This window comes from Vibrio hangzhouensis (genome assembly GCF_900107935.1).
Lineage (GTDB): Bacteria > Pseudomonadota > Gammaproteobacteria > Enterobacterales > Vibrionaceae > Vibrio > Vibrio hangzhouensis.
This window is the reverse complement of the sequence record NZ_FNVG01000023.1, coordinates 1-57,671: the sequence shown is the minus strand read 5'-3', so window position 1 is coordinate 57,671 and position 57,671 is coordinate 1. Positions and strand designations below refer to the sequence as shown.

At 47.4% G+C, this 57,671-nt stretch carries 50 protein-coding genes (1 of these 50 running past the window's edge); 17 read left to right on the top strand and 33 right to left on the bottom strand.

Annotated elements, in window-relative coordinates:
• Positions 1 to 436, bottom strand: the start of a protein-coding gene (locus C4S60_RS18690; protein WP_160111383.1) for a DUF2066 domain-containing protein. Its footprint begins 740 nt before the window's first position; only the first 436 of its 1,176 coding nucleotides appear in the window; the start codon lies at positions 434 to 436; its stop codon lies off the left edge, out of view.
• A 271-nt stretch (positions 437 to 707) separates the two neighbouring features.
• On the opposite strand from C4S60_RS18690, the gene C4S60_RS18685 reads away from it, so the two are divergent.
• The gene (locus C4S60_RS18685; RefSeq protein ID WP_103881857.1) at positions 708 to 1,949 is read left to right on the top strand and encodes a uracil-xanthine permease family protein; all 1,242 of its coding nucleotides are present in this window, start codon (positions 708 to 710) and stop codon (positions 1,947 to 1,949) included.
• A 63-nt stretch (positions 1,950 to 2,012) separates the two neighbouring features.
• Here C4S60_RS18685 and upp read toward each other — a convergent pair whose 3' ends face one another.
• Positions 2,013 to 2,639, bottom strand: coding sequence for a uracil phosphoribosyltransferase (upp, locus tag C4S60_RS18680; protein WP_103881856.1), 627 nt, complete (start codon positions 2,637 to 2,639; stop codon positions 2,013 to 2,015).
• Positions 2,640 to 2,884: 245 nt separating this feature from the next.
• On the opposite strand from upp, the gene purM reads away from it, so the two are divergent.
• Positions 2,885 to 3,925 carry a phosphoribosylformylglycinamidine cyclo-ligase gene (purM, locus tag C4S60_RS18675; protein WP_103881855.1) on the top strand — a complete coding sequence of 347 codons (1,041 nt, stop codon included), beginning with the start codon at positions 2,885 to 2,887 and terminating at the stop codon, positions 3,923 to 3,925.
• Between the two features lie 4 nt (positions 3,926 to 3,929).
• Positions 3,930 to 4,568, top strand: coding sequence for a phosphoribosylglycinamide formyltransferase (gene purN / locus C4S60_RS18670; RefSeq protein ID WP_103881854.1), 639 nt, complete (start codon positions 3,930 to 3,932; stop codon positions 4,566 to 4,568).
• Positions 4,569 to 4,623: 55 nt separating this feature from the next.
• On the opposite strand, the gene C4S60_RS18665 is transcribed toward purN, so the two are convergent.
• A complete protein-coding gene (locus C4S60_RS18665) occupies positions 4,624 to 5,466 on the bottom strand; it encodes a class II glutamine amidotransferase (RefSeq protein ID WP_103881853.1) in 843 nt (280 codons plus the stop codon).
• 50 nt (positions 5,467 to 5,516) lie between these two features.
• The gene (lpcA, locus tag C4S60_RS18660) at positions 5,517 to 6,092 is read right to left on the bottom strand and encodes a D-sedoheptulose 7-phosphate isomerase (protein ID WP_103881852.1); all 576 of its coding nucleotides are present in this window, start codon (positions 6,090 to 6,092) and stop codon (positions 5,517 to 5,519) included.
• Between the two features lie 321 nt (positions 6,093 to 6,413).
• On the opposite strand from lpcA, the gene fadE reads away from it, so the two are divergent.
• Positions 6,414 to 8,858: an acyl-CoA dehydrogenase FadE gene (gene fadE, locus C4S60_RS18655; protein ID WP_103881851.1), complete on the top strand. Its 2,445-nt coding sequence runs from the start codon at positions 6,414 to 6,416 to the stop codon at positions 8,856 to 8,858.
• A 73-nt stretch (positions 8,859 to 8,931) separates the two neighbouring features.
• On the opposite strand, the gene C4S60_RS18650 is transcribed toward fadE, so the two are convergent.
• Together C4S60_RS18650 and dnaQ are read right to left on the bottom strand one after the other, a co-directional pair.
• Positions 8,932 to 10,176, bottom strand: a complete 1,245-nt coding sequence (locus C4S60_RS18650; RefSeq protein WP_103881850.1) for a TIGR03503 family protein — start codon at positions 10,174 to 10,176, stop codon at positions 8,932 to 8,934.
• Between the two features lie 9 nt (positions 10,177 to 10,185).
• Complete coding sequence (gene dnaQ / locus C4S60_RS18645; protein ID WP_103881849.1) at positions 10,186 to 10,932, bottom strand: DNA polymerase III subunit epsilon; 747 nt, start codon at positions 10,930 to 10,932, stop codon at positions 10,186 to 10,188.
• A gap of 57 nt (positions 10,933 to 10,989) precedes the next feature.
• Here dnaQ and rnhA point away from each other — a divergent pair, with 57 nt between their 5' ends.
• Positions 10,990 to 11,454 (top strand): ribonuclease HI, encoded by a 465-nt coding sequence (rnhA, locus tag C4S60_RS18640; protein ID WP_103881848.1) that lies wholly within the window; start codon positions 10,990 to 10,992, stop codon positions 11,452 to 11,454.
• Positions 11,455 to 11,482: 28 nt separating this feature from the next.
• Here the strand turns inward: rnhA and C4S60_RS18635 are convergent, their stop codons facing one another.
• On the bottom strand, positions 11,483 to 12,223 hold the full coding sequence (locus tag C4S60_RS18635) for a class I SAM-dependent methyltransferase (RefSeq protein WP_103881847.1): 741 nt from the start codon (positions 12,221 to 12,223) through the stop codon (positions 11,483 to 11,485).
• A gap of 38 nt (positions 12,224 to 12,261) precedes the next feature.
• Between C4S60_RS18635 and gloB the strand changes: the two genes are divergently transcribed.
• Positions 12,262 to 13,020 carry a hydroxyacylglutathione hydrolase gene (gloB, locus tag C4S60_RS18630; RefSeq protein ID WP_103881846.1) on the top strand — a complete coding sequence of 253 codons (759 nt, stop codon included), beginning with the start codon at positions 12,262 to 12,264 and terminating at the stop codon, positions 13,018 to 13,020.
• 76 nt (positions 13,021 to 13,096) lie between these two features.
• Complete coding sequence (locus C4S60_RS18625) at positions 13,097 to 14,668, top strand: LysM peptidoglycan-binding domain-containing protein (RefSeq protein ID WP_103881845.1); 1,572 nt, start codon at positions 13,097 to 13,099, stop codon at positions 14,666 to 14,668.
• A gap of 50 nt (positions 14,669 to 14,718) precedes the next feature.
• On the opposite strand, the gene C4S60_RS18620 is transcribed toward C4S60_RS18625, so the two are convergent.
• From C4S60_RS18620 to rpsB, 21 genes are all read right to left on the bottom strand, one after another.
• Positions 14,719 to 15,567 (bottom strand): endonuclease/exonuclease/phosphatase family protein, encoded by an 849-nt coding sequence (locus tag C4S60_RS18620; RefSeq protein ID WP_103881844.1) that lies wholly within the window; start codon positions 15,565 to 15,567, stop codon positions 14,719 to 14,721.
• 80 nt (positions 15,568 to 15,647) lie between these two features.
• Entirely contained in the window at positions 15,648 to 15,986 is a 339-nt protein-coding gene (gene glnB, locus C4S60_RS18615) for a nitrogen regulatory protein P-II (protein ID WP_031495634.1), read from the bottom strand.
• A gap of 118 nt (positions 15,987 to 16,104) precedes the next feature.
• A complete protein-coding gene (locus tag C4S60_RS18610) occupies positions 16,105 to 16,416 on the bottom strand; it encodes a c-type cytochrome (RefSeq protein ID WP_103881843.1) in 312 nt (103 codons plus the stop codon).
• 110 nt (positions 16,417 to 16,526) lie between these two features.
• Positions 16,527 to 17,843, bottom strand: a complete 1,317-nt coding sequence (tilS, locus tag C4S60_RS18605; protein ID WP_103881842.1) for a tRNA lysidine(34) synthetase TilS — start codon at positions 17,841 to 17,843, stop codon at positions 16,527 to 16,529.
• Positions 17,844 to 17,913: 70 nt separating this feature from the next.
• A complete protein-coding gene (gene accA / locus C4S60_RS18600) occupies positions 17,914 to 18,873 on the bottom strand; it encodes an acetyl-CoA carboxylase carboxyl transferase subunit alpha (RefSeq protein WP_103881841.1) in 960 nt (319 codons plus the stop codon).
• Positions 18,874 to 18,923: 50 nt separating this feature from the next.
• A complete protein-coding gene (dnaE, locus tag C4S60_RS18595) occupies positions 18,924 to 22,403 on the bottom strand; it encodes a DNA polymerase III subunit alpha (protein ID WP_103881840.1) in 3,480 nt (1,159 codons plus the stop codon).
• A gap of 46 nt (positions 22,404 to 22,449) precedes the next feature.
• Complete coding sequence (gene rnhB / locus C4S60_RS18590; protein WP_103881839.1) at positions 22,450 to 23,076, bottom strand: ribonuclease HII; 627 nt, start codon at positions 23,074 to 23,076, stop codon at positions 22,450 to 22,452.
• Positions 23,073 to 24,215 carry a lipid-A-disaccharide synthase gene (gene lpxB, locus C4S60_RS18585; protein ID WP_103881838.1) on the bottom strand — a complete coding sequence of 381 codons (1,143 nt, stop codon included), beginning with the start codon at positions 24,213 to 24,215 and terminating at the stop codon, positions 23,073 to 23,075. Before lpxB ends, rnhB begins: the two co-directional genes overlap by 4 nt.
• A gap of 96 nt (positions 24,216 to 24,311) precedes the next feature.
• On the bottom strand, positions 24,312 to 25,100 hold the full coding sequence (gene lpxA / locus C4S60_RS18580; RefSeq protein ID WP_103881837.1) for an acyl-ACP--UDP-N-acetylglucosamine O-acyltransferase: 789 nt from the start codon (positions 25,098 to 25,100) through the stop codon (positions 24,312 to 24,314).
• A 1-nt stretch (position 25,101) separates the two neighbouring features.
• Positions 25,102 to 25,533 (bottom strand): 3-hydroxyacyl-ACP dehydratase FabZ, encoded by a 432-nt coding sequence (gene fabZ, locus C4S60_RS18575; protein ID WP_425275144.1) that lies wholly within the window; start codon positions 25,531 to 25,533, stop codon positions 25,102 to 25,104.
• A gap of 178 nt (positions 25,534 to 25,711) precedes the next feature.
• Positions 25,712 to 26,743 (bottom strand): UDP-3-O-(3-hydroxymyristoyl)glucosamine N-acyltransferase, encoded by a 1,032-nt coding sequence (gene lpxD / locus C4S60_RS18570; RefSeq protein ID WP_103881835.1) that lies wholly within the window; start codon positions 26,741 to 26,743, stop codon positions 25,712 to 25,714.
• Positions 26,744 to 26,765: 22 nt separating this feature from the next.
• Complete coding sequence (locus tag C4S60_RS18565; RefSeq protein ID WP_208623288.1) at positions 26,766 to 27,266, bottom strand: OmpH family outer membrane protein; 501 nt, start codon at positions 27,264 to 27,266, stop codon at positions 26,766 to 26,768.
• Between the two features lie 56 nt (positions 27,267 to 27,322).
• Positions 27,323 to 29,761 carry an outer membrane protein assembly factor BamA gene (bamA, locus tag C4S60_RS18560; RefSeq protein WP_103881833.1) on the bottom strand — a complete coding sequence of 813 codons (2,439 nt, stop codon included), beginning with the start codon at positions 29,759 to 29,761 and terminating at the stop codon, positions 27,323 to 27,325.
• A 47-nt stretch (positions 29,762 to 29,808) separates the two neighbouring features.
• A complete protein-coding gene (rseP, locus tag C4S60_RS18555) occupies positions 29,809 to 31,167 on the bottom strand; it encodes a sigma E protease regulator RseP (RefSeq protein WP_103881832.1) in 1,359 nt (452 codons plus the stop codon).
• A gap of 16 nt (positions 31,168 to 31,183) precedes the next feature.
• Positions 31,184 to 32,383 (bottom strand): 1-deoxy-D-xylulose-5-phosphate reductoisomerase, encoded by a 1,200-nt coding sequence (gene ispC / locus C4S60_RS18550; RefSeq protein WP_103881831.1) that lies wholly within the window; start codon positions 32,381 to 32,383, stop codon positions 31,184 to 31,186.
• A 60-nt stretch (positions 32,384 to 32,443) separates the two neighbouring features.
• Positions 32,444 to 33,286: a phosphatidate cytidylyltransferase gene (locus C4S60_RS18545; RefSeq protein WP_103881830.1), complete on the bottom strand. Its 843-nt coding sequence runs from the start codon at positions 33,284 to 33,286 to the stop codon at positions 32,444 to 32,446.
• A 12-nt stretch (positions 33,287 to 33,298) separates the two neighbouring features.
• Positions 33,299 to 34,054 carry an isoprenyl transferase gene (locus C4S60_RS18540; protein ID WP_103881829.1) on the bottom strand — a complete coding sequence of 252 codons (756 nt, stop codon included), beginning with the start codon at positions 34,052 to 34,054 and terminating at the stop codon, positions 33,299 to 33,301.
• A 94-nt stretch (positions 34,055 to 34,148) separates the two neighbouring features.
• On the bottom strand, positions 34,149 to 34,706 hold the full coding sequence (gene frr / locus C4S60_RS18535; protein WP_096995333.1) for a ribosome recycling factor: 558 nt from the start codon (positions 34,704 to 34,706) through the stop codon (positions 34,149 to 34,151).
• An 82-nt stretch (positions 34,707 to 34,788) separates the two neighbouring features.
• Positions 34,789 to 35,520, bottom strand: a complete 732-nt coding sequence (pyrH, locus tag C4S60_RS18530; RefSeq protein ID WP_103881828.1) for a UMP kinase — start codon at positions 35,518 to 35,520, stop codon at positions 34,789 to 34,791.
• 150 nt (positions 35,521 to 35,670) lie between these two features.
• Positions 35,671 to 36,513: a translation elongation factor Ts gene (gene tsf, locus C4S60_RS18525; protein WP_103881827.1), complete on the bottom strand. Its 843-nt coding sequence runs from the start codon at positions 36,511 to 36,513 to the stop codon at positions 35,671 to 35,673.
• A 129-nt stretch (positions 36,514 to 36,642) separates the two neighbouring features.
• Entirely contained in the window at positions 36,643 to 37,374 is a 732-nt protein-coding gene (rpsB, locus tag C4S60_RS18520) for a 30S ribosomal protein S2 (protein WP_006072474.1), read from the bottom strand.
• 416 nt (positions 37,375 to 37,790) lie between these two features.
• Between rpsB and map the strand changes: the two genes are divergently transcribed.
• The 3 genes from map to C4S60_RS18505 all read left to right on the top strand — a co-directional run bounded on the left by map (position 37,791) and on the right by C4S60_RS18505 (position 41,974).
• The gene (gene map / locus C4S60_RS18515; RefSeq protein WP_103881826.1) at positions 37,791 to 38,669 is read left to right on the top strand and encodes a type I methionyl aminopeptidase; all 879 of its coding nucleotides are present in this window, start codon (positions 37,791 to 37,793) and stop codon (positions 38,667 to 38,669) included.
• Positions 38,670 to 38,785: 116 nt separating this feature from the next.
• Positions 38,786 to 41,410: a bifunctional uridylyltransferase/uridylyl-removing protein GlnD gene (gene glnD, locus C4S60_RS18510; RefSeq protein ID WP_103881825.1), complete on the top strand. Its 2,625-nt coding sequence runs from the start codon at positions 38,786 to 38,788 to the stop codon at positions 41,408 to 41,410.
• A 180-nt stretch (positions 41,411 to 41,590) separates the two neighbouring features.
• Positions 41,591 to 41,974 (top strand): DUF3461 family protein, encoded by a 384-nt coding sequence (locus C4S60_RS18505; protein WP_103881824.1) that lies wholly within the window; start codon positions 41,591 to 41,593, stop codon positions 41,972 to 41,974.
• Between the two features lie 56 nt (positions 41,975 to 42,030).
• Here C4S60_RS18505 and C4S60_RS18500 read toward each other — a convergent pair whose 3' ends face one another.
• Positions 42,031 to 43,617 (bottom strand): AbgT family transporter, encoded by a 1,587-nt coding sequence (locus tag C4S60_RS18500; protein ID WP_103881823.1) that lies wholly within the window; start codon positions 43,615 to 43,617, stop codon positions 42,031 to 42,033.
• A gap of 348 nt (positions 43,618 to 43,965) precedes the next feature.
• Between C4S60_RS18500 and tsaA the strand changes: the two genes are divergently transcribed.
• From tsaA to C4S60_RS18485, 3 genes are all read left to right on the top strand, one after another.
• On the top strand, positions 43,966 to 44,664 hold the full coding sequence (gene tsaA / locus C4S60_RS18495) for a tRNA (N6-threonylcarbamoyladenosine(37)-N6)-methyltransferase TrmO (protein ID WP_103881822.1): 699 nt from the start codon (positions 43,966 to 43,968) through the stop codon (positions 44,662 to 44,664).
• A gap of 90 nt (positions 44,665 to 44,754) precedes the next feature.
• On the top strand, positions 44,755 to 46,470 hold the full coding sequence (locus tag C4S60_RS18490) for a proline--tRNA ligase (RefSeq protein WP_103881821.1): 1,716 nt from the start codon (positions 44,755 to 44,757) through the stop codon (positions 46,468 to 46,470).
• 232 nt (positions 46,471 to 46,702) lie between these two features.
• On the top strand, positions 46,703 to 47,767 hold the full coding sequence (locus C4S60_RS18485) for a glycosyltransferase family 9 protein (protein ID WP_244183141.1): 1,065 nt from the start codon (positions 46,703 to 46,705) through the stop codon (positions 47,765 to 47,767).
• Positions 47,768 to 47,860: 93 nt separating this feature from the next.
• Here the strand turns inward: C4S60_RS18485 and C4S60_RS18480 are convergent, their stop codons facing one another.
• A complete protein-coding gene (locus C4S60_RS18480) occupies positions 47,861 to 48,103 on the bottom strand; it encodes a DUF3622 domain-containing protein (protein ID WP_103881820.1) in 243 nt (80 codons plus the stop codon).
• Positions 48,104 to 48,347: 244 nt separating this feature from the next.
• Complete coding sequence (gene purL, locus C4S60_RS18475) at positions 48,348 to 52,247, bottom strand: phosphoribosylformylglycinamidine synthase (RefSeq protein WP_103881819.1); 3,900 nt, start codon at positions 52,245 to 52,247, stop codon at positions 48,348 to 48,350.
• Positions 52,248 to 52,543: 296 nt separating this feature from the next.
• Here purL and mltF point away from each other — a divergent pair, with 296 nt between their 5' ends.
• Both mltF and C4S60_RS23675 read left to right on the top strand, forming a co-directional pair.
• The gene (mltF, locus tag C4S60_RS18470; RefSeq protein WP_103881818.1) at positions 52,544 to 54,118 is read left to right on the top strand and encodes a membrane-bound lytic murein transglycosylase MltF; all 1,575 of its coding nucleotides are present in this window, start codon (positions 52,544 to 52,546) and stop codon (positions 54,116 to 54,118) included.
• 341 nt (positions 54,119 to 54,459) lie between these two features.
• Positions 54,460 to 54,597: a hypothetical protein gene (locus C4S60_RS23675; RefSeq protein ID WP_167390999.1), complete on the top strand. Its 138-nt coding sequence runs from the start codon at positions 54,460 to 54,462 to the stop codon at positions 54,595 to 54,597.
• 52 nt (positions 54,598 to 54,649) lie between these two features.
• On the opposite strand, the gene tadA is transcribed toward C4S60_RS23675, so the two are convergent.
• The gene (gene tadA / locus C4S60_RS18465) at positions 54,650 to 55,189 is read right to left on the bottom strand and encodes a tRNA adenosine(34) deaminase TadA (RefSeq protein WP_103881817.1); all 540 of its coding nucleotides are present in this window, start codon (positions 55,187 to 55,189) and stop codon (positions 54,650 to 54,652) included.
• Positions 55,182 to 56,066: a LysR family transcriptional regulator gene (locus C4S60_RS18460; RefSeq protein ID WP_103881816.1), complete on the bottom strand. Its 885-nt coding sequence runs from the start codon at positions 56,064 to 56,066 to the stop codon at positions 55,182 to 55,184. The genes tadA and C4S60_RS18460 overlap by 8 nt, the downstream gene beginning before the upstream one ends.
• 171 nt (positions 56,067 to 56,237) lie before the next feature.
• Between C4S60_RS18460 and C4S60_RS18455 the strand changes: the two genes are divergently transcribed.
• A complete protein-coding gene (locus tag C4S60_RS18455) occupies positions 56,238 to 57,362 on the top strand; it encodes an S-(hydroxymethyl)glutathione dehydrogenase/class III alcohol dehydrogenase (RefSeq protein ID WP_103881815.1) in 1,125 nt (374 codons plus the stop codon).
• A 130-nt stretch (positions 57,363 to 57,492) separates the two neighbouring features.
• The coding region (locus C4S60_RS18450; RefSeq protein ID WP_244183142.1) for an alpha/beta hydrolase-fold protein at positions 57,493 to 57,671 on the top strand (179 nt) is incomplete at its 3' end.

The window sequence follows — 57,671 nt, the reverse complement described above, 5'->3', positions numbered from 1 at the left end:
GCTGCTTCGACGCAGAAGAGTCTGTATGCTCCCAGGTGATCGAGCGGTCACGACCGTTATCTTCTACCAACCAAACCATAACGTTGCTACGCTCGACCGGCCAGGTGGAGATATCTGCCTGCTTCAACAAGGTGTTAATTTGTTCACTGTTAAACGTCATTCTCAACGCTTGCTGGCCATCAAGTTGCGTGTAACCTAACTGCGTAATATATCTAGAGCTGCTGCCTAACGCCTTTTTCACTACCGGATTGGCAGCGGCATTCGAATCGCCACTCGCTTTGATCAGCACTTCAACCATGCCTTGCTGACGAGCAATTTCATCGCCATTCGGCTGTTGTGAATCCACCACGACTTCTGTTGAATAGATATCAACTTTGGTTAACGCGTATGCCGGCAAAGCACAAACTGCTGCCAACAACCAAGCTAAATAACGCATAAGCATCCTAAATTACAAAGATATAAGTCGAAATGATAAGCAAGTATGAGGTTGGGAGCAAGCAGAGTGCTTCAAGGTTTGGTCAATAATTCGCTGTAAGTTGCAGCAATTGCTTCATCCAATACAAAGTCAAGGGTTCTATTGAGATAAAAGTTACAAAAATACCAACTTTTTTACAGAGATCATTAAGTAATCGATTGCAAGGTGCTATCATCGCGCCAATTTGCCTGAAGCCCTCAGGCAATACTTTGACTTGCTTGGATAACTGACTATGAAAACTATCATACAAGGTTCGCAAATGCTGTTTGTCGCATTTGGTTCCTTAGTGCTTGTTCCTCTACTAACCGGACTGGATCCCAATGTAGCACTGTTTGGTGCTGGTGTTGGTACGCTATTGTTCCAATTGATCACACGACGCAGTGTACCCATTTTTCTCGCTTCCTCTTTTGCGTTTATTGCCCCAATCATGTTTGGTGTTCAGACCTGGGGGATTGGTGCCACCATGGGCGGCCTTATGGCTGCCGGCGTGGTTTACGTCATACTAGGTGCCGTAATCAAAGCAAAAGGGGTTGAGGTCATTCATAAACTGTTACCACCGGTAGTCGTGGGACCAGTCATCATGGTCATCGGCCTTGGTCTTGCACCTGTTGCCGTGAACATGGCATTGGGTAAGACCGGCGATGGCGCGGTGCAGCTTATTGAGTCCAATGCCGCACTATGGATCTCCTCGGTATCACTACTGGTAACCATTACCGTTAGTGTATTTGGCAGAGGCTTCCTGAAATTACTACCAATTGTTAGCGGTATTGGCGCAGGTTATCTCACTGCTCTGGTATACGGTGTGGTCGACTTTACGCCTGTGGTTCAGGCATCTTGGTTATCTCTGCCTAACTTTACTGCTCCAGAATTCAACATTAACGCCATCCTGTTTATGTTACCGGTTGCCATCGCGCCTGCCGTTGAGCACGTAGGCGATATGCTGGCCATCTCGAACGTAACCGGCAAAGACTACCTCAAAAAGCCGGGCCTGCACCGTACTATCGCTGGTGACGGAGTCGCGACCATCGCCGCTTCTATGGTCGGAGCTCCACCTAACACAACTTACAGCGAAGTTACCGGTGCCGTAATGCTGACCAAAGCCTTCAACCCTGTCATCATGACCTGGGCGGCGATCACCGCTATTGTGTTAGCTCTGGTCGGAAAGCTAGGCGCTATTCTGCAAACCATTCCCGTGCCAGTGATGGGCGGTATCATGATTCTGCTGTTTGGCTCTATTGCAACGGTGGGTCTCAATACCCTGATCAAGAATAACGTGGATCTTCACAAGTCACGCAACTTGGTTATCGTGGCGATTACTCTGGTCTTTGGCATCGGTGGTATGGCTTTCGGTATTGGTGATTTCAGCCTGCAGGGCGTGAGCTTGTGCGGTATCGTCGCGATTGTTCTGAACCAAATCCTTCCTCATGATCTTGGCGAAAACGCAGTCGTTGATAACGCTCAAATGGAAGACTGATCTTTGAGACATAAAAAAAGGCTGACCTATGGTCAGCCTTTTTTATACCTGTAATCGGAACGATTATTGAGTGCCGAAAATCTTGTCACCAGCGTCACCCAGACCCGGTACGATATAGCCTTTGTCATTCAGACACTCGTCAATCGCAGCAGTGAAAAGCTCAACATCTGGGTGTGCTTTTTCTAACGCTTCGATACCTTCTGGTGCCGCAACAAGTACCAATACTTTAATGTGCTTACAACCTTTCTCTTTCAACAGGTCGATCGTCGCAATCATGGAACCGCCAGTTGCCAGCATTGGGTCTACAACCAGAGCAATACGCTCATCGATGTTTGACGCTAGCTTGTTGAAGTATGGCACTGGTTCTAGTGTCTCTTCATCACGGTAGATACCAACAACGCTGATACGCGCACTTGGCATGTGTTCCAGCACACCATCCATCATACCCAGACCAGCACGCAGGATTGGTACAACGGTAACTTTCTTACCCTTAATTTGGTCAACTTCAACTGGACCATTCCAGCCTTCAATAGTCACCTTCTCAGTTTCAAAGTCTGCGGTCGCTTCATACGTCAACAGGCTACCCACTTCTGTAGCAAGCTCACGGAAACGCTTTGTGCTGATATCCCCTTCACGCATCAAACCCAGTTTATGCTTAACAAGAGGGTGTTTAACTTCAACAACTTTCATGTCCTACTCCGGCAAAATTTTACAAAACCTGCAAATTATACATGGTTTCTTTCACTATTTCAGTTGAGATTACAGGTAAATTGGATTTTTCCCGCACGATACTCGTTGCTACCAGTGGAAAAACAACCGACTACCGCTTCGGAAAAATAGTTTGTACTTTCTTACGCAAACGTTTTCCTTTTTGGATAAACCCCTGTTAGAATAGCGCCGCTTTTCACATCCATTTATTTATCGAGGACTGTCCCGTGAGCGGAAACAACACTTCCCTAAGCTATAAAGACGCTGGTGTAGATATTGATGCAGGTAACGCATTAGTTGACCGTATTAAAGGCGCGGTTAAGCGCACTCGTCGCCCTGAAGTAATGGGAGGCATCGGTGGATTTGGTGCTTTATGTGAGCTGCCAACAAAATACAATGAACCGGTACTTGTTTCTGGTACAGACGGTGTTGGCACCAAACTACGCCTGGCACTAGACATGAACAAGCACGACACCATCGGTATCGACCTGGTTGCAATGTGTGTAAATGACCTGATTGTTCAAGGTGCAGAACCTCTGTTCTTCCTGGACTACTATGCGACTGGCAAACTTGATGTCGATACTGCTGCAGACGTAGTTTCAGGTATCGCTGAAGGTTGTGTACAGGCTGGTTGTGCACTTATCGGTGGTGAGACTGCTGAAATGCCTGGCATGTACGAAGGTGAAGATTACGACGTTGCAGGCTTCTGCGTTGGTGTGGTTGAGAAATCAGACGTCATCGATGGCACAAAAGTCGCAGCTGGTGACGCACTTATCGCCGTTGGCTCAAGTGGCCCACACTCGAACGGCTATTCTCTTATCCGCAAGATCCTAGAAGTATCTGGTGCAGACAAGAACGAAAAGCTAGGTGAGCGCACCGTTGGTGAGCACCTACTAGAACCAACGAAAATTTATATCAAATCAGCTCTGAAGATGATCGCTGAACACGATATCCATGCAATTTCTCACATCACTGGCGGTGGTTTCTGGGAAAATATCCCCCGCGTACTGCCTGAAGGTACAAAAGCCGTCATCGATGGCAACAGCTGGGAATGGCCTGCAATCTTTAACTGGCTACAACAGAAAGGTAACGTTGATACATTCGAAATGTACCGTACCTTCAACTGTGGTGTTGGTCTGATCGTTGCGCTACCTAAAGCTCAGGCAGATGCTGCGGTTGAGCTTCTGAAAGCTGAAGGCGAGAATGCATGGGTAATTGGTGAGATCGCAACTGCAGAAGCTGGTGAAGAGCAAGTAGAGATCAATTAATTTCATGAAGAATATTGTTGTTTTAGTTTCAGGGAATGGTACTAACTTGCAGGCAATCATTGACGCCTGCGAGTCTACTATCACAAATGCCAAAGTTCGAGCCGTCTTCTCTAACAAAGAGTCTGCTTTCGCTCTTGAGCGTGCCCGAAAAGCCGGAGCAGAGGCTGAGTTCCTCGATCCTAAACTAAGCGAGACACGTGAAGCATTTGATGCAGAGTTAATGCGCCGCATTGATGTACATAACCCTGACCTTCTGGTGTTGGCAGGCTACATGCGTATCCTTAGCGGAGAATTTGTTCGCCACTATATGGGTCGGATGATCAATATCCACCCATCACTGCTGCCCAAGTATCCTGGGTTGAACACGCATCAGCGGGCAATTGACAACTGCGATGAGCACCATGGCACCAGTATTCACTTTGTGACGGAAAAACTCGATGGTGGTCCGATTGTGCTTCAGGCAAAGGTCCCTGTGTTTGATGATGACACCATAGAAACGCTAGAACAACGAGTTCAAAGCCAAGAACATAAGATCTACCCACTTGTCGTCAAGTGGTTTGTCGAAGATCGGTTAGTTATGGACGGCAGTAAGGCCGTACTAGACGGAATCGAGCTGGGTCCTCAGGGCTACGCCGACAAATAGATTCTTGGGTCAATTGAAATAAAAAAGCGAGTGACATATCACTCGCTTTTTTTATTTAAAGAGGCTCAGCCGGAGCCTGATTACCCGGCTTTACTTCTGCAAACGGCACATCAACCAGGTCGTCTACATTGCTGGCCACAAGCTGACCGAAATGAAACAGATTGTACTCACCGGGCTTCATCCGATGCCAGGTTTCATTACCAGTTAATGGCTGTGTCGCGACCACGGATACCACATCATTGGGTGTCGTTTCTTCCTGAAAGTTTATGGTGACATCTTCATCCAACAATGTTGCCTTTCCAAAAGGCGCCTTACGCGTTATCCAGTACAAGTGATTGGTGCAGTATGTCATGACATACTCGCCATCACTCAGCAACATGTTATACACGCCAAGCTCTCGCAATTCATCACAACACTCTGCTACATAGGCAAACATTGCCATCAAGTCTTGGGGAGGCTCAGGGAATCGCTCATCCAGCTTCCGCAATAACCAACAGAAAGAAAGCTCACTGTCAGTTTCACCAACTGGACGGAAATGACCCGTATCCAGTTTCTGATAATCACTAAGCTGACCATTATGCGCGAAAGTCCAGTAACGCCCCCACAGCTCACGAGTAAACGGGTGAGTATTTTCCAGATTTACCTGTCCGCGATTAGCCTGGCGAATATGACTCACCACCGCTCGACTTTTTATCGGGTAGTTTTGCACCAGTTCAGCAATCTTTGAATCACAACTCGGGGTCGGATCTTTAAATGTTCGAAAGCCTTTACCCTCGTAAAAGGTGATCCCCCAGCCATCTTTATGCGGCCCCGTATTGCCACCGCGTTGAATCAAACCGGTAAAACTGAAACAGATATCTGTTGGCACATTGGCGCTCATGCCAAGCAATTCACACATTGAGTTCCCTACTCTCTTTTTCTCAAAACTTCACAGACACTCGCCTGCGGTTATTCCATTTCTTTTTCAACCAACTGAATAATGATATGGATGATCTTGATGTGAACCTCCTGAATACGGTCTGCATAACCAAAGTGAGGAACACGGATCTCGATATCAGCCGTACCTGCCATCTTGCCGCCATCTTTACCCGTTAGCGCAATGGTCTTCATACCCTTTGCCTGAGCCGCTTCAATCGCCTTTAGAATATTGCCCGAGTTACCCGAAGTTGACAGCCCAAACAACACATCACCTTTACGCCCTACCGCCTCGACATAACGCGAGAACACAAAGTCATAACCAAAGTCGTTGCTCACACAAGACAGATGGCTAGGATCAGAGATGGCGATACCAGCGTAGCCCGGACGGTTTTCACGATAACGACCCGTCAATTCTTCAGCAAAGTGCATCGCATCACAATGAGACCCACCATTACCACAAGAGAGTACTTTGCCGTCCTGCTTGAATGAATCTGCAATCATTTTCGCCGCGGCTTCAATCTGAGCCAGATTGTGGTCGTCGCTAAGAAATTTGTTCAATACTTCAGCAGCTTCATTTAGTTCACTTCGAATCAGTTCTTGGTACATAGGTTTGTTCTCTTTTTTTTACCAACATCCGTTGGCCACTTTCGATACCTATGAGTTTACCTATAAATACGCAATGGTGTCGATAGTCTGCGTGTCTCAGTGCGCCGCTACTCTGTAATTATCTTGGCTAGCTGTGACAGTCAGGCCAAAAATTCCGAACAGCCATTCAGCCATCACGAAAATTAGAGTAATTACTTTTCAGATTTTACATTTATGCAATAATTGAGTTACAATTAACACTGGTACGACCTCTTACCTTACTTATTATTACATCGGGTCCACCCAGTAAAACAACGATAATACCCAGATAAAGGAACAATCATGGACATCTTGCTCTCTACCGTCGCCTTGCTCTGTGCTGTTGGTATCAGCTTCTATCAACGAGCATCGCTGGCAAAATCTTTGCTATTTGTGACCGCAGCTATGGTCTTCGGCTCACTGCTAGGCGTGTTTGGCGCTGTGATATGGGGACTGTACGTAGTCATTATCGCCACACTCTGCATCCCCTCAATTCGCCAGTCCCTCATTTCAGCAAAAGCCTTAAAAGTATTCAGAAAAATCCTTCCCGCGATGTCCCAAACAGAAAAAGAAGCGTTGGACGCCGGTACCGTTTGGTGGGAAGCCGAATTGTTTAAAGGCAAACCTGACTGGCAAAAACTGCAAAATATCACCAATGCCAAACTGAGCGAGGAAGAACAAGCCTTCCTAGATGGTCCGGTCAACGAAGTGTGCGCCATGGTAAGCGATTATCAGGTTACTCATGAACTTGCCGATCTGCCGCCAGAAGTCTGGCAATTTTTGAAAGATCACAAGTTCTTCGCGATGATCATCAAGAAGAAATACGGGGGCCTGGAATTCTCCGCCTATGCTCAGTCTCTGGTTCTACAAAAACTCACGGGCGTATCTGGGGTACTTTCCTCTACGGTTGGAGTGCCTAACTCACTTGGGCCCGGAGAACTTCTCCAGCACTACGGTACAGAAGAGCAGAAAGACTACTACCTGCCTCGTCTGGCTGTCGGCCAAGAAATCCCCTGTTTCGCCTTGACCAGCCCAGAAGCGGGTTCCGATGCCGGTTCAATCCCTGACTTTGGCGTAGTCTGTAAAGGCAAATGGGAAGGAAAAAATGTTCTGGGTATGAAACTCACCTGGAACAAACGTTATATCACACTGGCTCCCGTCGCAACGGTACTGGGTCTGGCCTTTAAACTTCGCGATCCCGATGGTCTGCTTGGCGATAAAGAAGATCTGGGCATCACCTGTGCTCTCATTCCAACCCATTTGAAAGGGGTCGAGATCGGCAATCGCCACTTCCCTCTAAATGTGCCATTCCAGAATGGTCCGACGAAAGCCAATGAGCTATTTGTCCCTCTTGACTTCATTATTGGCGGTCAAAAAATGGCAGGGCAAGGCTGGCGCATGTTGGTGGAATGTCTATCGGTTGGCCGTGGTATTACACTGCCTTCAAACTCGACCGGAGGCATCAAAACAGCCGCGTTGGCGACAGGAGCCTATGCCAGAATTCGTCGTCAGTTTAAACAACCGATCGGTCACATGGAAGGAATCGAAGAACCGCTCGCTCGCATCGGTGGCAACGCTTATGTTATGGATGCAGCCAGTGCTCTTACGGTGACCGGTATTGATTTAGGAGAAAAGCCTTCGGTTATCTCTGCCATCGTGAAGTACCACTGTACGCACCGCGGTCAACAAAGCATTATCGACGCTATGGATATTGTCGGTGGAAAAGGCATTTGTCTCGGCCCATCTAACTTCCTGGCACGAGGCTATCAGGGCGCCCCTATCGCGGTTACGGTCGAAGGTGCCAACATTCTTACTCGTTCCATGATCATTTTTGGTCAGGGCGCTATTCGCTGCCATCCTTATGTCCTACCGGAGATGGAAGCCGCTCATTCAACCGCATCGGACGCCGTGGATAAGTTCGACAAAGCCTTAGCCGGACACGTGGCATTCACGATTAGCAATCTGGTACGCAGTTTCTGGCTCGGATTGACGGATGGACGAGGCTCTTCGTCGCCGCACAACGACGTGACAAAACGCTATTACCAACAGCTTAACCGCTACAGCGCTAACCTGGCCCTGTTATCGGATGTTTCCATGGCAGTGTTGGGTGGCTCGCTCAAGCGAAAAGAACGTTTGTCTGCAAGACTTGGGGATTTGTTGAGTCAACTTTACCTTAGCAGTGCAGCACTAAAACGTTTTGATGTCGAAGGTCGTAACAGCGAAGATCTGCCTCTATTGCACTGGGGCTTGCAAGATAGCCTGAAGCAAACTGAGTTGGCACTGGACGACTTCCTCAGTAACTTCCCGAATAAGCTCATTGGCCGTATGTTGCGCTTTATCGTTTTGCCGCTGGGCACCACTCGTAAAGCACCGTCAGATAAACTGGACAGTCAAGTAGCTCGCATCCTGCAGACCCCTTGTGCTGCACGCAGCAGACTCGGCCGAGGACAATATCTGGAGCCGACCGAGTTTAACGCTGTCGGCCGCATTGAACAGGCGCTTGACGTCATTCTTAAAGCAGAACCGGTATTCACTAAAGTCTGTAAAGCCCTGGAGCAACGCCGTCCATTTACTCAACTGGACAAAGTCGCTGCACTGGGACTAGAGAAAGGCATCATCACAAAAGATGAAGCAACACTACTAACCACTGCTGAAGCACATCGACTCTACACCATTAACGTCGATGACTTCTCTCCGGAAGAACTGGCCGCAAAGCCGTTATACCCAACGATGGAGGAAGTCGCCTAGCCGCTCCACCTAAGTCATAATAAAGAAAGCCAGCAGGATCTGCTGGCTTTTTTTGACTGATTCAACCTTCGGTTTATCCGGGCATTTTTAGTTGCATCTCTGGCAATGAAGCGCGAATCGCGCGCTTTCTTCTCACCACCCACCAGATCAAGCCGCCAATAATGATCAAAGCTATATTCCCTACCGCAATCGCAACCATTGCGTTGAATCTCACTTTCTGTCTGTGGGCGAGAACCTGTGCTTCCTGCTCTGCTTTCTTTCTTGCTTCACGTGCAGCCGCTTGCATTTTCTCTGCACTTTCAAGGTCAATGGCCCCCACAACGCTGAAAGTACGCTCTGGCAAGTCAAACACTAAGGCTCTATTCGTAACCGCTTCCGTGGCATAAACGTGCCCCTTCCAGTAATAGGTTCCCATCTGGTGTAAATCCTGAAACTCTGACGTTACCTCAGTGGTGCCTGCTCGCGCCTGTTGCTGAACTACTAGTTCAGAGTCATCCGGAGAGCGAAGTGAGATTGAGGTTGCAAGACTGCCTTCTTCTATTGTCGCCGGCTCACCACGTATGATGATTTGATGCGGTTCGGATTCATCGCCTTGAAAGAAACGAGAGACAATTGGAGTTGGATAAATAAAGACTTCTTGTTCCAGTGCTCTCAGAAACACACCATTACCCGTCGTAATACGCACATGGTATTTGCCCGGTTCGATGGCGATAGGCAACTCAACGGTAAAAATTCCATCCCCTGAGCGCTCATCCAGACCTTGACCATCATCCAAGAATTCTCCAATAACAATAGGAACCGGTTTGACCTTGCTGTTGGCCACCTCTTGCTGTTCAAGATAACGTGTGACCACCACCCTCAAGTTAACCCGGTCGAGAATATTTTCAACAATCAACGGTTCATTATCCGTCATTAATCTGGCGGTAAATTTGAGTTTTTCACCCTGATAAATACGTTGTGGCAGGGTATCTGCCTGTAAAGAAAGCTGCGAAATAATCTGAATATTATTCTTGGGCGTGACCTTACCAATCGCCTGCCAAGGTCCGGGCATAGGATGCTCAATGGAAATGACATCTACCGTAGGCTCTTCAATCCAATTCACATTTTCAGGGTGACGCCAAGCGTAGTACTTTTTGCCATCGGGGCGAACCAGCGTCACCGGCTTGGAGTTATCTTCCCGATACACCAGAAAGGTAATACGCTCTACCGTTTCATCAACACGAAAACGGTTATCAAGAAATGACATAGAGGATTCATTAGCAAACGCACCAACCATCAGCGACAACCACAAGGCTATCGCAAGTATTATCCTCTGCATGTTTCTCTCCTACTGGCGCCAGAGACAACTGCCACCTTTTTCGACGATATCTAAACGCGCATTATGCGCTTCTAATTCATCGGCAGACGCATGCAAAACCTTTAATGATTTTCTGGCAGTTGTGAGGCGCTTAATAGTTTCACCGCCGGAATCGTCGCCTTCCGATTGTCCGGCGTTGAACTGCATTGATGTCTGACCACCCGTCATGGCCAGATAAACATCTGCCAGAATCTCAGCATCGAGCAATGCCCCGTGGAGCACACGCGCTGATGTATCTATCGTGTAGTGTTTTGCCAATGAATCGAGGTTCTTTCTCGCCGGCATATTTGGCATCCGCTTTGCCATGACCAGCGTATCGGTTACCTTGCAGTATTGCTCCGTTTTACCAATGGCTCCATTCAACATACCGAACTCATGGTCCATAAACCCGACGTCGAAGGGCGCGTTGTGAGCCACAAGCTCGGCCCCTTTGATGAACTCGAGAAACTCGTCATGAACCTGTTTATAGACGGGTTTGTCCAGTAAGAACTCATCGGTAATACCGTGAACCTCAATAGCATCAGGCTGAATCGCCATGTCAGGTTTCAGATAAACATGGAAGTGGCGCCCCGTCAGCTTACGGTTGATGATTTCCACCGCACCAATTTCGATGATACGGTGACCCATGTAGTGCGGTCCGCCCTCTCTATTCATACCGGTAGTTTCGGTATCGAGCACGACAATTCTGCGTTGTTCTGGATTGTGACTGGTATTCATGGCGTTATGTATGTCAGACTATGTAGATAAACTCACTGAGCTACATAGTATCAAATCATGACGAAGCAGGTTGAAATTTTCACAGATGGTTCTTGTTTGGGTAATCCGGGGCCTGGCGGCTATGGGATCGTTCTACGTTACAAACAGAATGAGAAAACTCTCGCTAAGGGCTATACACTAACGACCAATAACCGAATGGAAATGCTGGCGACAATCGTTGCTCTACAAGCACTTAAAGAGTCCTGCCATGTAATCCTGACAACCGATAGTCAATATGTTCGCCAAGGCATTACACAGTGGATCCACAACTGGAAAAAACGCGGTTGGAAAACGGCGGATAAGAAGCCAGTTAAAAATGCGGACTTATGGAAAGCCCTAGACACGGAAACACAACGTCATCAAATAGACTGGCATTGGGTGAAAGGCCATGCAGGACACCGTGAAAACGAAATGTGCGATGAATTGGCTCGTGCTGCTGCTGAAAACCCAACAGAAGAAGATACAGGTTACCAGCCGAGTTAGTCTCGTTTCCTGAGCGACAGCGCCTAATTTAGGCGCTATTTTTCTTTACTGCGGTACGATAGCTAACGCTTGCTGGAGTGAGTCTCTTCTTCAAATGCCAGTGTGGCTTCAAAGGCTTAAGTGGATAGGTTCGTTTTCTGGCCACAATAAAATACAGACTTCCCATCGGCGAAGCCCAATCGCCAATACTATTCTCCAGCCAGGTCCACATGGTCCGGTATCGTTTCATTGGGAACAATGCATAGGTATCAGAATGGACCACCTGATAATTAAGCACACCTAACCAATCTTTAATTCGATTCGGCGTAAACATACGCCCACTCCAGGGAAAGTTGTTTTTTCTCCATGGCATCAGACTCGCCAACCCTGTAAAGCTCATGGGATTGAAGCCAGTGATAATGATATAACCATCATCAATCATCACCCTGTCCACTTCACGTAGCAATCGATGAGGATCTTCTGCGTATTCCAGTTGATGAGACAACACTACCGCGTCGAAACTCTTCTCCAGGAATGGTAATTCATAGCGGTCAGCGATAACATTATGCAGAGGGTTTTTAGAATCAAGGTGCACTTGGTGTTGGATGTTACAGTTGCAACTAGTAAGTTCGCAACTCAGTCCACCAAGCTTTAACATATGATAGCCGAAAAGTTTAGGGCACCATTCGTCGAGTCTGGTTTGAATAGACTCAGAGACCCACTGACCATTAGCAAGTTCTTCCCAGGAGTGGGGATGATCGACTTTTTTCTTGCTGCGTGCTGGCTTCATATACGCGCTCTCTCCCAAACAGGACTGGAGAAACAACCATGTTACATATCAAAAGCATACCTGCATTTAACGATAATTACATCTGGCTAATTCAAAATAACCAGAACTTATGCGCCGTTGTAGACCCGGGAGACGCAGAACCTGTTATTGAGTATCTGGACCAACATCAATTGGAGCTGGTCACTATTTTGGTCACTCACCACCACTGGGATCATACGGGTGGCATAAAACAGTTGGTAGAAAAATATCCGTCAATCACGGTTGTAGGCCCAGACAACACCAACATCGAGCACCTCACTCATACAGTAGCTGAAGGGCATAGAATTAATTTGTTTAATGAAGAGTTCCTGGTATTAAATCTACCTGGGCACACACTTGACCACATTGGTTATGTGGGAGACGGCAAGCTGTTTTGTGGGGATGTTCTGTTCTCTGCAGGCTGTGGTCGCATCTTTGAAGGCACCGCTGAGCAGATGTACAACTCTCTACAAAAACTGACTCTGCTACCCGAAGAAACCGAGGTCTACTGCACACATGAATATACCTTGAGCAATCTCGCTTTTGCCATGGCAGTTGAACCTCATAACGTGTTTCTTCACGAGTACAGAGACGAAGCGAACCAAAAACGAGCCAAAGGACTGCCAACACTGCCTACATCCATATCCGTAGAAAAACGCATCAATCCGTTTTTGAGAACCACACAAGCTGAAATTGTGAGCTCAGTAGCAAACCGAACTGTCAATAATGACCCTTTATCAACTTTTGCAGCATTACGTGAGTGGAAAAACGAATTTTAACGTTTTGCTGCTTGTTTGGCCTAGGTGGTATTAGTATTATGCCAAATCGTTCACGTAAGAGGTTGTAGCAAACACAATGCATAAGAAATACAGTTGGGCATTAGCCCTGTTGCTGGCAGGGTGCCAACTCACTCAGCCAGAAACAAGCAGCACCACAACAGAGCCAACTAACTCTCCTGCAGAAACAGCGACAACTAAAACAACAACGCCCGTTTCCGTTGACACTCCTGACACTCAACCCGCGCCGAAAGTGCTCACGCCTCAAGAACAAGAGGACGTATGGCAGCGAATCGCAATGCAGCTTGAAATGGAGATACCTGACAACGCGAAGGTAGATTACTATCGCAAGTGGTATATCAAGCACCCGCATCACCTAAAAACGGTCTCTGAACGTGCAAAACCTTTTCTATACCTAATTACTGAAGAGATTGAAGCCCGGGAACTTCCACTCGAACTTGCCCTTCTGCCTATCGTCGAAAGTTCCTTTGATGCTTTCGCCTACTCGCACGGCAGCGCCGCAGGTTTATGGCAGTTTGTTCCGGCAACCGGAAAAGCATTCGGACTGGATCAAACCTATTGGTATGACGGCCGTCGTGATGTAACAGCATCCACACAGGCTGCACTCGACTACCTGACCCAGTTAAACAACCGATTTGACGGTAACTGGAATCATGCTATTGCGGCCTATAACAGTGGTGGTGGACGAGTTTCCAGCGCTATTCGTAAAAACCGCAAAGCTGGTAAACCCATCGACTTTTTCTCTCTGGATCTACCAAAAGAAACCAGTGGTTACGTCCCTAAACTGCTCGCTCTGGCCGACATACTGGCAAACAAAGAAAAGTATGGTGTCGACATTCCGCCGATTCCAAACCAGCCAGCCCTTGAGTTAGTCGATCCCAATGAGCAGCTCGACCTGGCTATTGCGGCTAAATATGCTGGCATATCGGTAAAAGAGCTTCAGAGCTATAACCCAGCCTACAATCAATGGGCGACAGCCCCTGATGGACCACAAACGCTTCTGTTGCCTATTGGCAGCCTTGACCAGTTCCGTACTGAACTGGAACAAAATCGTGGTAAAGGCATGCGACTGGTCAGATACAAAGTCAAATCTGGCGACTCTCTCAGTGTGATTGCTCAGCGACATCAAACAACGACCAAAGTCATTCGTAGTGCTAATGGCCTGAACAATAACAATATTCGTGCTGGCCAATATCTGCTCGTTCCTACATCAACCAAAGATGAATCCACTTACGCTCTGAGCGCATCGAATCGTCTCGCCAAAACTCAGTCAACCTCGCGGGGTAATTACAAAGTTACTCACACCGTAAAAAGCGGCGATAGCTTGTGGACGATAGCCAGAGCGAATAAGGTGTCCCATCAGTCTCTGGCAAAATGGAACGGCATGGGTCCAAGAGACACGCTTCGTGTAGGACAAGAACTGGTCATCTGGAAAAACGCCAGCGACGGCGCCATTATCCGTACCGTGTTTTACTCAGTGCGAAGCGGCGATACCATCAGCGGCATTGCGCAAAGATTTAAAGTGCGCACCAGTGATGTCGTAAAATGGAACGATCTTCAGAATCAGAAGTATCTGAAGCCAGGACAAAAACTGAAACTGTATGTGGATGTGACCAAAACCAGTGCTTAATCGCATCTGACTTTCCTGAAAAAAGCGGCCATTGGCCGCTTTTTGTTTGTTTATTTCTGGAGTGAAAACTCAGCCAACAATGGATTATGGTCGGATGCATCGGATTCTGGCACCGTAGCGGAAACAAAATCCATACCGCGATAAAAGATATGATCCAGTGGTAACCCAGTCATAAATCGCTTCCTTTTATCATCAGCAAACGGCACTTCTTCTATTTGGTATTTGGCCAGCGTCTGTTTAAGGACATTCAGACGAGCCTCACTCCAACTGTTGAAGTCCCCGGCAATCAGCAGTGGCCCACTATGACGCTCCAGCACCTGCCTGAAAGACTCCAACTGCTTTTTATACTCGTCTGTCCCCAGAGTGAAATTCACCGAATGAAGATTCACCGAGATCAGAGTCTGGCCATTGGAAAGTGCATACTCCGCGTAAAGCCCCGACTTAGGGAGGCGCAACCAGGGTTCCGTTTCCAAATTAGCACAGGCAATCGATGGCATACTTCGGCTCAGATTCAAGACACCCGCAGACACATCAAAGACTTTGAATGCACTCACTTGATTGCTTCCCCATTCTGAGCGCTGCAGCCAATCGAGAAATGCGTCGTCTAGGCTCGCCTCTTGTAATAGCACTAATTGACGGTCTTGAGAAAACCGGGCCAACTCCGTAAATAGATTGTCTCGGTTCTGCTTGTATATGTTCCATACCAACACATTGAGCGAGCCCCCTTCATCAAGAGGAAGCGGCTGCTCATTTTGGTAGCACTTTAACTCTGTCTGTACCTGGCTATTTTGGATTGAAGTAATTTGTGGTGTTTCCTGCACGCTGAACACGGCTTGAAAACCGCCTACTGTCATGCCGATCACAGCCAGACCCGCCACCATGATCCATTTCAACTTCATCGATCACACCCTATAGAAACGACAAAGGAGCAGTCACCCACTCCTTTGATAATTTGTTCATCTAAGCCTTTAGTTCAGGCTTAGATAGCATCTTCGTCTTCTTCACCCGTACGAATACGCACAACACGTTCGATATCAGTAATAAAGATCTTACCATCACCAATCTTACCCGTCTGGGCAGTTTCAATAATGGTTTCAACACACTGGTCAGCCACATCACTGGATACGACAATCTCAAGCTTTACCTTAGGCAAAAAATCAACCATGTATTCCGCACCGCGATATAACTCCGTGTGGCCTTTCTGACGACCAAAACCTTTCACTTCAGACACTGTCATACCTGTGATGCCCACTTCTGCTAACGCTTCACGCACGTCATCAAGTTTGAATGGTTTGATAATCGCTTCAATCTTTTTCATGTTCTTCCCTTACATCACATTGGTTAACGTCATTATCTGGCAGGCGACGCTAACAATCAACGAAAACAAAAAGCCCGAAGTTCATCCCCGGGCTTTTCGTCATATATTTATGTAACAACTATTTCAAGCTTGCGTAGTAGGCCGCTACATTCGCAATGTCTTCGTCGCTCAACATAGATGCTTGTGCTTGCATGACAGCCGCCAAGCCACCAGTACGCTCTTTGTTCTTGTAGGCCTTGATAGACGTCACCAGATACTGCTCATTCTGGCCTTTCAGGTTTGGGTATCCGGGGATTACAGCAACACCATCAGCGCCATGACACGCTGCACACACTGCTGCCTTGGCTTTACCCGCTGCAACGTCCGCCGCCATCGCTGTACCACTCAGTAAACCGGCCGCTAGCACGGCACCCATTACAACATTCTTCATTGCTTTACCTTCTCAATATATCCATATAGACCAGATTTTGTCTTTCACTGGCAATCCACGAAAACATTTCTGGCAGTTTATAATTGTTACGATTGTGACATGAAAACAGGTCACTTGTCCCATACGAGTTCACAATCTGAGCCATAAAATGCTTTATCTACAAATAAGTTACCTACAGCAACGACCATTCCCTGATGAAGAATAACCGGGATACGACGTCGTTCCCAACTTGGTACTTTGTATTCCTGATACAGTTTTTTAAGCTTTCGAGAGCCTATTCTGCCTTGCGGGTGCGCTGTCAGTCCCTGCGGGTTAAATACTACATCGACCCCTTTGGTCAACTTAGCATAATCAAGAGTCAGCTCGCTACTGACATTCGCTGGCTTAACAATTAACCTTCCCAGGTCATCTGGTAAAATCAGAGGCTGACGACATGTCCAACTCTTGTGCCAATTTACTACTTCCAGGCTCTCCCGAACCCAGTACAGCCTGTCCTGAAATCGTCTGACCGAACCTCCGGATAGTTTGACCTCCGGGTTGGCATCTCGCCTGGCCATGGCCACCTCCCGCCAAAGCTGCGTTAGCTGAACTTCGCTAGGCATGGTCTCAGCGTGCTTTGCGATCCAAAAGCGCAACAGCTGCTCCCGCTTCAATGAAGAACAGCGGCGCAGCGTGTCGATACAGAGCCCGGAAAACTCATCCAAACTGTTTTCCAACTCCGGGAGTAATAACTCTTCCAACAGTTGTTCCTGCTTGGCACACAATCGAGCACTACGACTCACCGACGTTGCAAAGCCTGGCCAACGCTGATTAATTTCCGGCAATATTGTTTGCCGTAAGAAGTTCCGGTCAAATCGGGTATCCTGATTACTTTCATCTTCCACCCAGCTCAGTTGTTCACTGACTGCAAACTGCTCAATCTCATCTCGGGTTACATTGAGTAACGGACGGACCAGTTTACCTGCTCCTAGAACCATCGATTCGGCCATCGATGAAAGTCCTTTAGGACCGCTTCCCCGCTTTAGGGCCAGTAAAAACGTTTCCGTTTGATCATCAAGGTGCTGGCCCGTCACCAGAATATCTGTGGGCAACAGATGTTTGCTCAAAGCCTGATATCGGGCCCGACGCGCCAGTTGCTCAATACTGTCACCATCAGAGGTATCTAAACAGACCCGTTCCGCCGCAAACGCAACCCCTTCCTGGTCAGCCCAATCGGCGCATTGCGTCAACCAAAGATCGGCGTTTGTACTCAGACCATGATGGACATGGACCGCTAACCCTTTTGCTGTTGTATTTTGCTGACAGTATTGTGACGTCAATCGTAACAGTACCCGGGAGTCAACACCGCCACTGAAGCCAACAACAATGCGTCCACCTTGAGGAAGGTGACGGTCGATAGCATGTGCGAAGCGTTGATAAAGCGCCATAGAAAGGTCCTGTAATGAGTAAAAAATAAGGCGAGCATAGTGCTCGCCTTATTATATAAATCATTTGCGTTTAGCAATAGCCATAACTCATCAAGCGCTGATAGCGACGCTCAAGTAAGTTGTCATTGTCTAGCTGGTCCAGCTCTTCAAGCTGACGCAACAGAGTTGCTTTCATGTTTGCCGCCATTTGAACGGTATCACGATGAGCGCCACCTAATGGCTCTTCAATGATTTGGTCGATCAAGTCCAACTCTTTAAGACGTGGGGCAATCAGGCCCATCGCTTCTGCCGCTTGTGGAGCTTTGTCTGAGTCACGCCAAAGGATCGACGCACAGCCTTCTGGAGAGATCACTGAATACGTAGAGTACTGAAGCATGTTGACATAATCACCAACACCGATAGCTAATGCGCCACCAGAACCACCTTCACCAACGACGTTACAAATCACAGGGACTTTCAGGCCTGCCATCACTTTCAGGTTCATTGCGATAGCTTCAGACTGGCCGCGCTCTTCAGCGCCAACACCCGGGTAAGCACCCGCTGTATCAATGAATGTGATGATTGGCATATTGAAACGCTCAGCCATTCGCATCAAACGCAGTGCTTTACGATAGCCTTCTGGTTTAGGCATACCAAAGTTGCGTTTTACTTTCTCTTTAGTTTCACGCCCTTTCTGGTGACCAATGATCATCACCGGACGGCCGTCAAGACGGGCCATGCCACCGACAATAGCCTTATCATCTGCGAAAGCACGATCACCTGCCAGCTCATCAAACTCCGTAAATACGTGCTCGATATAGTCCAGAGTGTAAGGACGCTGTGGGTGACGAGCAAGTTGTGCTACCTGCCATGCACCAAGATCACTAAAGATTTTCTTTTTAAGCTCTAAGCTTTTCTTCTCTAGTTGTTCAATTTCTTTATCCAGATCAATTGCACTGTCACCACCGTGACGTGAAACATCACGTAATGCTTCAATTTTTGCTTCTAATTCGGCAATTGGCTTTTCAAATTCAAGAAAGTTCAAGCTCATCTATGAATCCTTTTCGATTCAGCCCCAATTTGCTTATTCATGGGACTCAATTAGTTAAATTCGAGTTCAACCTGGTCTTTACCAAGTAACTGCTGTAATTCTTCCAGTAACGCATCATTTGGCGTTACGCGCCATTCTGTTCCCAACGTGAGTTTTGCTCTCGCGTCTGCACGCTGGTAGTAAATATTAACAGGAACTGTCCCGGCTTTGTGGGGAGTTAATATTTCTGTGAAGCGCTGGTAAAAACGCTCATCAATTTGTTGTTCTAATAGCGAAATTGACAGACCACGCGTAAACTTCTCGCGTGCACTACCTAAATCTAAAACTTCGCGGGCGGACATTTTAAGGCCACCATTGAAGTCATCAAAGCTGACCTGTCCAGAAACGACCACAATTTTATCTTTTTCTAGCAATTCAGCATATTTATCTAGCGCATCTGAGAACAGCATCACTTCCATACGACCACTGCGATCATCAAGTGTCATGATGCCGATACGAGTGCCACGTTTTGTTGTCATAACACGAGCTGCAATGACCAGACCGGCTACAGTCAGTGATTGATCTCGCCTGGTTGGTGTTGCGTCTTTTAATCGACAACTGGTGTACTTAGTAAGTTCCTTAAGATAGGCGTTTATTGGGTGCCCCGTCAAATAAAGACCCAATGTTTCCCGTTCACCTTCCAGCCAGACTTTTTCCGGCCACGCTGGAACCTGAGTATACTTGTGTTCCACCTCTTCAGGCGCATCGGTTAAGACACCAAACATGTCCGCCTGACCAAACGCTTCCGCCTGATGATGTTGACTGGCCGCTTTAACCGCATCGTTTAACGAGGCCATCAGTGCCGCCCGATGGGGGCCCAATCTGTCGAGCGCCCCGGCCATGATCAGTTTCTCTATCACTCGTTTATTGACTTTTTTAAGATCAATGCGTGCGCAGAAATCAAACAGATCACGGAAATAACCGTCTTTGTTGCGTGCCTCGATAATGGCATCAATTGGACCTTCACCTACCCCTTTGATGGCACCGATTCCGTATACAATCGCACCTTCCTCATTAACATTGAATCGATACAGACCCGCATTAATATCAGGTGGCAACACTTTGAGTTTCATACGGAAGCATTCATCGACAAGGCCGACCACCTTCTCCGTGTTATCCATATCCGCAGTCATTACCGCAGCCATAAACTCAGCCGGATAATGGGTTTTTAGCCACAGCGTCTGATAAGACACCAGAGCATAAGCAGCGGAGTGCGATTTGTTAAATCCGTAACCTGCGAATTTTTCCACCAGGTCGAAGATTTTCATGGCGAGCTCACCATCTACGCCATTGTTGATTGCCCCTTCTTCAAACACCGCACGCTGCTTCGCCATTTCTTCCGGTTTTTTCTTACCCATAGCGCGACGCAACATATCAGCACCACCCAGCGTATACCCTGCAAGGATCTGGGCGATCTGCATGACCTGCTCCTGGTAGAGAATGATGCCATAAGTAGGATCCAGGGTTTCTTTCAGCGATTCATGTTGCCAGGTTTCATCCGGATAAGAGATAGCCTCCCGGCCATGTTTACGGTCGATAAAGTTATCTACCATGCCCGATTGCAGCGGACCCGGACGGAACAGCGCCACCAATGCGATGATATCTTCGAAACAGTCAGGCTGAAGTCGCTTGATCAGCTCCTTCATGCCGCGGGATTCCAACTGGAACACCGCTGTGGTTTCTGAGTTTTGCAGTAACTGGAACGATGCAGTGTCATCAAGAGGGATAGATTCAATCCGCACTGGTGCTTTACCGTCTCGCTCAAGCCTCGGGTTAATCAATCCAAGCGCCCAGTCGATGATGGTCAGTGTACGCAGTCCTAAGAAGTCAAATTTAACCAGACCTGCCGTTTCTACATCGTTCTTATCAAATTGCGTAACCGGGAAGTGGCCTTCTGAGTCCGCATAAATAGGCGCAAAATCCGTTATGGTTGTCGGAGAAATAACCACGCCACCAGCGTGCTTACCCGCATTTCGCGTACAACCTTCGAGAATACGACACATATCAATGAGGTCACGAACTTCGTCATCCGCATCATAGAGCTGAGGCAACGCGGGCTCGGCCTTGAACGCTTTCTCTAGCGTCATCCCCGGATCAGGTGGAATCAGTTTAGAAATACGATCAACAAAACCAAACGGATGGCCCAACACCCGGCCAACATCGCGGATAACGGCTTTAGCTGCCATGGTACCAAAAGTGATGATCTGCGATACCGCGTCTCGGCCATACATTTCTGCCACGTGGTCAATCACCTGATCACGCTTATCCATACAGAAGTCGACATCGAAATCGGGCATCGATACACGTTCTGGGTTCAGGAATCGCTCAAACAGCAAGTCGTATTCTAACGGATCCAAATCCGTAATCTTCAGCGCATAGGCCACCAAGGATCCAGCACCAGAACCACGACCTGGACCGACCGGAATCGCATTGTCTTTCGACCACTGGATAAACTCCATTACGATCAGGAAGTAGCCCGGAAAGCCCATTTGGTTGATAACATCGAGCTCAATCTGTAAGCGCTCATCGTACTCCGGCCTGCGTTCAGCTCTGACTTGCTCATCGGGGAACAAAAACTCCAGACGGTCCTCAAGGCCCTCCTGAGATTTCATCACCAGAAAGTCAGTTTCTTTCATACCCTCGGTAGGGAATGCCGGCAGGAAGTATTCCCCCAACCTGACGGTAACGTTACAACGTTTGGCGATTTCCACCGAGTTTTGCAATGCTTCCGGAATGTCTGCAAACAACTCACACATTTCCGCTTCACTGCGCAGATACTGTTGCTCGCTGTACTTTTTGGGACGACGCGGATCATCCATTGTATAGCCATCGTGGATCGCAACCCGAATTTCATGGGCTTCGAATAGCTCTTTATCGACGAACACCACTTCGTTGGTCGCAACAACTGGTAGCGCTAATTCTTCTGCCAATTCGACGGCAAAATGCAAATAACTCTCTTCATCGGCACGACCCGTCCGAATCAACTCGATATAGAAGCGGTCAGGAAAATGAGTGTGATAGAACTGCGCACACTGGCGGGCTAAGGTTGAGTTACCTTTAAGCAGCGCTTTACCCACTTCACCATCTTTGGCACCAGAGAGAATAATCAGCCCCTCTGACAAATCAGCTAACCAGGTCTTATCTATCACGGGTTGGTGTTGAACATGTCCGCGCAGATACGCTTTAGAGATTAAAAGCGTGAGATTATTGTAGCCCTTGTTATCTGCCGCGAGCACAGTAATACGTGTCAGCTCTTCACCAAATTCTTCTGACTGCACCGCAAAATCAGCACCAATAATCGGCTTGACCCCTGCCGAATGTGCGTTGCCATAGAACTTCACCAAACCACACAGGTTAGTGAAATCGGTAAGCGCCATTGCAGGCATGCCCATTTCAGCCACTTTTTTGACCAAAGGTGGAACCTTGGACAGGCCGTCCACCATTGAGAAGTCACTGTGTACACGAAGGTGTATAAACTTGGGGTCTGACATATTAAATCCTAAATCGTCACGACAACTATATTTCGATAAATGTACGTTATTGTTCAAGACCTAAAGCGCGCTTTACGGGCTTGAAGCTTTTTCTGTGCTCAGCAATCACACCATGCTTTTCGATGGCTTCAAAGTGCGCTTTAGTCGGGTAACCTTTATGCTTAGCAAAGCCAAACTCAGGGTGCTGTTTATCCAGCTCTTCCATCTCGTGGTCCCGAACTACTTTAGCAATAATGGACGCAGCGCTGATCTCGGCAACACGAAGGTCACCTTTCACAACCGCCTGAGCATCCATCGATAATTGGGGGGTTCGATTACCATCAATAAGCACCAGATCCGGTTCAACACCTAACCCGGCAACAGCGCGCTGCATCGCGACCATCGTTGCCTGAAGAATATTGAGCTCATCAATTTCTTCCGGCGAACAGCGTCCAACCGCCCACGCCAGCGCCTTCTCTTTAATTTCTGGGTAGAGTGCCAAGCGCTTTTTTTCCGACAGTTTTTTGGAATCGTTCAGGCCCTCAATAGGGTTATTCGGATCGAGGATAACCGCAGCGGTGACCACATCTCCCACCAATGGACCGCGTCCCACCTCATCCACACCTGCAACTCGCAGATAACCTTGTGGGTACTCGAAAGGTGGAAGTTCTGTCACTGTTTTTTTTGTCGTCATAATCTATCTATCAGTTTTAGTACTGCTTCAGCAGCTTGCTTGTCGGCACCTTTGCGTATCCAGTGGTGCATTTCGGTGAATTTATCCAACATCGCTTTATTATCGCCAGACAGCAGCCTTGTTAATTCCGAATACAAGTTTTCTGCTGTACACGCTTCGAGCAAAAACTCTTTGACGATCTCGTCGTCAGCAAGGATATTGGGTAACGACACAAATTTAGTTTTCACCAAACGCTTGGCTAAAAAGGCCGTAATAGCATTCATTTTATAGCCTACGACCATTGGGCGTTTGAGCAACATGCACTCCAATGCTACCGTTCCGGATGCCAACAACACGGCATCTGACGCAGTGATGACGTTCCGAGCCGTATCCTCAACAATGTGAAACTCAAGTTCTGGTGCGAATGCTTTCCATGCCTCAATAAACTGCTGTTTGCGCTTATCATTTACAGCCGCAACTACAAAACCCAACGTCGGATCGTCTTTGTGTAATTTAACGCATGTTTCAATAAATGGCTGAGACAACATTTTCAGTTCATTGCCTCTGCTGCCGGGCAATACCGCCAGCCATTTTCTGTCTAATTCAAGCCCTAGGAGCTCTCTAGCCGGACGCTGTGCTGACTCAAGAGGAATGGCATCGGCTAAGGTATGGCCGATAAACTCACACGGCACGTTGAATTTATCATAGAATGCTTTTTCAAACGGTAGGAAAGCCAGCACCAAATTGGTGGCCTCAGCGATACCGTAAATGCGCTTCTGACGCCAAGCCCATACCGATGGGCTGACATAATGAACGGTTTTCGTCCCGGCTTTCTTAAGATCGAGCTCCAAGCGCAAATTAAAATCCGGAGCGTCTATGCCGACAAAGACATCTACAGGATTGCTAGTGAAATATTTGACCAGTTCCGCTTTGACATGTAACAAGCGTCTCAAGCGCCCAAGGACTTCAACCAGCCCCATAACCGCGAGTTCTTCCATGTCAAACAGAGATTCACAGCCCTGAGCTATCATCTTAGGTCCACCAATGCCGACGAACTCTGCATTCGGGTATTTCTCTTTGACCGCTTTGATAAAGCCTTCGCCTAACGTATCACCGGACAGTTCTCCAGCGACAACGCCGATGCGCAGTGGTCTTTCCATCACTAATCCCTACTCCCAAAGAAAATGTCGATTACCATAAAACAGAAAAAGATCGCCAGTAGATTAGCGATCTTTTTTAAGCCCAGCCAGCATGCGTTAGCGGATGATGCCACGCTCGGAGTTTTCCAAAATCTCAACAAAGCGCTGCACCGAATTCCACTCTTGCGCCATTTCTTCTAGCACAGGCTTCACCTCAGCAAGTGTCTTACCTGAGCGGTAAATCTCTTTGTATGCCTTTTGAAGCGCTCTTAATTCAGGCTTCTCAAAACCATTACGTTTCAAACCGACCAAGTTAAGGCCAAACGGCGTCGCATGGTTTCCCTGAGCGAGGACATAAGGTGGTACATCTTGTACGACCGCTGAACAGCCGCCTACGTAGGCATATGCGCCAACGGTGCAGAATGGGTGTATGGCAGACAATGCCATAACACCGGCATAATCATCCACAGTCACATGGCCACCCAGAATGGAGTTATTACCGATGTGAGTATGATTGCCAACAATGACATCGTGAGCGATATGAGCATTCACGCAAAGCAGGTTGTCGTCTCCAACCACAGTCTGTGCCTTATCTTGCACTGTACCACGGTGAATCTGCACGCTTTCGCGAATCACATTACGATCACCAACAACAACGCTGGTGTCTTCGCCACCATACTTTTTGTCCTGGTTTTCTTCACCAATGACGGCCTGTGGGAACACGCGGTTGTCATCACCAATGGTGGTTTTACCTTTGATCACAACATGAGACATGATCTCGTTGTTGTTACCAATGGTCACATCTCCGGAGATATAGGTAAATGGACCCACAGTGGTATTGGCACCGATAGTCACGTTACCTTCGATAACGGCACTAGGGTGAATTTTTGCTGTTTCATGAATCATATTAAAACTCTCGGCGAGCACACTTTAGCTCTGCGGAACAAACAACTTCGCCGTCCACTTTCGCCACACCATTGAAAGCAGCGATGCCACGGCGCTCTTTAACAAATTCAACTTCGATGATCAGTTGATCACCCGGCACCACTGGCTTACGGAATTTTGCCTTGTCGACACTAGCAAAATAGTAAAGCTCGTTGCCTTTTGGAGCGCCAAATGATTTGAATGCCAGAAGACCTGTCGCCTGTGCCATTGCTTCCAGAATCAACACACCTGGGAATACAGGCAGTTGCGGAAAGTGACCTGTAAATTGAGGCTCATTCACCGATACATTTTTGATAGCGGTCAGATACTTTTCTTCTTGATAATCGGTAACGCGATCGATCAGCAGAAACGGGTAGCGATGAGGAAGCAGTTCCTGGATCTCTGTGATTGTCATGGTTTTTGTATCAGTGCTCAAAGTAAAAATCCTATATTCATTCTTTTCTAATTAGAGGCATTATATACCCAAATGCCACATGGTGTCAGTTCACGGGATCGGAAGCTGTACCCAAAAACTGGATTGACACACATAAAAAGACTCGCCTTTGGCGAGCCTTCTCCATAAGCAAAGAGGGTTAGTCTTCTTTTTGCTCTAACAGCTTCTCAACTGCTTTCAGGCGCTTGTTCATTTCGTCAATTCGGTGAACACGAGTGGCTGTCTTGCGCCACTCTTTGTTGGTCTGCAGAGGGATGCCCGAAGAGTAGATGCCTTTCTCTGGCAGACTTCTCATCACCATACCCATGCCCGTCACCACGACACCATCGGCAATTTCAATGTGCCCGTTCAGAACACTTGCCCCACCAATTTGGCAGTACTTGCCAATTTTGGTACTGCCAGCAACAATAGTACCACCAGCCATGGCGGTGCCATATCCGATGTGCACGTTATGCGCAATCTGCATCTGGTTATCGATGATGACATTGTCTTCGATGATCGTGTCATCCAGTGCACCCCTGTCAATCGTTGTACAGGCACCAATCTCTACACGATTACCAATCCTGACCGTGCCAAGCTGAGGGATCTTGATCCATTCACCTTTTTCATTAGCATAACCAAAACCGTCTGAACCTATCACGGTACTCGATTGCACCAGGCAATCGCTACCAATCACAACATCATGATAAATAGATACGTTCGCCCAAAGTTTGGTGTTATTGCCCAATCGAGCGCCTTTGCCGATAAAACAACCGGCACCGACAATCACGTTATCACCCAGTTGTGCACCGGATTCAATAACAGCATTGGCACCCACGGAAACGTTATTGCCTAACTGAGCGTCAGAAGCAATTGTTGCGCTCGGTGCAATGCCTGACTGCGCTGGAGCCGGTGTCGTATCCAGCGCCTGTGCCACCTTCGCATACGCTACATAAGGGTCGGCTACAACTAAGGCATTGGTTTTACAGTGCTCTAGTTCAGAAGCTTTCACCATAATTGCCGAGGCCATGCACTCCCCGAGGTGTTTGGCGTACTTTACGTTGGTAAGGAAGGTGATTTCCCCCTCACCAGCGCGATCCATCGGAGCCACTGTATGAATACGAGTATTTCCGTCTCCATGCAGTTGTCCACCCGTGATTTCGGCAAGCTGCGCTAACGTCAATGCTGTCATTTTTGTCCTACTCGATTGCTATTTACTTAAGTGAGTCGATGACTTTTTGAGAGATGTTGTACTCTTCTTTCGCATAACCAACCGCCTGAATGTCGATGATCATGTCGTAGCCTTCTTTCGTCGCCACTTTTTCAACAGCTTGTTGAATGGTTTTGAAGAGTTTTTGTTTCTCTTCCGCTTCGCGACGCTGGCTCTCTTTCTCTAGCGCCTGGCCTTTGATCTTGTACTTGCTATCAAGCTGGCCAATTTCGATACGCAGTTTTTCAATTTCTTCCGTACCTAATAGCTCGCCATCACGCTGTAGCTTTTCCATTTTCTTTGCAGCTTCTGCCTGAATGGCCTGCAGTTCAGCCGCCTTGTCTTTAAATTCGTTTTGCAGTTTTTGAAGCGTTGCTTCACGTTGCGGAAGCGCTTGGAAAACTTGCAGCGTGTTTACATAGCCAATTTTCTGCGCCGCCTCTGCCGCATTTGCAAACAGTGAAGAGGTTAGGATAACCAGGCCAAGTCCAGCCGCTTTCATCATATTTTTCAAGGTCGATTCCTCTGTTGATATAGAAACGTAAGTCGTTCCCGATAAAGTTAGAAAGTATTACCAATCGTGAATGTGAAGGTTTCTGTTTTATCACCTTCAAATTTCTTAACTGGGGTGGCAAGTGAGAACACAAGTGGGCCCATTGGGGACATCCATTGTACTGCTACACCTACCGATGCTCGGTAATTCGACGGATCCGAGTAATCGTAATAGTACTGTTTACCAGGCATGTTAGGGTCTGGTGAAACATAGGTAAACTCTGTATCCCACAAGCTTGCCGCGTCCATAAACAAGCTGGTACGGATCTGGTTTCGGAACTCGTCCGAAGCAAATGGCGTTGGCACAATTAACTCGACACTCGCCAGTGCAACTGCATTACCACCGACCGACTGATCCGTTGCAGAGTAACACGGGTTATTGCCGCCGATGTTACCACAACCGCCGCCGTTCGGGTCATTGTAGACCGCTTTCGGACCTACGGAGTTCTGACGGAAACCACGCAGTGTTGAGAAACCACCCACATAGAAGTTTTCATAGAATGGTAGCAAGTTATCATTGCCGTTAGTCTGGCCATAACCATTTCCATAACCCAAGCGGCCTTTCAACAATAACGTAAAACTGTGACTTTCGGTAATCGGGAAGTACTGTCTGACATCGTATTGCGTCTTAAAGTATTGAACATCCGATCCAGGAACCGTCATCTTGTAATACACTTTTTGATGGTTACCGGCTGTTGGAAAACGCCCCCGGTTAAGGTTATTACGAGTCCAGGCGGCTGTGACATGGAAATCATCGGTGATCAGGTTGCCTTCTGCATCGCGGTTTTTCTCTTGCGCTTGCAGGAACTTCTCAATCTGGACGTATTCTTTGATGTTACCTAAGCGACTATGGGTGTAACCACCACCAAACTCAACATAGTTCAGTTCGTCAACCGGGAAACCCCAAGTCAGCGTACCGCCATAACTTTGGTCGGTATAGTCAATAATACCTGCTTTTGACGCTTCAAATTCGTTGTAGAATATCTGACCACCCAGACTGACACCATCTAGGTTCCAGTACGGATCGCGATAATCTAATGTAATGTTCTTCTGATATTTGTTGGTCATTGCACTGATACCGACACGGTTACCAGAGCCCGCAAAGTTATCTTGCTGCAAACCAACCTGGAAACTGACTCCGGATTCAGTACCATAACCGACACCAAAGTTAACGCTACCTGAGTTGGCCTCTTTGACATCATAAACCAGATCAACCTGATCATCGGTGCCTGGAACACGAACAGTCTGGACATCGACTGTCTCAAAGAAGCCAAGTCGGTTCAGACGGTTCTTACCCGTTTCGATCGCTTTTGAATTTAACCAGCTCGATTCCATCTGACGCATTTCGCGACGAAGCACTTCATCCTTGGTGGAGTTGTTGCCTGTAAAACGAATATCGCGCACATAGATACGGTTACCCGCTTCTACATTAATGACCAGAGAAACTTGATTGTTTTCGTCGTCAAACTCAGGAATGGTGCGTACTTGTGGATAGGCATAACCTGATTCACCAAGTATGCGTTTGATGTTTTCTTCCAGTGCGGTCACGCTTGAACCATTATAGGTATCGCCACTTTCAAACGGTACCATCGATTCAAACTCGTCCTGCTTGCCAATCAATTGGCCCCGGAAGTTCACATCCTTAACGGTATACGCTTCGCCTTCATCCAAACCGAGTGTGATGTATACACCTTTTTTATCAGGAGAAATCGATACTTGCGTGGTATCGACTTTAAACTTCAGATAACCACGGTCAAGGTAGTAAGACTTGAGGGCTTCAATATCACCAGCAAGTACTTGTTTCTGGTACTTATCATCCGCCAGAAAGTTCCACCATGCCACATCAACATTGAGGTTAAAGCGTGATAACAGCTCAGCATCATCAAACACTTTATTACCGATAAAGTTAATTTGCTTGATCTTCGCTGAGACCCCTTCCGTGAATACAAACTTCAGATCGGCACGGTTACGCGGTAAGGGTGTCACCACGGCCTGTACTTTTGCGTTGTACTTACCCACGCTGTAGTAGAAGTCTTCTAAGCCCTTTTCAATATTGCTTAATGTCGTGCGATCTAACGCTTCACCAACAATCACACCCGAAGCATCAAGGTTTTGCTGAAGTTGTTCTTCTTTGATCGCTTTGTTGCCTGAAAAGGAGATACTCGCGATAGTCGGACGTTCTTTCACCCGAACGACTAACGCATCCTGATCACGAAGCACTTTGATGTCTTCAAAGTTACCCGATTGGTAGAGAGCATTGATGATCTCTGAGACATCTTTGCTGCCTACCGAATCACCAATACGTACAGGCATCTTTAACAGCGCTGCACCCAGTGCAACCCTTTGTAAACCTTCGATTCGAATGTCCTGTACAACAAAATCCTCAGCCCCATTCGCCGACACACTGGTCGCTAGTAGAGATGCGAATAGAATATGCTTAATCGCCATACCTGCTCTAATTAATCCTTGCTAATACTGCTGCCTAAACTCTGATATCAAAGGCGTGTAAAATCATTAAAAATTGCTATCAGCATCAATGAGAGAATAATTGCCCCTCCCAATCGATAGCCCATATCTTGTACTTTTTCTGGGACGGGTTTTCGAGTTACCGCTTCAATGGCAAAGAACAGCAGATGCCCACCGTCCAGCATCGGCAGTGGAACCAGGTTAATAATGCCCAAGTTCACACTGATTAAAGCCAGAAAACCTAAGAAATAAACCAGTCCGAAGTCTGCTGTTGCTCCTGCCCCCTGGGCAATAGAGATTGGGCCACTTAGGTTATTTAGTCCCACATCACCGACAATCAGTTTTTTCAGCATAGAAAGCGTTAGCTCTATAATCTGACCGGTTTTAACGATCGCCTGACCCACTGCTTCGACCGGCCCATACTGAAGATCAAAGCGATGACTTTCTGGCCACTCGCCGATTTCAGGCGCTATCCCGGCGAAACCGATCGTCGAGCCGTCACGAAGCTTTCGAGTATCAGGTGTCAAAGTCACATCCGTAGACTGACCGTCTCTTTGCACCGTCATCAAAAACGGGTTACTTGGGTTAGCCTGAATCGCATCGACCACTTGCTGCCACTCTTGAACGGGTTGCCTATCGATAGCAACAATGGTATCCCCAACTAACAACCCAGCCTCGGCACCTGCGCCACCGTCACTGATATTAACCAGCGTCAACTTGATGTCAGGGGAGTATGGCTGAAAACCAAGCGTCCCCATAGCAGACTCTATTTCCGGGTTAAAGTTCCAGCCAGACAAGTCAAATGTTAATTTTTTATCCGTTCCTATTTGGCTATCTGATGAAACTGTGACCGTCATTTGATTATCACCAATATGCGATATCAAACCCAGATTCACCGATTCCCACTCCAGAGTGGTCGTGCCATCGATCGATTTGATTTCCATTCCGGGCACCAAACCTGCTTCTGCAGCGATAGAGTGGGGAGTCACCTCACCAACCACGGGTTTGACCGCAGGCACGCCAATCAAGAAGACCAACCAATAAGCAAAAATCGCAAACAAGAAGTTAAACGCCGGCCCTGCCCCTACAATAGCGGTTCTTTTCCAAAGCGGCTTTTTATCAAATGCATACTTGTGATCAGCTTCAGAGACTTGATCGACGCGACTATCCAGCATCTTGACATAGCCACCCAACGGGATAACCGACACGCTGTACTCAGTCCCATCTTTACCGATCTTCGACCATATCGACCTGCCAAAGCCAATAGAGAATTTCTCAACGTAGACGCCACACTTACGCGCCACCCAAAAGTGGCCAAATTCGTGTACGGCTACCAGAACTCCTAAAGCAACGATAAATGATGCAAAGTTCCATAAAATATTGGTCATAAAGCAATGTCTCTCGCTAAATCGAGCGCACTATTTCGAGTGCATAGTTTCGAGCCATTCTATCTAGCTCCAGAATACTTTCCAAGTTATCTAATTGTTTAAATTCATTTGCCGAACACACTTTCGACATAACTCGCTCATTTACTGCACTAATATCAGTAAAGCGGATTTTTTCCGTTAGGAAAGCCTCTACGGCAATTTCGTTAGCGGCATTAATGGCCGTTGTCGCATGCTGCCCCTCAAAACAAGCTTCAATCGCCAGAGCCAAACATGGATAACGACTGTAATCCGGCTCTAGGAAAGTCAGCTCACTGAGCTTGGTGAAATCCAGAGGCTCGACCCCGGCAGGTATACGACCAGGGTAAGACATAGAATAAGCAATAGGCGTGGCCATATCCGGCAGTCCCATTTGAGCAATCACCGAGCCATCATTGTACTGCACCATAGAGTGGATAACGGACTGTGGATGAATGATGACCTTAAGCTGCTCTCGCGAAGTGTTAAATAACCAGCGAGCCTCAATGAACTCTAGCCCTTTATTCATCATTGTGGCCGAATCAACGGAGATTTTTGGTCCCATTGACCAGTTCGGGTGTGCAATCGCCTGCGCGGGCGTAACCGAAGCAAGCTCTGAAACATCAGTATATCGGAACGGACCACCCGACCCGGTAAGGAGAATATGGTTTATTCCGGCTTCCGCCAGCTGACAGTGCCCCAAACTGGTTTGAATATGGGCAGGCAGACATTGAAATATGGCATTGTGTTCACTGTCCACTGGAAGCAGTTCTGCACCTGACTCTGAGACGGCATCCATAAAAAGCTGGCCAGACATCACCAAGGCTTCTTTATTGGCGAGCAGTACACGTTTACCAGCCTTCACCGCCGCTAATGTTGGTAACAGACCGGCAGCACCAACGATCGCCGCCATCACCAAATCAACCTTTGGAGAGGCCGACACCGCACACATGGCGTCTTGACCAAACAGCACTTCTGTTTTGCAGCCAAGCGGCAATTGCTGCTGTAGTCGTCGGGCATCGACTTCTTCGTTCAGTACCGCGAACTTGGGTTGCCAGCGGATACAGAGTTCAGCCATTTTTTGGACATTCTTACCACCAACTAATGCATGAATCGTAAACAGTGAGGGATTTTCAGCGACAACTTTGAGGGTGCTTGCACCAATAGAACCAGTAGCGCCTAGAATGGTCAGATTTTGCATGCTATTACAACCGCTTATTAATCAACGAGAGAGTGTTCGCCACTCTCTCGTTAACGAAAATTAGAAAATGAGATAAAGAAGAGCAAATACAGGAAAAGCGGCTGTCAGACTATCCACTCGGTCCAACACACCTCCATGGCCAGGAATGATGTTACTGCTGTCTTTAATCTTCGACACACGTTTGAACATGCTTTCCACCAGATCGCCCAACACGGAAATCACAACGGTAGCTAAAGTAATAATAGCCATGCTGACGTAGCTCGTAAACTGAATATCAAACATCACCGAACTGCCCCAGGCCACAACAAGAGCTGCGATAATACCGCCAATCAAGCCTTCAATGGTTTTGTTTGGACTGACATTGGGTGCCATTTTCCGTTTACCAAAGCTTTTGCCAGCAAAATAGGCGCCGCTGTCTGCTGCCCACACTATCAGGCAGACAAACAACACTAGCTTAGAGCCGTAATAGGGATCCAGGTAATAACCTTGCCCTCTCAGAATCACAATGCTCCATAGAAATGGCAACAAGGTTAATATCCCGAATAAATGACGAAGCACATTGGAGTGCTCCCAAAGGGAAGAAGATTTTGGATACGTCATGGCAAGACAACTGGCAATTAACCACCAGCTAAATCCGATACCCAATAGTACCAAGTGAGACGTATCGACCTGATTAAGAGAAAGTACATCTGAGGGAATCGCAAACAAAGAGCCCGCGATAACCACCACCGGCGGGATCATAGCCAACATCCTTGAGCGATCCAGAGTGAACTGCGTCCACTCCCACGTGCCAATCAAGGTAATACCGGTTACAAAACCAAGGAACCAAGTTAATGGCAGTGAAAAAATACCCCAAACCACCAGCGGCGCTAGTATCAGGGCGGTAATAATTCGTTGTTTCAAATTAAATCGTCCTTAATTGGCTTCCATCAACGCTTTGACTTGCTCTCCGGTACACCCGAAGCGTCGTTCGCGATTCACAAACCAAGTGATTGCTTTAACCAGACTGTCTTCATCAAATTCTGGCCAATACTCGTCCATAAAGTACATTTCAGCATAGGCCATCTGCCACAGCATAAAGTTGCTGATTCGACACTCACCGCTGGTTCGAATCAACAGGTCAACATCCGGTAGATCCGACATAGTCACATAGCGGCCAATCATTTCTTCCGTAATTTCATCTGCTTTAATCTCACCTTGCTCAACCAATTTCGCAAGCTGTTTAGTTGCCTGAAGAATATCCCACTTGCCACCATAATTGGCAGCCACGTTGATAACCGTGCCGGTATTATTCTCTGTTAGCTTTTCGGCTTCGGCGATTTTCCGTTGCAGTCTGTCGTTGAAGCGTGACTTATCTCCAATGATTCGCAATCTTAGGTTGTTCTTGTGCAGTTTTTTTATTTCGTTCGATAAGACGGTAACAAATAATTCCATCAACAATCCGACTTCATCCTCTGGACGTCGCCAGTTTTCGCTGCTGAACGCGAACAAAGTTACGGCTTGGATTTTCAATCTTGCTGCAGCAGAAATCGTTTTTCGAACAGCAGATACCCCTTTTTTATGCCCAAAAACGCGCGGCTTTCCCTTAGACTTAGCCCAGCGGCCGTTGCCATCCATAATGATAGCGATGTGTTTCGGTAGGGAGTCGTTGAAGGTGTCTGAATTCTGCATAAAAGAGTTGTGTTATCAATGGGAGTGACAGAGTAGCATAAAAAAACGCTGTGCTGTCAGCACAGCGCCTAATCAAGAGCTGATCGGTGAAATCTTAGACTTCCATCAACTCTTTTTCTTTCGCAGCTAGCAACTCGTCTACATTTTTAACTGCAGCGTCTGTTAGCTTTTGGATTTCATCTTGAGCTTTACGATCTTCGTCTTCCGAGATCTCTTTATCTTTCAGTAGCGCTTTTAGTTCACCGTTCGCATCACGACGGATGTTACGGATAGCCACACGGCCACCTTCAGCTTCACCACGAACAATCTTCACTAGATCTTTACGACGTTCTTCGGTTAGTGGTGGAAGTGGAACACGAATCACTGTGCCAGCTGACATTGGGTTCAAACCCAGATCAGAGGTCAGGATCGCTTTTTCTACTTTTGGAGCCAACTCTTTATCAAATACCGTGATTGCAAGAGTACGAGCATCTTCCGCAATTACGTTCGCAACCTGGTTCAGAGGTGTTGGTGCACCGTAGTACTCAACAGAAAGACCTTGTAGCAAACTTGGGTGTGCACGACCTGTACGCACTTTAGAAAGGTTGTTTTTCAGTGCTTCAACACTTTTAGCCATGCGCTCTTGAGCGTCTTGTTTGATTTCGTTAATCACAATATCACCTTAATAGTATTCACCCGAGAGCCGCGTTGCTCCCGAGCTGTGTCCTTCGATAATTTTGGTTAAGAGTTTACTCTTATTCTGCGTCGCTGATAAGTGTGCCTTCTGCTTCACCCATCACAACTCGACGAAGTGCACCTGGTTTGTTCATGTTAAATACACGAATTGGCATTTTGTGGTCTCGTGCCAATGTGAATGCAGCCAGGTCCATTACTTTCAGTTCTTTATCCAGAACTGCGCTGTAAGAGAGCTTATCACATAATTCTGCATCTGGGTTAGCCACTGGGTCTGCAGTAAATACACCATCAACTTTGGTCGCTTTCAGTACAACGTCAGCTTCGATTTCAATACCACGCAGACACGCTGCTGAATCGGTTGTGAAGAATGGATTGCCCGTACCCGCTGAGAAGATTACAACGCGGCCCTGACGAAGCTCACGAATCGCATCAGCCCAGTTGTAGTCGTCACATACTCCTTTCAGAGGGATCGCTGACATCACACGAGCATTCACGTATGCACGGTGCAATGCATCACGCATTGCCAGACCATTCATTACGGTAGCCAACATACCCATATGGTCACCCACTACGCGGTTCATGCCGGCTTCTGCAAGACCTGCACCACGGAACAAGTTACCACCGCCAATTACTACACCAACTTGAACACCCAGTTCAACCAGTTCTTTCACCTCTTGTGCCATGCGATCCAGAATTTTTGGATCGATACCAAAGCCTTCTTCGCCTTGCAGCGCTTCACCACTAAGTTTTAACAGAATACGTTGATAAGCTGGTTTCGGGTTCGTTGTCATGGAGTATACCTTCCAAAGAGTTATCGATTAACGGTCATGGGTTAAGACTAGTCTAATCCCAACTCATGACGGCTAAAAAATGACACATAGCCTAGTCGTAAAAAGACCGTAGCCAAGGCCACGGTCTTTTCGTTAACAAGTCATCAAGGATTAACCTTTCTGAGCTGCTGCTACTTCGTCAGCGAAGCTCATTTGCTCGCCTTTGTCGATGCCTTCACCAACTTCTAGACGTACAAAAGTAGCTACTGATGCGCCACGCTCTTTTAGGATTTCGCCAACAGTTTTCTTTGGCTCCATTACGAACGCTTGACCAGTTAGAGAGATTTCGCCAGTGAATTTCTTCATACGGCCAACAACCATCTTCTCAGCGATCTCAGCAGGCTTACCTTCGTTCATAGCGATTTCAACTTGAACAGCTTTCTCTTTCTCAACTACGTCTGCAGGTACGTCTTCTGGGTTAACGAACTCTGGACGAGAAGCAGCAACGTGCATTGCAACGTGCTTAAGAGTTTCAGCGTCGCCTTCACCAGCAACAACAACACCAATCTTCTCACCGTGACGGTAAGTAGCGATAGCTGCGCCTTCAACGTATTGTACGCGACGGATGTTGATGTTCTCACCAATCTTAGCAACAAGAGTAACACGCTCTTCTTCGAACTTAGCAACTAGCTCTTCAGCAGTTGCTTTAGTTGCTAGTGCGTCAGCAGCTACTTTCTCAGCGAAAGCTGTGAAGTTTGCGTCTTTAGCAACGAAGTCAGTTTGGCAGTTAACTTCAAGAAGAGCAGCAACGCCGTTCTCTTCTTTGATGATGATCGCGCCTTCAGCAGCGATGTTACCTGCTTTTTTAGCAGCTTTAGCAGCGCCAGACTTACGCATGTTTTCGATTGCTAGTTCGATGTCGCCGTTAGTTTCAACAAGCGCTTTCTTACATTCCATCATGCCTGCGCCAGTGCGGTCGCGCAGTTCTTTAACTAGAGCAGCAGTAACAGCCATTCTCTATTCCTCAGTTGATTCTGATTAGGGTAAAAATCAGGGGCTCTCATTCGGCCCCTGATGCTAACTATAACTTAGTTTATATGAAGACTAGATGTCTTCGAAACTAAGTGTGACTTCGAGCCGCTATTATTCAGCTTCTTCTACGAAACCGTCTTTGTCAGCTACAGCTGCAACGTCTTTGTTGCGACCTTCTTTAACCGCGTCTGCAGCAGCGTTTAGGTAAAGCTGTACTGCACGGATTGCGTCGTCGTTACCTGGGATAACGTAGTCAACGCCGTCTGGGTTAGAGTTAGTATCAACAACAGCAAATACTGGGATACCTAGGTTGTTTGCTTCTTTAACAGCGATGTGCTCGTGATCAGCGTCGATTACGAATAGAGCGTCTGGTAGGCCGCCCATGTTCTTGATACCACCAAGAGACTTCTCTAGCTTCTCCATTTCGCGAGTGCGCATTAGAGCTTCTTTCTTAGTTAGTTTCTCGAAAGTACCGTCTTGAGCTTGTGCTTCGAAATCTTTTAGACGCTTGATAGACTGACGAACAGTTTTGTAGTTCGTTAGCATACCGCCCAACCAACGGTTGTTCACGTAGAACTGGTCAGCGTTGATTGCAGCTTCTTTAACAGCTTCAGATGCAGCGCGCTTAGTACCAACGAAAAGAACTTTACCTTTCTTCTCACCGATTTTAGCTAGCTCAGCTAGTGCATCGTTGAACATTGGTACAGTTTTTTCTAGGTTGATGATATGAACGCGGTTACGAGCACCAAAGATGAATGGCTTCATTTTTGGGTTCCAGTAACGAGTCTGGTGACCGAAGTGAACACCAGCTTTTAGCATATCGCGCATTGATACAGTTGCCATTTTAAATTCCTCTATGGGGTTAGGCCTCCACATTTCCCATGAATCCGACTTGGTATGAATGATTACTCAAGCACCCCGGAACATGTGACGAAATGTGTGTGATTTAAATTAAAGTTAATGGAAACAAAAGCGAGCTCGCCGATTCGAAGAAACTAAGTCCTGTTTCCGGCGCGCTTTATACCATATTTCCCCTATCAATTTCCACAAAAATCGCAACAAATGTACAAAGCGCGAGCAAGTCCAGAAACAGAATCACGTTAATCTCGACTAAAATGAGTAACGTATAATTTGTGAACAGCACGTAAGTTCAAGGGCTCACCCTCTCTTTTGTGGGGTGATAAACGAGTATTATTCTTGTTGCGCTTAATCTCGCCACTGTTAGAATAACGCGTCAACTTAGAAAGTAGAGAACACAGATGTCTATCAAAATCAAAACTGAAGCTGAAATTGAAAGAATGCGTATCGCAGGCAAGCTTGCAGCAGAGCTTTTAGAAATGATCGAACCTCATGTAAAAGAAGGGGTCACGACTGAGGAGCTCGATAGAATTTGTGCTGAATATACTCGTGAAAAAGGCGCATACTCTGCACCGCTGGATTATCACGGTTATCCAAAGTCAATCTGCACATCAATCAACCATATCGTTTGTCACGGTATCCCGGCAGAACAAGACGCCATGGGAACAACTGGTAAGTTGAAACCTGCAGTATTGAAGAACGGTGATATCGTCAATGTCGATGTTACCGTCATCATTCCAAACGACGAAAACGCCTCACTGGATACGCGTCCAGAAGGCTATCATGGCGATACCTCTAAAATGTTTCTTGTCGGTGAGGTTTCCCCAGCAGACAAGCGCCTTTGCATGGTCGCTCAGGAAGCCCTTTACCTGGGCATGAAAACAGTAAAGCCAGGGTCTACTGTGGGTGCTATCGGTACCGAAATCGAGAAGTTCATCAAAGCCAATAACAAAAAGAACCCTCGAAACAAGTTCTCTATCGTCAAGGACTTTTGTGGCCACGGCATCGGTTCTGAATTCCACGAAGAACCGCAAGTGGTTCATTACAAGAACAATGACCGCCGCGTGTTAAAAGAAGGCATGGTGTTCACTATCGAACCAATGATTAACGCTGGTAAGTTTGGCTGCAGCATCGACGCTGAAGACGACTGGACGGTGTACACTGGCGACGGTAAAAACTCGGCTCAGTGGGAGCACACTATCGTGGTAACCAAAACGGGTTGTGAAGTGCTTACCCTGCGCAGCGAGGAATCCATTCCACGCCATATGAATAACCAGTAATCTCTGATTACTTCGTGATAAAAAAATATCCCCAATAACTGGGGATATTTTTTTATCCGCTCCATTTTGGTATAACCATTGTCAGAGACTCTTTTTTGCTTGCACGGATTGCACTCATGACCTTTCAAAACCCAAACACGCTCAGTGATGATCAACTGACCATCAGCGAGCTCAAAACCCAACTCGAAGCCTTTGCTAATCATCAGAAGCAAGAATTTTTAAATCATCACCCTATTACTGATTTGGTGTTGGGTCGTTCAGACTATATCGATCAACTTCTTCAGCGTTTGTGGCGTCACACCGGCCTTGCAAATCAAACTACACTGTCTTTGGTGGCAGTGGGCGGATATGGACGAGGAGAACTTCACCCTCTGTCAGACATTGATATTCTGGTCGTGTCACGTAAAAAACTCCCTTCGAGTCTGGAAACGACCATCAGTGAGTTTATCACCTTGCTCTGGGATCTTCGCCTGGAGGTCGGGCATGCTGTCCGTACGGTGGATGAATGTGTCGAAATAGGCAAAGCCGATCTAACGGTGGCTACCAACCTACAGGAAGCTCGACTGCTCTGCGGCAGCGAAGATACCTTCTCACAACTTAAAAGCCACATTGATTCCGCCGACTTCTGGCCGTCAGAAGATTTCTATCGTGCAAAGATTGAAGAACAACGCGCCCGCCATGCAAAATATCACGATACCACTTATAACCTTGAACCGGATATAAAATCCACACCGGGTGGACTCAGAGACATTCATACCCTCAGTTGGGTCGCTCGCAGTCATTTTGGCGCAACCTCTCTGTACGAAATGAGTCGCTTTGGCTTTTTAACCGATGCCGAGTATCGCGAGCTGGTCGAATGCCAGAATTTTTTATGGCGAGTGCGGTTTGCATTACACATTGAACTCAGACGTTACGACAATCGTCTTATGTTCGCTCATCAGGCGCAGGTCGCGGAGAACTTAGGCTTTGTAGGTGAAGGCAACATCGCGGTTGAGATGATGATGAAAGAGTTTTATCGAACGCTTCGTCGCGTTGCCGAACTCAACAAAATGCTGCTAAAACTGTTCGATCAAGCCATTATCAACAAAGGCAAGATTGTAGATGCTGTCATCATCGATGACGATTTTCAACGTCGTGGCAAATTGATCGAGGCCCGAAAACCCGCCCTGTTCCAAGCCCGACCTGAGACCATCCTAGATATGTTCATCCATATTGCCAACGATTCGAGCATCGAAGGTGTCAGTCCGGCGACACTGCGTCAGTTGAGAACCGCCCGACGCAGATTGAACAAATTCCTGCATACTATCCCGGCAGCCAGAGAGAAATTTATGGATTTGGTGCGTCATCCCAATGCACTGCATCGCGCTTTTCGTCTGATGCATAAATTGGGGGTAATGGCTGCTTATCTGCCTCAATGGAGCCAGATTGTCGGTCAGATGCAGTTTGACCTGTTCCATGTATATACCGTTGATGAGCATAGTGTTCGTCTTCTCAACCACATTCACACCTTCAGTCTCGAAGAGAGTTACTCGAGGCACCCTATTTGCTGTGAAGTCTACCCGCGCATGCAAAAAAAGGAGCTGCTCATTCTTGCTGCTATTTTTCATGACATTGGCAAAGGACGCGGCGGCGATCACTCAGACATTGGTGCAGTTGAGGCATTTGATTTTTGTATCGAACACGGCTTGTCAAAACCCGAAGCAAAACTGGTATCCTGGTTAGTACAAAATCACCTACTTATGTCGGTTACGGCACAGCGACGGGATATCTACGATCCCGATGTCATCATCGAATTCGCTAAGAAAGTACGTGATGAAGAATACCTCGAGTATCTGGTCTGCCTTACCGTGGCTGACATCTGTGCAACCAATCCAGAGCTATGGAATAGTTGGAAGCGAACTTTGCTTGCTGAACTTTTCTATTCTACGCAGCGAGTACTCCGCAGAGGATTGGAAAACCCTGTTGATGTGCGTGATCGCATTCGTCACAATCAGCAACTGGCTTCCGCTCTTCTTAGAAAGCAAGGTTTTGTTGCCCGAGAAATTGAAGTGCTTTGGCAACGATTTAAAGCGGATTACTTCCTGAGGCACACTCATAAACAGATAGCCTGGCATAGTGAGCATATTCTCAGACTCGAAGATCCTACTAAACCTCTGGTTTTGATGAGTAAACACGCTACACGAGGTGGCACCGAAGTCTTTGTATACAGCAAAGACCAGCCCGCCCTCTTTGCTACCGTAGTTGCCGAATTGGACCGACGCAATTTTAACGTTCACGATGCACAGATCATGACCAGCAAAGACGGCTATGTTCTCGACACGTTTATGGTACTGGATCAGAACAGTGACGCGATCGATGTAAGCCGTCATTCCGCAGTAATTAAGCACTTAGTGCATGTACTGGAAGATGGCAAGCTGACAAAAATCAAAACCCGCCGGGCACCTAGAAATCTCAAGCACTTCAACGTCAAGACGCAAGTTGACTTCCTGCCAACAAAGGGTAAAAAGCGCACTCTCATGGAGCTTGTCGCATTGGATGCCCCGGGCCTGCTGGCGAAAGTTGGCGCTACGTTTACTGAGTTGGGTATTAACTTACATGCTGCGAAAATCACCACCATTGGTGAGCGAGCAGAGGACTTATTCATTCTGACCAGTGCAAATGGTGGGCGACTGTCTGAAGATGAACAAGTACTGCTTAAGCAGAAACTTCACGATACCATCTCAGAGCAATTAGCTAGTTAACTGCACATAGGCAGCATTAAAAACCAGCCAAATTCCCAGCACTAGCCCAACCCACATGAGGAGTTCGCAAATAAAGCGATCTCCTCCACAAATCTCCGTTATTGGTCTAAATATCAACTATCTACCATGTTCATTGCCTGCTACAGTTGTAGAAGAAACACACAACATAAGAGGTAATTTATGTATCCAAACCTCACTGGTTTAGGCATCCATGACCCTAAACAAATTGAGCGTTATTCATTACGACAAGAAGCGCACAAGGATGTGTTAAAGATCTATTTTCACAAGCAAAAGGGGGAGCTATTTGCAAAGAGCGTGAAGTTCAAATACCCAAGGCAAGTGAAGAATGTTCGAGTAGATAGCAGTAGTGGTGACTACAAAGAAGTCACAGAAATCAACCGTAACCTAACTCTGGTGATTGATGAGTTGAATCGCCTGACGAAACATGAAGTTGTCACCGATGTTGATGTGAAACAGAAAATTTTGTCCGATCTTCGTCATCTAGAGAAAGTCGTCTCCAGTAAAATTGCAGAGATTGAAGCCGATCTAGAGAAACTAAAGTAGAATTGGCTCTTCGTCTCAAAAAAAAGCTCCCTTTGGGAGCTTTTTTAATTGCGCGCTTATGGCGTGTAATACGTCGCTGCACCCGGGCCTACCGGTAGACCTAGTAAGAATACCCAGATATAGAACAGCAGACTCCAACCTACCAAGAAACAGATTGAGTACGGCAACATAGTTGCAATTAGCGTCCCGATACCTAGATTCTTCATATAGCGTGTTGCCACCGCCAGAATCAGGCCAAAGTAGCTCATCATAGGCGTGATGATGTTGGTTGTTGAATCACCGATACGATAAGCCGCCTGAATTGTCTCAGGAGCGTAACCAACCAGCATAAGCATTGGAACAAAGATAGGGGCTGTTACTGCCCATTGTGCCGAAGCCGAGCCAATCATCAGGTTGATGAAACCACACATCAGAATGAAAGCGAAGAACAGAGCAGGCCCCGTTAGACCGATCGTCTGTAGAAAGTCCGCGCCAGCTACCGCAAAGACTTGACCAAAGTTAGTCCACTTAAAGAAAGCAACGAACTGAGCTGCGAAGAATACCAATACAATGTACATACCCATTGAAGACATCGATTTAGACATGGCATCAATGACGTCACGATCGTTCTTCATGGAACCAGTGACTTTGCCGTATACAAAGCCAGGAATCGCAAAGAACACGAAAATGAACGCAACAATACTCTTTAGGAATGGCGAACCAGCAATCTGACCGTCAGCGGTGCGAAGTACCCCGTTCTCAGGTACCACCGTTGAAGCGATAATCGCGCTCACAACAAGTACCGCGATACCCGCCATTTTAAGGCCTTTCTTCTCAACCGCTGTTAGTGAACCCATGCTGTCGTTGGACAGATCTTCCGCCGCTTCTTCATCGTTGTATTTGCCCAGTTTCGGCTCAACAATTTTCTCGGTAACAAATGCACCTGTAATGGCGATGAAGAAGGTGGAAACAAACATGAAGTACCAGTTGACTTCTGGACCCACAGTATAATTAGGATCGATCATTTGTGCTGCCGTTTCGGTAATACCAGAAAGCAGGGGATCAACCGTACCAATCAGCAGGTTGGCAGAGTAACCGCCCGAAACACCAGCAAACGCCGCAGCCAGACCGGCTAGAGGGTGGCGTCCCAAAGAGTGGAATAGCATTGCTGCCAGCGGGATAAGTACAACGTAACCCAACTCAGAAGCAGTGTTTGAGATAATACCTGCAAATACAACCGTCACGGTGACCATGCGCTGAGATGCACCCATGACCAAACCACGCATGGCGGCTGACAGCATGCCAGAATGCTCAGCAATGGCAACACCGAGCATGGCAACAAGAACAGTACCTAATGGCGCGAATCCAGTGAAGTTCTTCACTAGGTTGGTCACTATGAGTTGTAGGCCTTCTGCATTAAGCAGACTTACAACGCTAATCATGCCATCAGCAGCACGACCAGCAGCGCCTTCAGGACGAGGATCGGCAACGGCTACTTCAAAGTAACCAGCAATGCCTGACATGACCAGAATAGCGACACAGAAAATAGCAAATAGTGTGATTGGGTGGGGCAATAGGTTCCCCAAGTACTCAACGCCGTCTAAGAAACGGGTAAATAGAGGCTTTTTTGGTTTGTTGTGTTTAATTGCGGCAGATGAACTCATCTGTCCCCTCCTTTTTTATTTTGTCCTAGCATTTTTAACAAAGCCATCGTCAGTTTTTGACAACTTTATAAAAAGCAGGCGAAGGGTACGTGAGCACGATTAAGATTAAAAGCCCAAAATGTTGCAAAATGTAAATAACGCACAATTTTAAACCAGCATGTTACGGCAAACATGATAAATTATAATGACAAAAATATAAAATAAGCCATAACATTCTTAAGGTGATTGTGTTTTTTCTTTTCTGGAGCAGGTCATTAGTGCTAAAAAAAACTCAAACAGCTTAACATTGAAAACTAAGCGTGCTTCTGAAATGATAAATCTTGATTTATGTGAACTAGGACTAGATTCGTGACCTACTCTTTGGACCCCATCGGTATTATTCAATCACCCTATAAAGAAAAGTTCGCCGTTCCCAGGCAACCCGGATTAGTACCCAATGCCACCGCAACCATCGTTCTGCAAGGTGAGATAAATTGCCTTGAAGCGGTTCGAGGCATCGACCAGTTCTCACATCTCTGGTTGCTTTTCTTATTTGATCAGAATCTGGAAGCTGGATGGAAACCCACAGTAAGACCGCCCCGACTAGGAGGGAACGAACGCATGGGAGTTCTGGCTAGCAGGGCAACATTCCGCCCTAATGGTATTGGCATGTCTGCCGTCGAGTTCCGAGGTATTCGCCAGCATGGTTCACAAGTTTATATCGACGTTGGTAGTGTGGATTTGGTCGATGGCACCCCCATCATTGACATCAAACCTTATATCCCCTACTCCGATGCTATCACCAATGCATGCGGCGGTTACGCATCGGCAGAGCCGGAACTCATCGAAGTGGTGTTTTCAGCGGAGGCGAAAATGAGACTGAATCGTGTCAAAGATGGCGTCAACCGACAACAAGTTATCGAGCAGGTATTGGCACAAGATCCCCGACCTGCCTATAAAAAAGGCAAACCAGACCACAAGGAATACGGCGTCAGACTCTTCGATTGGAACGTAAAATTCAAAATAATCGACCAACAAGCCCTGGTAACTTCTATTGACTCTTTGTAGAAAACGAATTGGCTGATATCATAAGCGGCTTAACTTGATTTGGGTCTTCTACCCAAATCCTCTATTAACATAATGAACGGATACCCATAAATGCGTACCAGTAACTATCTTCTTTCTACTCTGAAGGAGACACCAAACGACGCAGAAGTTGTAAGTCACCAGCTCATGCTGCGTGCAGGTATGATTCGTAAACTAGCTTCAGGTTTATATACTTGGCTACCTACGGGTCTGCGTGTTCTGCGTAAAGTCGAAAACATCGTTCGCCAAGAGATCGATAATGCAGGTGCAGTTGAGACTTTGATGCCCGTAGTGCAGCCGTTTGAACTATGGGAAGAAACAGGCCGATCTGAAAAGATGGGTGCGGAACTACTTCGCTTCACTGATCGCCACACACGTCCGTTTGTTCTTAGCCCAACAGCTGAAGAAGTTATCACTAGCCTTGTTCGCAACGAAGTTAACTCTTATAAGCAACTTCCACTGAACCTATATCAGATTCAAACTAAGTTCCGTGATGAACGCCGCCCTCGTTTCGGTGTTATGCGTGCACGTGAATTCTCGATGATGGATGCATATAGCTTCGATATCGACAAAGAAGGCCTAGAAAAGTCTTACCAAGCGATGCACGAGGCTTACTGTAAGGCCTTTGATCGTATGGGCCTGGACTACCGTCCAGTACTGGCGGACACCGGTGCCATTGGTGGTAACGGTTCACACGAGTTCCACGTATTGGCAGAAAGCGGTGAAGACCTTATCGCCTTCTCTTCTGAGTCTGACTACGCAGCCAACATCGAAAAAGCAGAAGCGTTAGCGCCTGTAACAGAGCTAGCAGCGCCGACGCAAGAGATGACGCTAGTTGATACACCAAATGCTAAGACCATTGCAGAGCTGGTTGAGCAGTTCAATCTGCCTATCGAAAAGACAGTAAAAACTTTGTTTGTGAAAGCCTCTGAAGAGATCGACGCACCACTTGTTGGTCTTATCATTCGCGGTGACCACGAGCTTAACGAAATCAAAGCTGAGAAACTGGCTGAGATCGCTTCACCACTAGAAATGGCGACAGAAGAAGAGATCCGAGCTGCTATCGGTGCTGGCCCCGGTTCTCTTGGCCCTGTTGGCCTTAAACTACCATTTATCGTCGATCGCTCTGTTGCAGTAATGAGCGACTTCGGTGCGGGCGCAAACGTTGATGACAAGCACTACTTTGGCATCAACTGGGGCCGCGATGTAGAGTTAGGAAAAGTTGAAGATCTACGTAACGTTGTTGAAGGTGATCCTAGCCCATGTGGTCAGGGCATTATCCAGCTTAAGCGTGGTATCGAAGTTGGTCACATCTTCCAGCTTGGTAAAAACTACTCTGAGAAAATGAACTGTGGCGTTCTTGGCCCTGACGGTAAGAACGTTATCCTAGAGATGGGTTGTTACGGTATCGGTGTTTCTCGTGTGGTAGCAGCGGCTATCGAGCAGAACAACGACAAGTACGGCATCATCTGGCCTGACGCGATTGCGCCATTCCAAGTAGCCATCGTGCCAATGAACATGCACAAATCTGAGCGCGTTAAAGAAGCGGCAGAGAAGCTATACGCTGAACTGACTGCAGCTGGCATCGAAGTGCTATTTGACGATCGTAAAGAGCGTCCAGGTGTGATGTTCTCTGACATGGAACTGGTTGGTGTTCCTCATACTGTGGTTATTGGTGACCGCAGCATGGATGAAGGCAACTTCGAATATAAAAACCGTCGCACTGGAGACAAAACACCAGTTGCAATGGATGATATTGTGGCACACATTAAAGCTCAAATGGCTTAATTTCTCACCACTTTGTCACAAAGGCCGCTTTGCGGCCTTTTTTTGATCTCTGTCCCGTCCTGGGTTCTAAAATCGGATTCAACACGTCTACCATAAATAGCCACACTGTTTGAGTGTATTTTATGTGATGCGCTACTAATAACAAACACAACAATAGACATCTCGCCTGACATTTTCGTACTATTCACTTTTGTAAAAAAACATTTAGAAATATAAACAGGGCATTTAGGGAATGAAAGCTATTAGAAACCGCTTAAGACAGTTTGATAAGTGGCGCAGAAGAGGTATGCAAAACTTAGAACCTCTTTTGTACAAGATTCCAAACAACACGACTCACAACAATCCCCAGTTGCTCCCCAAAGACGATGTGAAATCCATACTCATCATTCGTAACAACAAACGCATTGGTAATATGTATTTTCTAATACCGTTTGTTCGTCAGGTCAGAGAGAGTTATCCAAACGCACACATTACGCTAATGCTGAGTCAACCATGGCAAGGCGATGTATTTGCCAATATGGGCATCAACGACATCGTTTATTCACAGTTTTCTTTTACGAGTGCAGTTCGCTGTTGGAATACCATCAGAACACTTAAAAAAACCGTGTTTGACCTAATCGTTACACCGTACAGTTCTGCAGAAGACTCTTTGATGGTTGCCAGCTTATCGGCCAAAAACAAAGTTGGCCCTGCGAACCCTCATCGTCAGATCGCCTATAGTCAAACTTTCACAAAAAATGATAACCGCCAGCACGCCGCGTTAAACTGTTTGTATCTACTCTCCTGTCTAGGAAATGACCTGACGAATCCTATCTCACATCATATTGAGCTGGATGACAAAGAACTGGCCGCAGGAAAAACAGCATTCAAAGCAACCTACAATGGAACCAACAAAGTAATCGCATACTTTCGGGGGGCAAGAGGGTCAAAACAATTATCTAACGAGGCGTGGCAATCTATTTTGGACCGCTTCGAGCTCAGCTCCGATTCACCCGTGACCTGGTTAGAAATTCTGAGCCCTGATATCACTTCGCCACTGAATCCGGACACCCTGACCTACTCGAATCGAAACATGCGAATTCTGGCAAGTTACCTAAAAAATGTCGATGGCTTTATTAGCTGCGATACTGGCCCTCTGCACTTAGCTGATGCTGCAGGCGTTAGATGCTATGGACTCTACAATAAAACTAGCCCTCAAGTCTTCGGCGTCATTGGAGAGCGGTCTGTCAATATTACCGATTTTGAAGCTACGGACAAAGGCGCCGCACCGTTAGAGCTCATACTGTCCCCAAGCTAAGTGCTTATTACCCGAAATGAAAAAGCCGCAGAAAGACTCCGCGGCTTTTTTATATTTTCAAGATACCTTTTCAATTCAAAAAGGCATCGAGGATCAATCCTCTTTTGTCACCTTAGCCTTTCTTGTTTCGGCTTTGCGCTCATTACGCTTTGCTTGGTTTTCAATAAAACCCGCCAGTTCTTTTTCAGCCCAAGCCTGCGCTAATTCTTCGCTTTCAAAACCCATCTCACGCTTTGATACTGCTGTTCTACGAGCAGTCACCTGACGAATAATTTCTGCCGCCCAACCATTACGTTTTTCCGTGATACGGATAGTAAACTTTTTATTTTCAGACATTTATGCATTTCCTAAAGACTTTGTTAAGGGATATTCCAGCAATGCAATGCTGGCCATCCCTAAGCCAGCGCGGTATTAGAACACAAATCGAGCGCTGACGCTCTGAGTTTTTCTCCCCAAAGTAGCCTCACGGTGTAAGTTAAACAATTTTGCTGGAATATATAGAAAAAAAGCCCCCAGTGTTTCCACTGAGGACTTCATTAATCACTTAGCGATAACGCTTAAGGTAATAACCTGACTTAGATTACTTACCTACGTTCACGCGAGCGTTGCGGAACATACGCATCCAGGCACTGTCTTCACCCCAAGACTCAGGTGCCCAAGAATTAGCAACCGTACGGAATACACGCTCTGGGTGCGGCATCATGATCGTCACACGACCGTCTCGAGTCGTTAGACCTGTGATGGCGTTCGGTGAACCGTTCGGGTTATTTGGATACTGCTGCGTTGGGTTACCGTTGTTATCAACGTAACGTACCGCTACCGTACCAGATGCTTCAATTGCGTTTAGGTGGTCAGTGTCGCGAACTTCTACGCGACCTTCACCGTGAGATACCGCGATTGGCATACGTGAACCTTCCATGCCTTCGAAGAAGATAGAGTCTGACTTCTGAACTTCGACCAGGCTGAAGCGAGCTTCAAAGCGCTCAGATTCGTTACGAACGAAGCGTGGCCATAGGTCTGCACCAGGGATCAGCTCTTTCAGGTTCGATAGCATCTGACAGCCGTTACATACACCCAGCGAGAAGGTGTCTTCACGGTGGAAGAAGCTCTGGAACTGGTCACGTGCTTGCTCGTTGAACAGAATAGACTTCGCCCAACCTTCACCCGCACCCAGAACGTCACCGTAAGAGAAGCCGCCACAAGCCACAAGACCTTGGTACTCTTCTAGCACAGCTTGACCCGTTAGGATGTCGCTCATGTGAATGTCTGTTGCTTCAAAGCCAGCACGGTCAAACGCTGCTGCCATTTCGACGTGAGAGTTCACACCCTGCTCACGAAGAATCGCCATCTTAGGCTTAGCGCCGGTTGCGATGTATGGTGCTGCAACGTCTTCGCTGACGTCAAAGCTCAGTTTCACGTTCAGACCTGGGTCAGAGTTGTCTTTCTTCGCTTCGTGTTCTTGGTCTGCACATGCTGAGTTGTCACGCAGAGACTGCATCTTGTGTGTTGTTTCAGCCCAGATAGTACGTAGTTCAGTGCGAGAGCGCTCGATTACCACAGCATCACCTGAAGTGATAACGAAGTTATCAGACGCTTCAACGCTGCCGATCACGTGAGAACATGCTTCTAGGCCGTTAGCGGCTAGCACTGCTTTCACTGCTTCTAGGTCGTCATTCTTAACCTGAACAACCGCACCTAGCTCTTCGTTAAATAGTGTCGCTAGTGCGTCCTCACCAAGGTCAACAATGTCTGCTTTCACACCACAGTGACCGGCAAATGCCATCTCAGCAAGCGTTACAAATAGACCACCATCACCTTTGTCGTGGTAAGCCACAAGCTTGTCATCACGAACAAGAGACTGCATCGCATCGAAGAAGCCTTTTAGCTGCTCTGCATTGTCGACGTCTGCTGGCTTATCACCAAGCTGCTTGTAAACCTGTGCCAATGCCGTTGCGCCCAGACGGTTCTTACCGTTACCCAGGTCAACAAGAACGAGTGATGAATCACCTTTGTCTGTGCGAAGCTGCGGCGTTACCGTCTTACGAACATCTTCTACACGGCCAAACGCAGTGATAACCAGTGAAAGTGGAGACGTCACTTCTTTGTCTTCACCATTCTCGTTCCACTTAGTCTTCATCGACATTGAGTCTTTACCTACCGGGATAGTCAGACCCAGTGCCGGACATAGCTCTTCACCAACCGCTTTCACCGCTTCGTAAAGACCCGCGTCTTCACCTGGGTGACCCGCTGGAGACATCCAGTTAGCCGATAGCTTGATGCGCTTAATGTCGCCGATGTCTGTCGCTGCAATGTTAGTCAGAGACTCACCTACGGCTAGACGAGCAGAAGCGCCGAAGTCTAGTAGAGCCACTGGTGTGCGCTCACCCATAGACATCGCTTCACCGTGGTAAGTGTCATAGCTCGCTGCCGTTACGGCGCAGTTTGCCACCGGTACCTGCCAAGGACCAACCATCTGGTCGCGAGCAACAAGGCCCGTTACTGTGCGGTCACCGATGGTGATTAGGAATGTTTTTTCAGCCACAGTTGGTAGGCGAAGAACGCGGTCAACCGCATCGTTCATTTCAATACCTTCGCGAACGATCGCTGGGCTGTCTACTTTCAGTGTTTTCGCATCACGGTGCATCTTCGGCGTTTTGCCTAGAAGGATATCCATAGGCATATCGATTGGCGTGTTGTCGAAGTGTGAATCTTCAAGTTTCAGTTCACGCTCTTCTGTTGCGACACCCACTACTGCGTAAGGTGCGCGCTCACGCTTACAGATAGCATCGAATGCTTCCATGTTCTCTGGCGCTACCGCCATTACATAGCGTTCTTGAGATTCGTTACACCAGATCTCAAGTGGGCTCATGCCAGGTTCATCATTTGGTACGTCACGTAGCTGGAAGATACCACCGCGCTCACCATCATCAACTAGCTCAGGAAGTGCGTTTGAGATACCGCCCGCGCCCACATCATGGATAAAGGCGATTGGGTTGTCTTCACCTAGCTGCCAGCAGCGGTCGATCACCTCTTGACAGCGACGCTCCATCTCTGGGTTTTCACGCTGTACTGATGCAAAGTCTAGGTCTTCAGCAGACTGACCAGATGCCATAGAAGAAGCTGCACCGCCACCAAGACCGATGTTCATTGCAGGACCACCAAGTACGATTAGGCTTGCACCTACAGGGATCTCTTTCTTCTGAACGTGCTCGTCACGGATGTTACCCATACCACCAGCAATCATGATTGGCTTATGGTAACCACGAACTTCTTCACCAGCGTGAGACGTTACCTTCTCTTCGTAGGTACGGAAGTAACCAAGTAGGTTTGGACGACCAAATTCGTTATTGAACGCTGCGCCACCTAGTGGACCTTCTAGCATGATATCCAGTGCGTTAACGATACGACCAGGCTTACCAAAGTCTGTTTCCCAAGGCTGCTCGAAGCCAGGAATGCGAAGGTTAGAAGTCGTAAAGCCTACAAGACCTGCTTTTGGCTTACCGCCGATACCTGTTGCGCCTTCGTCACGGATTTCACCGCCGCTGCCTGTCGACGCACCTGGCCATGGAGAAATCGCCGTTGGGTGGTTGTGTGTTTCCACCTTCATTAGGATGTGCGCTTTCTCGTGGTTGTAGCCGTATTGACGTGTTTTTGGATCTGGGAAGAAACGACCTACTTCAGAGCCTTCCATTACCGCTGCGTTATCTTTGTATGCAGACAGAACGTGGTCTGGTGTCGTTTCAAATGTGTTTTTGATCATCTTGAACAGCGACTTGTCTTGCTTAACGCCGTCGATTGTCCAGTCTGCGTTGAAAATCTTGTGGCGGCAGTGCTCAGAGTTCGCCTGTGCAAACATCATCAATTCGATGTCTGTTGGGTTGCGCTCCAGCTTAGTCACAAAGCTTTCAACTAGGTAGTCAATTTCATCTTCTGCAAGTGCAAGACCTAGTGTTACGTTCGCTTCTTCTAGAGCTTTACGACCACCATTGAGTAGATCTACGTCGGCAACTGGCGCCGGCTCTGCTACCTGGAACAGTGCTGCCGCTGATTCGAAGTCAGAGAATACCACTTCCATCATACGGTCGTGGATCACCGCTTTAAGCTCTACAAGCTGAAGCTCAGTCAGCTCATTTGATGTTTCTACGTAATATGCAGTGCCACGTTCTAAACGAGTCACTTTGTCCAGACCACAGTTATTGGCGATATCTGTAGATTTAGAAGACCAAGGCGAGATAGTGCCAGGGCGAGGTGTCACTAGAAGCAGCGTGCCAGTTGGCTCGTGCTCTTCGATAGTTGGACCGTAAGTCAGCAACTTCTCTAATTTTTCAACTTCAGACGCATCCAGGTCTGCCGTTAGGTCGGCAAAGTGGGCAAACTCAGCGTAAATACCGGTAACTGGTAGGTTTAGTTCACGACAAAGCTCTAGTAGCTTGTTAACACGAAACTCAGAAAGAGCTGGGGAACCACGCAAAATTCTCATGTGCTTAGGTCTCTTATGCAGTTGATTGAGGTGAAATTAGTATAAATTCAAACAGTTATATTAATACACTGAACTTATAACAATTTATCCTGCCTTGATGCGGCGGTATTATAGAGGATTTTTTTTTGTGACGTAACCGCTAACGCAAACGTTTTCGTCATTTTTTTTCTATTTGCCTAAATTCCCCCTTCGGTGGTGATAAAGTGACCACTCTCGGTAGTTTGTGCCATCTTGCTTTGCCAAGTAGCCCAGCTTTGGTATAAAGGCAGCACTAACATTGTGAGATATATGAATTAATGCAAAATCTTTCTGTCGTTTGTTGGCTCAATACGCGCTGGCTTAAGTTGCTGTCAGTTTGCTTACTTTCTATCGGTATGGCCGGATGCCAAATCGATTCCGATCCGAAAAGCGAACTTGAAAACATCAAAGAGCGAGGCGTTCTCAGAGTGGGCACGCTGAATAACCAACTCTCCTACTACATTGGTCCCGACGGCCCAACTGGGCTTGATTACGAGCTGGCCAGACAGTTTGCTGATGAACTCGGTGTAAAACTGGAGATGAAGCCAGCTTTTCGACAAGCCAGTTTATTCCCGGCATTGCAAAAGGGTGAAATCGACATAATCGCGGCAGGCCTGAGTCAGTCACCGGAACGCATTCGTAGCTTCAGGGCTGGCCCGGCCTACTACTACGTCAGTCAGCAGGTGGTGTACAAAAAAGGCCAATGGCGCCCCCGTAATCTGGAGCAATTGCTGAACAATCAGGAGCAGTTGCTTGATAAAGCCGAAGGCGAAGAGATATTTGCAGTTGTCAAAGACTCTCACTTTGAAAAGACCCTGACTCACGTTGCACAGCAGAACCCAGATTTTCGCTACTACGTCGACGATAATGCGGATGTCAACGATCTGCTAAAACAAGTATCTGAAGGACTACTCAATTTCACCATGGCGGATTCGGTAGAACTTTCGCTCTCTCAGCGCATCTACCCCGATCTCGCTCTGGCATTCGAAATGACAGAAGACCAGCCTATCTCCTGGTATATGCGTAAGTCTGAAGACGAAAGCCTGTATGCCCTGATGATTGAGTTCTTTGGACGTCTGAAGCAGACGGGAGAACTGGCTAATCTCGAAGAGAAATACATCGGGCACATTGGTGTCTTTGATTATGTGGACACCCGTGCATTCATCCGGGCTCTCGACGATACCCTGCCAAAATGGTCTCCTCTGTTCAAACAATACTCGAACGAATTTGACTGGCGCCTTATCGCGGCACTCGCGTACCAGGAATCCCACTGGAAACCTCTGGCCAAATCGCCAACTGGGGTAAGGGGTATGATGATGCTGACACTGCCTACTGCAAAAAGTGTTGGAGTCACCAATCGACTAGACCCTGAGCAATCCGTTCGGGGAGGGGTTGAATACTTACGTCGCATCGTCGACCGAGTGCCCGACTCAATCTCGGAGCACGAAAAAATCTGGTTTGCGCTCGCCTCTTACAACGTAGGCTTCGGTCACATGATGGATGCTCGTCGCCTGACGAAGCAGCAAGGCGGTGACCCCGATGCCTGGGCGGATGTAAAAGATCGATTACCTTTGCTGCGTCAGAAGAAGTACTACCGTCAGACTCGCTACGGTTATGCGCGCGGTGACGAAGCTCGCAATTACGTTGAAAACATCCGACGCTATTACCAGAGCATCATTGGCCATGTTGATAAGCAAATTGCAGCGCAGGCCGAGCAAGAGATCAATACCGAAGACCTGACCGTTATACCAGCACTCCCCCCTGTGTCAGGTGCGGAATCATCGACCACTAGCAGCGTCAGTAGCGCGGCACCCTCAGCACCTCCTGCGGTTGGTGGTAATACCGGCCGTTAAATATCACAACTTTTCAAGTGTGCGATTTTGTTCTCACTTCGCACACTTGAATTCTTTGTCTCAAGCCCTTACATTAAAGTTTGAGATAGATCGTTGGTTGACCCGAGGGTCAGCGAGATAATCTCTTCAGGTGGGTACGTCCGTATCTACTGTAAACTCTGCGCAAATGACAATTCATCCCGATACGAAGCTTTCTCGCTGAGATCGCTCTCTTTGAGTGGATGAGAGCAATTGCGTTTCGTACTCCGACATTCAGTCCATTGATAAGGAAGTCTATGACACAAATATTGTGAATAGATACAGATCGGAGAGGTTTATCTTTAGTGATAGGAGGTAGTTTTATGCTTGCAAGGAGAAGACAGCAATCTAAACGCCTTAATAAGACGGTGGCAGCAAACCGCCGCAAACGAAAAGTCGCCAATAATAAGAAAAAAGTTATCTGGCGTCACCGCGCGTTTATGCAGTTACTGGACTCTTAAGCCAGAAACATCATAAACCAAAGACAGCAAGCATCTGCTTAGCAGATGTTTGCTAAAAATCCTCATGTTTCTCATCGGCTTCACGCCGGGCCTGTTTAGCCGCCTTAATCTCTTTACGACGACGCTTAAAGAACGACTGCAATTGATGTCGGCATTCTTGCTCCATTAACCCTGACTCCACATCGGCATAATGGTAAGACGCCTGGCTCTCAAATAAGTTGAGCACCGTTCCTGCTGCGCCAGCTTTGAGATCCGGAGCACCAAACACTATGCGTTTAACCCGGCTATGCAGCAATGCACCGGCGCACATAGGGCAAGGCTCTAAGGTGACGTACAGCGTGGTATCCAGCAACCGATAATTTTCAAGTATTTGCCCCGCTTTACGGATCACCTGCATTTCTGCGTGTGCTGATGCATCATGATGTCCTATGGACTGATTCCAGCCTTCAGCAATTACCTGGCCATCTTTAACCAACACCGCTCCAACTGGCACTTCCCCTTCTTGCTCCGCGAGCGCAGCAAGCTCCATTGCGCGTTGCATGTATTGGTAATCCTGATCGCTAAACTGTGGGGACAATGTGGTTTCAGTCATGATTATCTCGACTCAGTGCTTCTGATAAATAGTCAATTAATGTCCGTACTTTGGACGTAAGCATGCGATTTTGCGGATACAAAGCCCAAATCCCTTCGCGGTCACCTCGATAGGGTTTCAGCACTTCGACTAAATCGCCGGCTTCCAAATAAGGCTGCACATAATAATCGGGAAGCTGCACAATGCCTAACCCTTTTAACGCTGCATCCACCAGCGCGTAACCACTGTTGCATTGCATACGCCCTTCCACATGAATCAGACGCTCAGCGCCTTTCTCATCAAAACGCCAGTACTTTGTCGAACCACGCAAACAATTATGACGTTTCAGTTCTGACAGAGTGTAAGGTTCTCCATGCTTTTCAATATATTGCGGGCTTGCACAGACAAAGACATGCCGATCCAGCAGTTTACGCGCCATCATAGTGGAGTCTTCCAAGCGCCCTAAACGAACCGCAAGATCGAAGTTTTCTTCCACCAGATTCATCTTTTGATTGGACAAAATAAGATCCAGTTCAATCTGGGGATGCTCCAGAAGAAACTGGTGCATTAACGGTGCCAACACCTGCTCACCAAATGTCACCGGCGCAGTCATTTTTATTTTGCCTTTTGGTGTCGACTGTAACTGTGTTATCGCCAGTTCGGCTAGCGCCAGACCATCAACCAAAGGTTTACAATGCTGATAGTAAGTGGCCCCCACCTCTGTCACCGACACTTTACGAGTGGTTCGCACGAACAACTTAACGCCAAGCTTTTCCTCCAGTGCATTTACTCTTCGGCTGATATTCGCCACAGACGTAGACAATTTTTCAGCTGCAGCAGTAAAACTCTGAGTTTCTGCCACCGCAACAAACTCATTGATCCCTTCCCAGTTCGCCATGACTTCCCACATTATTACAAATAAGTAATAGTGTATTTCAAATTACGCCAATTATCATTATTTGAGAAATAAATATACTGACTCCATCTGATGCAAACGGTGTGAAGTGAACTAGTCTTACTCAAGTTAGCCGTTAGCTTATTTTGTTACCTTGCTTTGAAAGGAATAACCATGACTGAACAATTTATCAAATCACGTGCAGCCGTCGCCTGGGGTCCAAATCAACCGCTGAAAATGGAAGAAGTTGATGTCATGCTTCCAAAAGCAGGCGAAGTTCTGGTTCGAATCGTGGCAACCGGAGTCTGTCACACCGATGCCTTCACACTGTCCGGAGACGATCCTGAGGGCATTTTCCCTAGTATTTTAGGCCACGAAGGCGGTGGTATCGTCGAGATGGTTGGCGAAGGTGTTACCAGTGTAGAAGTGGGTGATCACGTGATTCCCCTTTACACCGCTGAATGTGGCGAATGTAAGTTCTGTAAATCAGGTAAAACCAACCTTTGCCAAGCGGTTCGTGAGACTCAAGGTAAAGGCCTGATGCCCGATGGTACTACCCGTTTCTATAAAGACGGTCAGCCAATTTATCACTACATGGGTTGTTCAACCTTTTCTGAGTACACCGTACTACCAGAAATTTCTCTGGCTAAAGTAAACAAAGAAGCACCTTTAGAAGAAGTATGCTTACTTGGTTGTGGGGTCACAACTGGCATGGGTGCGGTACTGAACACGGCGAAGGTAGAGAAAGGCGATACGGTTGCCATCTTTGGTCTTGGCGGCATTGGTCTTTCCGCCATCATCGGTGCCCGCATGGCAGGTGCCAGCCGCATTATCGGTATCGATATCAACGAAAGTAAATTTGAACTGGCGCAACAGCTGGGGGCGACCGATGTGATCAACCCGCAAAAGTTCGATAAGCCAATTCAAGAGGTGATCATCGAGATGACCGACGGTGGTGTCGACTACTCATTTGAATGTATCGGTAACGTCAACGTAATGCGTCAGGCACTTGAGTGCTGCCACAAGGGCTGGGGTGAGTCGGTGATCATTGGTGTCGCAGGTGCCGGTCAAGAGATCTCTACCCGTCCATTCCAGCTTGTTACTGGCCGTGTATGGCGTGGTAGTGCGTTTGGTGGCGTAAAAGGTCGCAGTGAGCTACCAGAGATCGTTGAACGCTATATGGCAGGCGAGTTTGGTTTGCAAGAATTCATCACGCACACCATGCCGCTGGAAGAGATCAACGAAGCGTTTGAACTGATGCATAAGGGTGAAAGCATTCGCTCGGTTATTCATTATTGATAGTTTCTGGGTCCTTGGTCCTTGGTCCTTGGTCCTTGGTCCTTGGTCCTTGGTCCTTGGTCCTTGGTCCTTGGTCCTTGGTCCTTGGTCCTTGGTCCTTGGTCCTGAAAGTGTATTCTAGGTATATAAAATGACAATCGAAAATGTAAGCCAAGCCAAAGTATTTGGTGGCTGGCACAAGCAATACCAACATAGCTCTAATGTACTCAACTGCTCGATGCGCTTTGCGATTTACTTGCCACCAGAGGCAAGTGCCGACAATCCAGTGCCCGTCCTTTATTGGCTATCAGGCTTAACCTGCACCGATGA

What these genes read in the sequence shown, in the direction of transcription:
- C4S60_RS18540 (WP_103881829.1), bottom strand. Translation starts at nt 34,054, where the DNA reads ATGCAGAATTCAGACACCTTCAACGACTCCCTACCGAAACACATCGCT.
- tsf (WP_103881827.1), bottom strand. Translation starts at nt 36,513, where the DNA reads ATGGCTGTTACTGCTGCTCTAGTTAAAGAACTGCGCGACCGCACTGGC.
- C4S60_RS18620 (WP_103881844.1), bottom strand. Translation starts at nt 15,567, where the DNA reads ATGAAGTTGAAATGGATCATGGTGGCGGGTCTGGCTGTGATCGGCATG.
- fadE (WP_103881851.1), top strand. Translation starts at nt 6,414, where the DNA reads ATGGACATCTTGCTCTCTACCGTCGCCTTGCTCTGTGCTGTTGGTATC.
- C4S60_RS18485 (WP_244183141.1), top strand. Translation starts at nt 46,703, where the DNA reads ATGAAAGCTATTAGAAACCGCTTAAGACAGTTTGATAAGTGGCGCAGA.
- C4S60_RS18650 (WP_103881850.1), bottom strand. Translation starts at nt 10,176, where the DNA reads ATGCAGAGGATAATACTTGCGATAGCCTTGTGGTTGTCGCTGATGGTT.
- C4S60_RS18490 (WP_103881821.1), top strand. Translation starts at nt 44,755, where the DNA reads ATGCGTACCAGTAACTATCTTCTTTCTACTCTGAAGGAGACACCAAAC.
- rpsB (WP_006072474.1), bottom strand. Translation starts at nt 37,374, where the DNA reads ATGGCAACTGTATCAATGCGCGATATGCTAAAAGCTGGTGTTCACTTC.
- C4S60_RS18455 (WP_103881815.1), top strand. Translation starts at nt 56,238, where the DNA reads ATGACTGAACAATTTATCAAATCACGTGCAGCCGTCGCCTGGGGTCCA.
- C4S60_RS18685 (WP_103881857.1), top strand. Translation starts at nt 708, where the DNA reads ATGAAAACTATCATACAAGGTTCGCAAATGCTGTTTGTCGCATTTGGT.
- C4S60_RS18665 (WP_103881853.1), bottom strand. Translation starts at nt 5,466, where the DNA reads ATGTGTGAATTGCTTGGCATGAGCGCCAATGTGCCAACAGATATCTGT.
- purN (WP_103881854.1), top strand. Translation starts at nt 3,930, where the DNA reads ATGAAGAATATTGTTGTTTTAGTTTCAGGGAATGGTACTAACTTGCAG.
- C4S60_RS18500 (WP_103881823.1), bottom strand. Translation starts at nt 43,617, where the DNA reads ATGAGTTCATCTGCCGCAATTAAACACAACAAACCAAAAAAGCCTCTA.
- tadA (WP_103881817.1), bottom strand. Translation starts at nt 55,189, where the DNA reads ATGACTGAAACCACATTGTCCCCACAGTTTAGCGATCAGGATTACCAA.
- map (WP_103881826.1), top strand. Translation starts at nt 37,791, where the DNA reads ATGTCTATCAAAATCAAAACTGAAGCTGAAATTGAAAGAATGCGTATC.
- gloB (WP_103881846.1), top strand. Translation starts at nt 12,262, where the DNA reads ATGTTACATATCAAAAGCATACCTGCATTTAACGATAATTACATCTGG.
- C4S60_RS18565 (WP_208623288.1), bottom strand. Translation starts at nt 27,266, where the DNA reads ATGATGAAAGCGGCTGGACTTGGCCTGGTTATCCTAACCTCTTCACTG.
- lpxB (WP_103881838.1), bottom strand. Translation starts at nt 24,215, where the DNA reads ATGGAAAGACCACTGCGCATCGGCGTTGTCGCTGGAGAACTGTCCGGT.
- C4S60_RS18505 (WP_103881824.1), top strand. Translation starts at nt 41,591, where the DNA reads ATGTATCCAAACCTCACTGGTTTAGGCATCCATGACCCTAAACAAATT.
- glnD (WP_103881825.1), top strand. Translation starts at nt 38,786, where the DNA reads ATGACCTTTCAAAACCCAAACACGCTCAGTGATGATCAACTGACCATC.
- dnaE (WP_103881840.1), bottom strand. Translation starts at nt 22,403, where the DNA reads ATGTCAGACCCCAAGTTTATACACCTTCGTGTACACAGTGACTTCTCA.
- glnB (WP_031495634.1), bottom strand. Translation starts at nt 15,986, where the DNA reads ATGAAAAAGATTGAAGCGATTATCAAACCATTCAAACTTGATGACGTG.
- rseP (WP_103881832.1), bottom strand. Translation starts at nt 31,167, where the DNA reads ATGACCAATATTTTATGGAACTTTGCATCATTTATCGTTGCTTTAGGA.
- tilS (WP_103881842.1), bottom strand. Translation starts at nt 17,843, where the DNA reads ATGGCGCTTTATCAACGCTTCGCACATGCTATCGACCGTCACCTTCCT.
- lpcA (WP_103881852.1), bottom strand. Translation starts at nt 6,092, where the DNA reads ATGTACCAAGAACTGATTCGAAGTGAACTAAATGAAGCTGCTGAAGTA.
- lpxA (WP_103881837.1), bottom strand. Translation starts at nt 25,100, where the DNA reads ATGATTCATGAAACAGCAAAAATTCACCCTAGTGCCGTTATCGAAGGT.
- mltF (WP_103881818.1), top strand. Translation starts at nt 52,544, where the DNA reads ATGCAAAATCTTTCTGTCGTTTGTTGGCTCAATACGCGCTGGCTTAAG.
- accA (WP_103881841.1), bottom strand. Translation starts at nt 18,873, where the DNA reads ATGAGCTTGAACTTTCTTGAATTTGAAAAGCCAATTGCCGAATTAGAA.
- fabZ (WP_425275144.1), bottom strand. Translation starts at nt 25,533, where the DNA reads ATGACAATCACAGAGATCCAGGAACTGCTTCCTCATCGCTACCCGTTT.
- C4S60_RS18635 (WP_103881847.1), bottom strand. Translation starts at nt 12,223, where the DNA reads ATGAAGCCAGCACGCAGCAAGAAAAAAGTCGATCATCCCCACTCCTGG.
- ispC (WP_103881831.1), bottom strand. Translation starts at nt 32,383, where the DNA reads ATGCAAAATCTGACCATTCTAGGCGCTACTGGTTCTATTGGTGCAAGC.
- pyrH (WP_103881828.1), bottom strand. Translation starts at nt 35,520, where the DNA reads ATGACAACGAACCCGAAACCAGCTTATCAACGTATTCTGTTAAAACTT.
- C4S60_RS18480 (WP_103881820.1), bottom strand. Translation starts at nt 48,103, where the DNA reads ATGTCTGAAAATAAAAAGTTTACTATCCGTATCACGGAAAAACGTAAT.
- bamA (WP_103881833.1), bottom strand. Translation starts at nt 29,761, where the DNA reads ATGGCGATTAAGCATATTCTATTCGCATCTCTACTAGCGACCAGTGTG.
- lpxD (WP_103881835.1), bottom strand. Translation starts at nt 26,743, where the DNA reads ATGACAGCATTGACGTTAGCGCAGCTTGCCGAAATCACGGGTGGACAA.
- upp (WP_103881856.1), bottom strand. Translation starts at nt 2,639, where the DNA reads ATGAAAGTTGTTGAAGTTAAACACCCTCTTGTTAAGCATAAACTGGGT.
- C4S60_RS18460 (WP_103881816.1), bottom strand. Translation starts at nt 56,066, where the DNA reads ATGGCGAACTGGGAAGGGATCAATGAGTTTGTTGCGGTGGCAGAAACT.
- C4S60_RS23675 (WP_167390999.1), top strand. Translation starts at nt 54,460, where the DNA reads ATGCTTGCAAGGAGAAGACAGCAATCTAAACGCCTTAATAAGACGGTG.
- rnhB (WP_103881839.1), bottom strand. Translation starts at nt 23,076, where the DNA reads ATGACGACAAAAAAAACAGTGACAGAACTTCCACCTTTCGAGTACCCA.
- C4S60_RS18610 (WP_103881843.1), bottom strand. Translation starts at nt 16,416, where the DNA reads ATGAAGAATGTTGTAATGGGTGCCGTGCTAGCGGCCGGTTTACTGAGT.
- C4S60_RS18625 (WP_103881845.1), top strand. Translation starts at nt 13,097, where the DNA reads ATGCATAAGAAATACAGTTGGGCATTAGCCCTGTTGCTGGCAGGGTGC.
- dnaQ (WP_103881849.1), bottom strand. Translation starts at nt 10,932, where the DNA reads ATGAATACCAGTCACAATCCAGAACAACGCAGAATTGTCGTGCTCGAT.
- rnhA (WP_103881848.1), top strand. Translation starts at nt 10,990, where the DNA reads ATGACGAAGCAGGTTGAAATTTTCACAGATGGTTCTTGTTTGGGTAAT.
- purL (WP_103881819.1), bottom strand. Translation starts at nt 52,247, where the DNA reads ATGAGAATTTTGCGTGGTTCCCCAGCTCTTTCTGAGTTTCGTGTTAAC.